The sequence below is a fragment of the Paenibacillus sp. SER-28 genome (genome assembly GCF_052906305.1).
The window spans coordinates 1-57,671 of record NZ_JBRECM010000017.1; the positions used below are offsets into that span (position 1 = coordinate 1).

50 protein-coding genes, 1 rRNA gene and 4 pseudogenes (1 of these 55 running past the window's edge) are annotated in these 57,671 nt (G+C 43.6%); 39 read left to right on the top strand and 16 right to left on the bottom strand.

Going from position 1 to position 57,671, the window contains the following annotated elements; genetic code table 11:
• From rrf to ACUYLD_RS24205, 4 genes are all read left to right on the top strand, one after another.
• A 5S ribosomal RNA gene (gene rrf / locus ACUYLD_RS24190) occupies positions 1–74 on the top strand; the annotation flags it as partial.
• Between the two features lie 275 nt (positions 75–349).
• Positions 350–1,201 (top strand): alpha/beta fold hydrolase, encoded by an 852-nt coding sequence (locus ACUYLD_RS24195; RefSeq protein WP_446676162.1) that lies wholly within the window; start codon positions 350–352, stop codon positions 1,199–1,201.
• 273 nt (positions 1,202–1,474) lie between these two features.
• The gene (locus ACUYLD_RS24200; RefSeq protein ID WP_069291909.1) at positions 1,475–2,200 is read left to right on the top strand and encodes a YjjG family noncanonical pyrimidine nucleotidase; all 726 of its coding nucleotides are present in this window, start codon (positions 1,475–1,477) and stop codon (positions 2,198–2,200) included.
• Complete coding sequence (locus ACUYLD_RS24205; RefSeq protein WP_069291910.1) at positions 2,197–2,742, top strand: GNAT family N-acetyltransferase; 546 nt, start codon at positions 2,197–2,199, stop codon at positions 2,740–2,742. The genes ACUYLD_RS24200 and ACUYLD_RS24205 overlap by 4 nt, the downstream gene beginning before the upstream one ends.
• A gap of 133 nt (positions 2,743–2,875) precedes the next feature.
• Here ACUYLD_RS24205 and ACUYLD_RS24210 read toward each other — a convergent pair whose 3' ends face one another.
• Complete coding sequence (locus ACUYLD_RS24210) at positions 2,876–5,152, bottom strand: alpha-galactosidase (protein ID WP_069291911.1); 2,277 nt, start codon at positions 5,150–5,152, stop codon at positions 2,876–2,878.
• Positions 5,153–5,234: 82 nt separating this feature from the next.
• On the bottom strand, positions 5,235–6,221 hold the full coding sequence (locus tag ACUYLD_RS24215) for a LacI family DNA-binding transcriptional regulator (protein ID WP_069291912.1): 987 nt from the start codon (positions 6,219–6,221) through the stop codon (positions 5,235–5,237).
• Positions 6,222–6,398: 177 nt separating this feature from the next.
• Here ACUYLD_RS24215 and ACUYLD_RS24220 point away from each other — a divergent pair, with 177 nt between their 5' ends.
• From ACUYLD_RS24220 to ACUYLD_RS24290, 15 genes are all read left to right on the top strand, one after another.
• The gene (locus tag ACUYLD_RS24220; protein WP_446676163.1) at positions 6,399–8,207 is read left to right on the top strand and encodes a sensor histidine kinase; all 1,809 of its coding nucleotides are present in this window, start codon (positions 6,399–6,401) and stop codon (positions 8,205–8,207) included.
• The gene (locus ACUYLD_RS24225) at positions 8,200–9,306 is read left to right on the top strand and encodes a response regulator transcription factor (RefSeq protein WP_446676164.1); all 1,107 of its coding nucleotides are present in this window, start codon (positions 8,200–8,202) and stop codon (positions 9,304–9,306) included. Before ACUYLD_RS24220 ends, ACUYLD_RS24225 begins: the two co-directional genes overlap by 8 nt.
• A gap of 198 nt (positions 9,307–9,504) precedes the next feature.
• Complete coding sequence (locus ACUYLD_RS24230) at positions 9,505–10,806, top strand: ABC transporter substrate-binding protein (protein WP_446676165.1); 1,302 nt, start codon at positions 9,505–9,507, stop codon at positions 10,804–10,806.
• A 79-nt stretch (positions 10,807–10,885) separates the two neighbouring features.
• Positions 10,886–11,764 (top strand): carbohydrate ABC transporter permease, encoded by an 879-nt coding sequence (locus tag ACUYLD_RS24235; protein ID WP_061830977.1) that lies wholly within the window; start codon positions 10,886–10,888, stop codon positions 11,762–11,764.
• Between the two features lie 28 nt (positions 11,765–11,792).
• Positions 11,793–12,635: a carbohydrate ABC transporter permease gene (locus ACUYLD_RS24240; RefSeq protein ID WP_061830975.1), complete on the top strand. Its 843-nt coding sequence runs from the start codon at positions 11,793–11,795 to the stop codon at positions 12,633–12,635.
• A gap of 488 nt (positions 12,636–13,123) precedes the next feature.
• Entirely contained in the window at positions 13,124–13,825 is a 702-nt protein-coding gene (locus tag ACUYLD_RS24245) for a response regulator transcription factor (RefSeq protein ID WP_250268298.1), read from the top strand.
• Positions 13,822–14,808 (top strand): sensor histidine kinase, encoded by a 987-nt coding sequence (locus ACUYLD_RS24250; RefSeq protein ID WP_069291917.1) that lies wholly within the window; start codon positions 13,822–13,824, stop codon positions 14,806–14,808. The genes ACUYLD_RS24245 and ACUYLD_RS24250 overlap by 4 nt, the downstream gene beginning before the upstream one ends.
• Positions 14,809–14,909: 101 nt before the next feature.
• Complete coding sequence (locus ACUYLD_RS24255; protein ID WP_061830969.1) at positions 14,910–15,689, top strand: ABC transporter ATP-binding protein; 780 nt, start codon at positions 14,910–14,912, stop codon at positions 15,687–15,689.
• The gene (locus ACUYLD_RS24260; protein ID WP_446676166.1) at positions 15,655–17,667 is read left to right on the top strand and encodes an ABC transporter permease; all 2,013 of its coding nucleotides are present in this window, start codon (positions 15,655–15,657) and stop codon (positions 17,665–17,667) included. Before ACUYLD_RS24255 ends, ACUYLD_RS24260 begins: the two co-directional genes overlap by 35 nt.
• A 210-nt stretch (positions 17,668–17,877) precedes the next feature.
• Complete coding sequence (locus ACUYLD_RS24265; protein ID WP_446676167.1) at positions 17,878–18,984, top strand: TolC family protein; 1,107 nt, start codon at positions 17,878–17,880, stop codon at positions 18,982–18,984.
• 35 nt (positions 18,985–19,019) lie between these two features.
• Entirely contained in the window at positions 19,020–20,492 is a 1,473-nt protein-coding gene (locus ACUYLD_RS24270; RefSeq protein ID WP_446676168.1) for an efflux RND transporter periplasmic adaptor subunit, read from the top strand.
• Positions 20,489–21,226: an ABC transporter ATP-binding protein gene (locus ACUYLD_RS24275; protein WP_069291921.1), complete on the top strand. Its 738-nt coding sequence runs from the start codon at positions 20,489–20,491 to the stop codon at positions 21,224–21,226. The genes ACUYLD_RS24270 and ACUYLD_RS24275 overlap by 4 nt, the downstream gene beginning before the upstream one ends.
• Positions 21,223–22,437 (top strand): ABC transporter permease, encoded by a 1,215-nt coding sequence (locus ACUYLD_RS24280; protein ID WP_061830959.1) that lies wholly within the window; start codon positions 21,223–21,225, stop codon positions 22,435–22,437. Before ACUYLD_RS24275 ends, ACUYLD_RS24280 begins: the two co-directional genes overlap by 4 nt.
• Positions 22,438–22,511: 74 nt before the next feature.
• Positions 22,512–22,988, top strand: a complete 477-nt coding sequence (locus tag ACUYLD_RS24285; protein ID WP_069291923.1) for an RNA polymerase sigma factor — start codon at positions 22,512–22,514, stop codon at positions 22,986–22,988.
• Positions 22,989–23,227: 239 nt separating this feature from the next.
• Positions 23,228–24,829 (top strand): alpha-amylase family glycosyl hydrolase, encoded by a 1,602-nt coding sequence (locus ACUYLD_RS24290; RefSeq protein ID WP_061830955.1) that lies wholly within the window; start codon positions 23,228–23,230, stop codon positions 24,827–24,829.
• A gap of 364 nt (positions 24,830–25,193) precedes the next feature.
• Here ACUYLD_RS24290 and ACUYLD_RS24295 read toward each other — a convergent pair whose 3' ends face one another.
• From ACUYLD_RS24295 to ACUYLD_RS24310, 4 genes are all read right to left on the bottom strand, one after another.
• A complete protein-coding gene (locus tag ACUYLD_RS24295) occupies positions 25,194–25,946 on the bottom strand; it encodes an HAD family hydrolase (RefSeq protein ID WP_061830953.1) in 753 nt (250 codons plus the stop codon).
• Positions 25,947–25,976: 30 nt separating this feature from the next.
• Complete coding sequence (gutB1, locus tag ACUYLD_RS24300; protein ID WP_061830951.1) at positions 25,977–27,026, bottom strand: 2-amino-2-deoxy-D-mannitol dehydrogenase GutB1; 1,050 nt, start codon at positions 27,024–27,026, stop codon at positions 25,977–25,979.
• A gap of 34 nt (positions 27,027–27,060) precedes the next feature.
• Positions 27,061–28,302, bottom strand: coding sequence for an aspartate aminotransferase family protein (locus tag ACUYLD_RS24305; protein WP_061830949.1), 1,242 nt, complete (start codon positions 28,300–28,302; stop codon positions 27,061–27,063).
• 113 nt (positions 28,303–28,415) lie between these two features.
• A complete protein-coding gene (locus tag ACUYLD_RS24310) occupies positions 28,416–29,624 on the bottom strand; it encodes an MFS transporter (protein WP_061830947.1) in 1,209 nt (402 codons plus the stop codon).
• 490 nt (positions 29,625–30,114) lie between these two features.
• Between ACUYLD_RS24310 and ACUYLD_RS24315 the strand changes: the two genes are divergently transcribed.
• The 9 genes and pseudogenes from ACUYLD_RS24315 to ACUYLD_RS24355 all read left to right on the top strand — a co-directional run.
• Positions 30,115–31,023, top strand: coding sequence for an AraC family transcriptional regulator (locus tag ACUYLD_RS24315; RefSeq protein WP_061830945.1), 909 nt, complete (start codon positions 30,115–30,117; stop codon positions 31,021–31,023).
• Between the two features lie 117 nt (positions 31,024–31,140).
• The gene (locus ACUYLD_RS24320; RefSeq protein ID WP_061830943.1) at positions 31,141–32,205 is read left to right on the top strand and encodes a Gfo/Idh/MocA family protein; all 1,065 of its coding nucleotides are present in this window, start codon (positions 31,141–31,143) and stop codon (positions 32,203–32,205) included.
• 1,031 nt (positions 32,206–33,236) lie between these two features.
• Positions 33,237–34,265 carry a helix-turn-helix transcriptional regulator gene (locus tag ACUYLD_RS24325; protein WP_061830941.1) on the top strand — a complete coding sequence of 343 codons (1,029 nt, stop codon included), beginning with the start codon at positions 33,237–33,239 and terminating at the stop codon, positions 34,263–34,265.
• 137 nt (positions 34,266–34,402) lie between these two features.
• Positions 34,403–35,197: an SDR family NAD(P)-dependent oxidoreductase gene (locus ACUYLD_RS24330; protein WP_440723561.1), complete on the top strand. Its 795-nt coding sequence runs from the start codon at positions 34,403–34,405 to the stop codon at positions 35,195–35,197.
• 93 nt (positions 35,198–35,290) lie between these two features.
• On the top strand, positions 35,291–35,593 hold the full coding sequence (locus ACUYLD_RS24335; RefSeq protein WP_250261371.1) for a putative quinol monooxygenase: 303 nt from the start codon (positions 35,291–35,293) through the stop codon (positions 35,591–35,593).
• 529 nt (positions 35,594–36,122) lie between these two features.
• On the top strand, positions 36,123–36,650 hold the full coding sequence (locus ACUYLD_RS24340; RefSeq protein ID WP_348622366.1) for a GNAT family N-acetyltransferase: 528 nt from the start codon (positions 36,123–36,125) through the stop codon (positions 36,648–36,650).
• A complete protein-coding gene (locus ACUYLD_RS24345; RefSeq protein WP_446676169.1) occupies positions 36,647–37,357 on the top strand; it encodes an SAM-dependent methyltransferase in 711 nt (236 codons plus the stop codon). Before ACUYLD_RS24340 ends, ACUYLD_RS24345 begins: the two co-directional genes overlap by 4 nt.
• 451 nt (positions 37,358–37,808) lie before the next feature.
• On the top strand, positions 37,809–38,576 hold the full coding sequence (locus ACUYLD_RS24350; protein WP_446676170.1) for an S-layer homology domain-containing protein: 768 nt from the start codon (positions 37,809–37,811) through the stop codon (positions 38,574–38,576).
• A gap of 670 nt (positions 38,577–39,246) precedes the next feature.
• Positions 39,247–39,360, top strand: a pseudogene (locus ACUYLD_RS24355) (SAM-dependent methyltransferase); the annotation flags it as partial.
• A 254-nt stretch (positions 39,361–39,614) separates the two neighbouring features.
• Here the strand turns inward: ACUYLD_RS24355 and ACUYLD_RS24360 are convergent.
• Complete coding sequence (locus tag ACUYLD_RS24360) at positions 39,615–41,000, bottom strand: MFS transporter (protein ID WP_446676171.1); 1,386 nt, start codon at positions 40,998–41,000, stop codon at positions 39,615–39,617.
• Between the two features lie 111 nt (positions 41,001–41,111).
• On the opposite strand from ACUYLD_RS24360, the gene ACUYLD_RS24365 reads away from it, so the two are divergent.
• The gene (locus ACUYLD_RS24365) at positions 41,112–41,999 is read left to right on the top strand and encodes a LysR family transcriptional regulator (protein ID WP_235306330.1); all 888 of its coding nucleotides are present in this window, start codon (positions 41,112–41,114) and stop codon (positions 41,997–41,999) included.
• A gap of 171 nt (positions 42,000–42,170) precedes the next feature.
• Here ACUYLD_RS24365 and ACUYLD_RS24370 read toward each other — a convergent pair whose 3' ends face one another.
• Positions 42,171–42,458 (bottom strand): helix-turn-helix transcriptional regulator, encoded by a 288-nt coding sequence (locus tag ACUYLD_RS24370; RefSeq protein WP_446676172.1) that lies wholly within the window; start codon positions 42,456–42,458, stop codon positions 42,171–42,173.
• Positions 42,459–42,657: 199 nt separating this feature from the next.
• Between ACUYLD_RS24370 and ACUYLD_RS24375 the strand changes: the two are divergent.
• Positions 42,658–42,834, top strand: a pseudogene (locus ACUYLD_RS24375) (glycoside hydrolase family 2); the annotation flags it as partial.
• 153 nt (positions 42,835–42,987) lie between these two features.
• Here the strand turns inward: ACUYLD_RS24375 and ACUYLD_RS24380 are convergent.
• On the bottom strand, positions 42,988–43,329 hold the full coding sequence (locus ACUYLD_RS24380; protein WP_061830921.1) for a winged helix-turn-helix transcriptional regulator: 342 nt from the start codon (positions 43,327–43,329) through the stop codon (positions 42,988–42,990).
• Positions 43,330–43,435: 106 nt separating this feature from the next.
• Between ACUYLD_RS24380 and ACUYLD_RS24385 the strand changes: the two genes are divergently transcribed.
• Together ACUYLD_RS24385 and ACUYLD_RS24390 are read left to right on the top strand one after the other, a co-directional pair.
• On the top strand, positions 43,436–44,350 hold the full coding sequence (locus ACUYLD_RS24385; protein ID WP_446676173.1) for an arginase family protein: 915 nt from the start codon (positions 43,436–43,438) through the stop codon (positions 44,348–44,350).
• Between the two features lie 232 nt (positions 44,351–44,582).
• Positions 44,583–44,687: a DUF6254 family protein gene (locus tag ACUYLD_RS24390; protein ID WP_023988604.1), complete on the top strand. Its 105-nt coding sequence runs from the start codon at positions 44,583–44,585 to the stop codon at positions 44,685–44,687.
• Positions 44,688–45,142: 455 nt separating this feature from the next.
• On the opposite strand, the gene dapA is transcribed toward ACUYLD_RS24390, so the two are convergent.
• A complete protein-coding gene (gene dapA, locus ACUYLD_RS24395; RefSeq protein ID WP_446676174.1) occupies positions 45,143–46,027 on the bottom strand; it encodes a 4-hydroxy-tetrahydrodipicolinate synthase in 885 nt (294 codons plus the stop codon).
• A gap of 99 nt (positions 46,028–46,126) precedes the next feature.
• Between dapA and ACUYLD_RS24400 the strand changes: the two genes are divergently transcribed.
• The gene (locus tag ACUYLD_RS24400; protein WP_416145773.1) at positions 46,127–47,008 is read left to right on the top strand and encodes a LysR family transcriptional regulator; all 882 of its coding nucleotides are present in this window, start codon (positions 46,127–46,129) and stop codon (positions 47,006–47,008) included.
• Positions 47,009–47,296: 288 nt separating this feature from the next.
• Positions 47,297–47,419, top strand: a pseudogene (locus ACUYLD_RS24405) (NAD(P)H-binding protein); the annotation flags it as partial.
• Between the two features lie 1,131 nt (positions 47,420–48,550).
• On the opposite strand, the gene ACUYLD_RS24410 reads toward ACUYLD_RS24405, so the two are convergent.
• From ACUYLD_RS24410 to aiiA, 6 genes are all read right to left on the bottom strand, one after another.
• Positions 48,551–49,162, bottom strand: coding sequence for a TetR/AcrR family transcriptional regulator (locus ACUYLD_RS24410; RefSeq protein ID WP_081112483.1), 612 nt, complete (start codon positions 49,160–49,162; stop codon positions 48,551–48,553).
• 158 nt (positions 49,163–49,320) lie between these two features.
• On the bottom strand, positions 49,321–49,512 hold the full coding sequence (locus tag ACUYLD_RS24415) for a hypothetical protein (RefSeq protein WP_446676175.1): 192 nt from the start codon (positions 49,510–49,512) through the stop codon (positions 49,321–49,323).
• A 29-nt stretch (positions 49,513–49,541) separates the two neighbouring features.
• Positions 49,542–50,930 (bottom strand): amidase, encoded by a 1,389-nt coding sequence (locus tag ACUYLD_RS24420; protein ID WP_446676176.1) that lies wholly within the window; start codon positions 50,928–50,930, stop codon positions 49,542–49,544.
• A 45-nt stretch (positions 50,931–50,975) separates the two neighbouring features.
• Positions 50,976–51,413 (bottom strand): MFS transporter, encoded by a 438-nt coding sequence (locus ACUYLD_RS24425; protein WP_322163320.1) that lies wholly within the window; start codon positions 51,411–51,413, stop codon positions 50,976–50,978.
• Positions 51,414–51,429: 16 nt separating this feature from the next.
• The gene (locus ACUYLD_RS24430; protein WP_446676177.1) at positions 51,430–52,296 is read right to left on the bottom strand and encodes an MFS transporter; all 867 of its coding nucleotides are present in this window, start codon (positions 52,294–52,296) and stop codon (positions 51,430–51,432) included.
• 14 nt (positions 52,297–52,310) lie between these two features.
• The gene (gene aiiA, locus ACUYLD_RS24435; RefSeq protein WP_165179822.1) at positions 52,311–53,069 is read right to left on the bottom strand and encodes a quorum-quenching N-acyl homoserine lactonase AiiA; all 759 of its coding nucleotides are present in this window, start codon (positions 53,067–53,069) and stop codon (positions 52,311–52,313) included.
• Positions 53,070–53,385: 316 nt separating this feature from the next.
• On the opposite strand from aiiA, the pseudogene ACUYLD_RS24440 reads away from it, so the two are divergent.
• The 5 genes and pseudogenes from ACUYLD_RS24440 to ACUYLD_RS24460 all read left to right on the top strand — a co-directional run.
• A pseudogene (locus tag ACUYLD_RS24440) lies at positions 53,386–53,613 on the top strand (NAD(P)H-binding protein); the annotation flags it as partial.
• A 173-nt stretch (positions 53,614–53,786) separates the two neighbouring features.
• Positions 53,787–54,809, top strand: a complete 1,023-nt coding sequence (locus ACUYLD_RS24445) for an NADH:flavin oxidoreductase/NADH oxidase (RefSeq protein WP_250268341.1) — start codon at positions 53,787–53,789, stop codon at positions 54,807–54,809.
• Positions 54,810–55,377: 568 nt separating this feature from the next.
• Entirely contained in the window at positions 55,378–55,788 is a 411-nt protein-coding gene (locus ACUYLD_RS24450) for a MarR family winged helix-turn-helix transcriptional regulator (protein WP_013310356.1), read from the top strand.
• 74 nt (positions 55,789–55,862) lie between these two features.
• The gene (locus ACUYLD_RS24455; protein ID WP_446676178.1) at positions 55,863–57,626 is read left to right on the top strand and encodes an ABC transporter ATP-binding protein; all 1,764 of its coding nucleotides are present in this window, start codon (positions 55,863–55,865) and stop codon (positions 57,624–57,626) included.
• A protein-coding gene (locus ACUYLD_RS24460) for an ABC transporter ATP-binding protein (protein WP_446676179.1) crosses the window boundary here: on the top strand, positions 57,619–57,671 show its start. The gene runs 1,798 nt beyond the window's last position; the window shows 53 of its 1,851 coding nt (coding positions 1–53); it begins with the start codon at positions 57,619–57,621; the stop codon falls past the right edge of the window. The genes ACUYLD_RS24455 and ACUYLD_RS24460 overlap by 8 nt, the downstream gene beginning before the upstream one ends.

Genomic DNA, 57,671 nt, shown 5'->3' on the forward strand with positions numbered 1-57,671 from the left:
ACACGACCGTTAAGCCCTCCAGCGCCGATGGTACTTGGACCGCAGGGTCCTGGGAGAGTAGGACGTCGCCAAGCAAATAAAAGTATGACCTCTACATAAAAAACCGCGATTATCGCGGTTTTTTTGTTTCCAAAAAGATATGCTTGTCAAAAATCCAGTATGAATCCCATAAGTCAAGACAAGTAAGACAAAAATAACACAGTTTTGTTTTTGAAAAAACCATGTTAAACTTTTCTCTTAAAAATAAATGTACTTTCTGAGGTGAGTTGAAGTGTTGGAACGTTCTATGGAGAATACAAGGGAATTACACAAAGGAAAGGAGTGATTAAAAAAGAAAAGGAGATTATAAATGAGCACTTATCAAGCAGTTATTAGTGATGGATTTGAGCTGAAATATGCTATAAGAGGTAACGGAAGACCGATATTGGTGATCGGCAGTAGTGTATATTATCCTCGCTTATTTTCAGACCATTTATATAAAAAGTTTCAATTTATTTTTCTGGATCATAGAGGGTTTGCAAAACTGACTCGAGCTTTAAAACCAGAAGACTATACTTTGGATAAAGTTATTAATGATATAGAAACAGCAAGACAATGCCTTCATCTAAATGAATTTATCATATTAGGACATTCCGGGCATGCTTTTATGGCTTTAGAATATGCTAAACAATACCCGGACTATGTTCAAAAAGTGGTGCTTTTAAATTCAGCACCTACAAACAGCCAAGAAAGACAACGGCAAAGCTTTTCTTTCTTTAATGAAACGGCCAGTTCAGAAAGAAAGGAACGTTTTGAAAAGGACATTGTTTTATTAGAGGAAGATATCAAAAGAGACCCTGATAGAAGATTTGTTCACATGTGTATACGTATGGGAGCTCAAAGCTTTTATGATTATGCCTATGATGCGGCTTACACGTGGAATGATGTATATACGAACATGCCTATCATTGATTATTTATGGGGAGAAGTATTCGGAAACATGAATTTGATACAATCCTTAGCGGATATCCATAAATCCGTATTTATTGGTTTGGGAAGGTATGATTATTTGGTTGCGCCAGTTTCTTTATGGGATAGGGTCGATGACACCTACGAGAACGTGAAAAAAGTGGTTTTTGAATATAGTGGGCATAACCCGATGTTTGAAGAACCTCATTGTTTTCATCAAACATTAGCCGAATGGATTAATGAAGATCACTAGGATTCTTGCTAAATCATCTCTTAGATGCTCAGTGGCCCGTAAAATGAGAATCACCTTCATTTTACGGGCTTTCTTATTGAGCGTTATTTATCTTTTGCACCGATGACAAAATACTATGATTTTGTTATTAGTGACTTGACGGCTTAACTAGGTTCTGTATAATAACCGAAAGGAAATAATGTATTGTTAGTTTTTTGTTGTACTTCTATCTGGAACAGCTCAAAGGATCAAGCGGACTGAACAATTTAGTAAAGCAATGATATGGAGGTCGTTATGAAATACGAAATTATTTTGTTTGATGTTGATGACACGCTGTTTGATTTTAAAATGGCAGAGAGTCATGCGCTACATAATACGTTTGCCCAATTTGGATTGCCGCAAGGGGCCACGGAGTATAAATCCAGCTATGATGAAATCAACAGTTCGTTGTGGAGAGAGGCAGAGGAAGGACATATTACCTCGGCACAGCTACGGGTCGAGAGGTTTAAGCGATTATTTACTGTTCATGATCTAGACTTCAATCCAGATGCCTTTAGTGCTGCTTATTTACGTTATTTGGGTGAAGGTGCTTTTTTGATGGACGGAGCGATTGAATTATGTAATGTACTATCCGACTGTCGTTTGGCGATCATTACGAATGGAATCAAAGAGGTGCAAACCTCCAGAATTCAGCTTTCGCCGCTGCGTGATGTGTTTGAGCAGGTAATTATTTCAGAGGAAGTGGGTTGCCAAAAGCCACAAGCTGGTATTTTCGATTACGCATTTACCAAGTTGGCCATCTCTAATAAAAGTAAGGTTCTCATGGTCGGCGATTCTTTAACCTCTGATATTCAAGGAGGGAACAAATATGGAATTGATACCTGTTGGTTCAACCCTTCCAGAAAAACAAATACGTCTGGGATTCAACCTACTTATGAAATAACAAGTTTGATGGAGCTGCCGAATAGTGTACTTTCAAAGTATCCCGTACTGAATCATACATCGGCTGAAATTAGATGAATAATGTCGAAATCAGAAGGCCGGAAATTAAGGACATCGAAAAGTTAAATGAATTGTTTAGAGTTGTGATTACAGACACGTTTGCTAAAGAAGGCATTGGTCATATGCTGGAAGACATAGAGGAGGAAATTGATACTAAGAGGTTATATTTGGAAAGTGACTTGGAGAGTCACGGTGAGCAGCGATATTTCTTAATCGCTGTAGATGGGAATCAAATAATGGGTTCTATTGAATATGGACCAGTAAGTCAACTAATAAGTAAATCTACCAGTGATACATTTAAAAAGTTATGCGAGGTAGGAACTGTATTTGTTCACCCTGACTACCAGAAGATTGGGGTAGGGAATTTATTGTTGAAATCAATGTATTTGGAGCTGAAGAATAGAGGAGTAGAAGAATTTTGTTTAGATAGTGGATATTGTATTGCGCAGAAAATATGGAAAAAGAAATTTGGAACTCCTGATTATTTATTAAAAGATTATTGGGGAGCAGGCTCTGATCATATGATATGGAGAATCAAAGTCAAGGATGCTATTAAATGATCAATTGCTTGGCAATCTCTTGTGTGTCTTTAATCTACAGGGACCAAAGTTATAAAACAAGGCAGGCCGGAAAATCGGACTGCCTTGTTTTAATTTTTTCATCGATATTCACCGTTGCTAACTGCATTTGTTATTAGTTAGAGATAGCTTTAAGGCGGAAGGTAGAGCTGGCGAAATCTCCAGAGAGATCCGAGACAACAAGCCCAATTTTCATTAGGCGGTCACCTCCAAAAATTTCGCCATCAAATGCTACGCAGAAGGGGGAACCGCCATCTTCCACTAAGGTATTACCCGCATGGACTGCTGTGTTGCCCGTCGCTCCGTGTTCGATTATATACTTTTTATCTGGGTCAAGTCCTTTTAGAGTTAGTCGCCGGATGGGCCCATTCGGTTCAGCTAGTACGCGGAAGTAAGCGACAAAAGCTTCGGACTGGTCCTCGCTAACGAACATCCAGGCCGTATCGCCTCGGCCTTCAAATGGACTAAGGAGTCGATACATATCTCCCTGCTGTACGAGGGAACGAATTTCCTTATACTGGGCAATTTGTTTGGCAGCGAGCTCCTTTTCTTCATTTGTAAAGGCAGTTAAGTCAAGTTCGTAGCCAAAATTCCCGCTCATTGCCACGTCGCCGCGTATAGCGAGGGAGGTGATTCGTCCCACCTGGTGATTTGGTACGTTCGATACGTGTGCGCCCATGGTACTGGCTGGATACACGATGCTTGTGCCGTACTGGATAGCCAATCTTTCAATGGCATCGGTATCGTCACTGGTCCATGTCTGCGGCATATAGTAGAGCATTCCGGGATCGAATCGTCCACCGCCTCCGGAACAGCTTTCGAACAAGATGTCCGGGAACTGGGAAGTCAGACGTTCCATCAGATCGTAAAGTCCGAGCATATAACGGTGTGCAGTTTCCTTTTGACGTCCACTAGGAGCAGTAGCCGAAGCAATCTCTGTCATATTACGGTTCATGTCCCACTTGACATAAGTAATCGGAGCGATCGAGAATACGGAGCTAAGCGTCTCATACAAGTAGTCACATACTTCCTTGCGGGAGAGATCGAGCACCAGTTGGGATCGGCCTTCCGTCCGCCGCCGGCCTTCCGCATGCAGGCACCAGTCGGGATGGCTGCGGTACAGTTCACTATCCGGTGATACCATTTCCGGCTCAACCCACAAGCCAAACTGTAATCCTTGTTCATTAACCCGTTTTGCCAGGTCAGCAAGCCCACCAGGCAGCTTGCGACGGTCTTCAAACCAGTCTCCAAGCGAACTGTCATCGTTGTCGCGCTTACCAAACCAACCGTCATCTAGAACAAAGAGCTCAATTCCAAGGGGTCCTGCTTCCTTGGCAATCGCTTCGATTTTGTCGGCGTCGAAGTCGAAATACGTGGCTTCCCAATTGTTCACGAGAATCGGACGTTCTTTGTCACGGTAAGCCCCTCGGCACAGACGTGTGCGATAGAGTCGGTGATAGGTGCGTGACATGCCTCCAAGACCTTCTTCGGAAAAGACCAATACGGCTTCAGGGGTCTGGAATGACTGACCCGGCTCAAGCCGCCAGGAGAAGTCAAAAGGATTGATTCCGATACTTACACGAGTCTGATTGAACTGCTCTACTTCTGCCTGTGCGACGAAGTTGCTGCTGTAGATTAGACTGAAACCGTACACATCCCCACGATCTTCAGTCGCATCAGGACGAAGTAGTGCCAGAAAGGGGTTCATTTGGTGGCTGCTGGAACCCCGTCGGCTCTCGAGCCGAATGGAACCGGGTCCGAGATCACGGCGTTGGATATGTCTTTCCCGAACCCAGGCTCCAGATAAGTAGAGAGCTTGGTAGTTGGAATCGGCGAAGTCGACAGAGGCACTCATGGCATGTTCAATATTTATGGTAGCGCTTCCCTTTTGTTCAAAAAGAGCAGACCTAGCAATAGCACTGTGGTTCGCAAATACAGTATAGAGCAGTGTAGTCTTAAGCCCCGAGTATTGATCCTCAAGGATCAAAAAGAGGGTTGTGGCTTCATCATCCGATTCGGTATAGACGGAAGGAAGTCCCTCGAGCTTTGGTTTACCCGGTTCAATACGGTAACCACTATATTTCAGCTCCGTAGTCCGAGTTCCGTCCGCAAGTGCAACCTGGTAAGCTGGTTGACGAAAGTCGCTTGTTCCATACTGGGGGTATTCCTGAGGAAGCGTGTCCAAAGAAATTGTACGGCTGGAAGAAACGGGAGTGGGAGAGAAGGAGCAACGCTCCCTAAGCTCCAATATACTTGCGAGACTTTGGTCATGATGAAGTTGAGCTCCCCAATAGACATGTGCGGGATATCCTTCTACAAGCTGGATAATATAGCTGCAATCCTTGGACTGCAAATGAAACAAACCAAGCGCCTCGTTAACATGAATGTTCATGATATTCACTCCTTAGGGGGTTATCATTATTGTTTTACGTAAGGATACTGATCAATGACAACAAGACTCTCAAGTACTGATGTTAGCCTTTTTTGCATGAGCTCTCCCGAATGACAAGCTTAGTCCCGATCACGCTGTACGCAGGTGGTTCACGTCCCTCAAACCGTTCAGAGAGCAGTTGCACGGCCGCCTTTCCCATCTGTTCGGGATAAGCACGGACAGTGGTTAGCGGTGGCTGCACGAAGGCTGCCATCTCAATGTCGTCGAAGCCGACAACAGCCATATCTTCGGGTACCTTGACTCCATGTCCATGAAGGGCGCGGAGGGCGCCAATAGCGAGCGGATCGCTTGCAGCGAAGCAGGCTGTCGGTCGTTCCTGTTGGGTTAGGAGTTCGTTCATCATGAGATAACCATCCGCGGTACTCCAGGCACCTATGCGGACGAATTGAGGATTGTACAACCCCTGTTCCCGCATGAATCGTTCAAAATAATGCGCTCTTCGCTCACCGTCGCTCTTACCGCCGATAAATCCGATTTGTTGGTGGCCAAGCTCAAGTAGATGACCGAGTGCCTGATCAACAGCTTGCCGGAAATGAAGTCGTACAGAATCATACTCCAGCTGTTCATGGTACTGGTCGACAAGGACAATGGTGTTCTTGTCAGGATGAAGCTTGAATACCTCTTCAGGGTCAACGCCACCCACAACAATCAGACCGTCCGCCTTCTGCAGGGTGCCGATGGATGAGCGGCCTCGCAAGGTCTGGCCCAACGTCAGGCCAAGCTCTTCACAGCGCAGTTCGATTCCACGGCGGATCGAAGCGTAATACGGATCGTCTCTTTCCTCCTCAATAGAACACCACAGCAGGAGTGAGACCGTTTTCCCGGCACGTTCCGTATTCTGCTTTAATTGCCTCAGCCGAGTAGGCTTATACCCGAGTTGCTCGGCAACCCCAAAAATTCTGTTTTTAGTGTCTGGGCTTACGGACAGTGACAGATCGTTATTTAAAACCCTTGAAACGGTTGCGGCAGACACACCCGCTTCGCGGGCAATGTCTTTAATGGTTGCCAAAAGAGTTCACACCTTTTTAGTTAATAATTTTACTAAAAATCGACTTTATCCTAACACATCTCTAAAGCACTTTCAAGAAGAACGGTTGAATTTTTTTAACTTTATTTTTGATCTACTACTGTAGAGATTGTTTGTGTTAACATGATGAATATTCTCTTGATGACGGAGGGGTCCTAGTTGAATATTCTGTCACTAGCTCGTAAGTGGTTTGGCCGACTTCGCTTTAAAAGCAAGGTTATAACGGTGTTTCTTCCGCTAATTATTATTTCTCTGCTTGTTCTTGGACTGTTGTCCAACCAACTTTTCAGCCGTTCTTTGATAGAGCAAACCACCAGTAATGTGGTCGATGAGTCTCAGCTTATCTTGTCTAGGACCGATTACATATTCAGGAGTGTGGAAACGGCGGCCAATATTATGGTCACGAATATTAACCGGATGTATGATTCATACGGTGCCAAACCTGATACTGCCATGGAGCCTATTCAGTTTGGAAACTTGATGCAGAGCCGCTTATCCATTGATTTGTCAATCTTTCGTGAGGTGGATGCCGCTGTATTTATTGATAACGAAGGGACGATTTTCGCCTCTTATACCGAAAGCGGGGATGATCGCAAGATCTATAGCATGCTTAAGCAGGTAAGGGAATCTGAAAGTTATGGACAGGCCCTCTGGTTTGATATGGAGAAGAGGGATTTCCTAACACCAGATCGGAGCTCTCCCGTTTTGACGCTGGGGAAGATGGTCATTAATATAGACACCGGCGAACCCTATGGAACGCTTTTTCTGTTAGTGAAGGAAGAAGGTTTGTCTGATTACTTTCGTTCAAGCGATCCAGATGCACCCAAATCTTATTATTTTTTAGATAACGAAATGCGCGTGGCTGTGGCAGAAGACAATGAGATGTTGATGAATCTGGTGAATCCACAGCTGGGTGAGGCCATCCAACGTTGTGCACCTAATGCATCCCATGGAACGTGCTCATTCGAGTATGAGGGCAATCTGGTAACGGTCACGGATTATAACCGGATGGATTGGAAGTTGGTCAATATTGTTTCTCTTAGCCTGCTTACGGCTGATGTCCGGCAAAATGTTAGACTGTCGCTCTTAATCGGCGTGTTATGCCTTATTTTTTCCTGGCTGGGCGCTAGCTTTCTATCTAAAATGGTCGTTAGCCCTCTCGAACAACTAACTAGGGCCATGCGGACTGTTGTAACCGGTGACTTGCAATCGGTTACAACAGTCCGCACAGAGGATGAGATCGGTACCATTGCTGAAGCGTTTAATTTTATGATAAGACGAGTTCGGGAGCTGCTGGATGAGGTAAGGCAGGAACAGAACCGTAAGCGTGAATATGAACTTGCACTAATAAGTGCCCAAATTAAACCGCATTTTCTGTACAACACTTTGGATACCATTTATGCACTCAATGAGTTAGATCGTAATGAGGAGGCTAGAGATACTACAAAAGCGCTGGCAGATTTTTATCGAATGGTGCTGAACAAGGGACGGGAATTAATCACTTTAGAAAAGGAAGCTCAGATTACTGATGATTACCTGACGATTCTACAAATCCGTTATCCCGATGTGTTTCGCTATGAAGTGGATATCCCTCCCGAGCTTGCAGGTACACCGATCCCGAAGCTCTCGCTTCAGCCGCTTGTCGAGAATTCGATTTACCATGGTCTTAAGAAGAAAGAAACAAAAGGTTTTATCCGTATTTTTGCCTTTAAACAGGGCGATAAGGTGGTCGTTCGGGTGCAGGACAACGGTGTGGGGATGGATGAATTCCAAGTTCAGACTATCATGTCCAGACATTTATCGAAAGAAGGAATACGATCAATCGGTACCTACAGTGTTCAGCAACGACTGAGCCTCTATTTTGGCGAAGAGTATGGGATATCCGTGCAAAGTGTGCTCACGGAGGGAACAACTGTTGACCTGTTGCTGCCGATGCTGCCAAAGGGGAGTGAACACCAAGATGTATAAAGTGATGATTGTCGATGATGAACCGCTGTTTCGAGACTTTCTGCGTATTAAGATAGATTGGGAAAGTCATGGCTTTCGGGTTTGCTGCGAAGCAAGGAACGGCCAGGAAGCACTTCAGGAAGCCGAGCGGCATCAGCCGCATCTCGCCCTCGTAGATATCAATATGCCTTTTATTGACGGAATTGAATTAGCCGAGAGGTTGAAAGTCAAGTTCGAACGCATCGTTATTGTATTCATATCCGGACATAACGAATTTGAATACCTACAGAAGGCGGTTCGAACCGGAGTACAGGATTATTTGTTGAAGCCGTTCAATGCAGAAGAAATGCTCTCGATGTTGGAACGTATTAAGCCGAAACTACCGGTGTTTCCACAGGAGAGCGAAAGTACCGAGTGGGGTAAGCATGGTAGCGAAGCGTTGCACGACAGATCAGGTATGCCTGATTTGGGTCATCTGCGTGATGCGGTCGTGCTAGACCTCCGAATGAAAGACAGTGAAACGTTAGAGGAGATCCGTAAGGCAATCCGGCAGCTTAGTATATACAAGTGGGGGGATGAATACGCAGATGCGATGCTTATGGGAATCGTATCTCTAGCACTTTCCTTTGCAAGTGAACGCGGCATTCCTTATGATCGGCTATGGGATGAAGGAGGGAACAAATCTCCTTACGACCGGCTGCGGGAGTTGGATTCCTGGGAGGCTGCTGAAGGTTGGATGCTCGCCCTATACCGCAAGCTGATCCAGCTGATGGAGAATATGCGTCCTACGAAGGCTTCCAATTTGTTTGCGGCGGCGATCAATTATATCGAGGAACATTATGCAGACACAGAGTTGTCTGCTGAGCAGGTTTCGTGCGGAGTTTTCGTCGATCCCAGCTATCTCCGCCGCGTTTTTCGCAAGGAGTCTGGCTTCTCCATAGTGGATCATATTACACACATCCGGATGAAGAAGGCTAAGGAGCTTTTGCTGTATGGAAATCGGAAGCTGTCAGAAATCGCTGAAAGTGTTGGATACAGTGACCCCAATTATTTCGGCAAATGCTTCAAGAAACGCTTTGGCATGACACCGACTGAATATGAGCAACTCAAAAAAAGGTAGTGCCTTTCCTACGAGGCAGGACAAATCGATTTAAGCCTGGCGGTTTTCCTATATATGGAGAACCGCTGCTCTATTTGTCCCGTTTTTTACTGATTAAGCCCGTTTTATTCCTTAATCAAAAAAAGAAGCAGCAGTATACTGTAGTCATGCAAATGAAAGCGTAATCATAAAACACACTGCATGAGGGGGATTAAACACATGAAAAAAACTTACAGAAGTTGGAGTGCAGCTTTGCTAGTGCTCACCATGTCTATTGGATTGGTCGCTTGTGGCGAAGATAACTCGACCTCTTCCAAGAGCGAGGCAGGGGACGGTACGATCAAATTGAAGGTGTATGCGCAGCATTTTGATGACGATACCATAAAGCCGTTCGATTATGCGGTGGAAGAGCTCAAAAAGAAGATGCCAAACGTAGAGATTGAACTGGATCCTGCCGTGCAGGATGGAGGACAGAAGCTGAAAACCTATGCGGCAACGGGAAACATGCCGGACATCTATTTAGCGGATTGGTCTGTTCTGCAAACTTTCGCAAAATCGAAAAATGTTGAGGTGCTGGACAACTATGACACAACGGCCGAATTCAAGAAGAATCTTAACCCGGGTGTTGAATCGCGTTTGGTAGCTCCAGACAATCATGTATATGCTTATCCCGAAACTGGTATAGAATTCCAAATGATCTATTATAACAAGTCAATTTTTGAGAAGGTCGGAATCAAAACACCGCTTAAGACGATTGACCAGATGGCCGATGCAGGGAAAAAGTTGAAAGCCGCAGGTTATGTGCCTATGTCAATCTTCGCCAAGGAAAAATGGATAACGACCGCTTTTTATAATGGACTGGTTACAAGGGAGCAGCCGCATGGATTCGGAGCACTTGATCAGAAAGGTGTAATAGCATTGCCGAAAGCATTTGTAACAGCGGCTCAGCAGATGAAGCAATTGCAGAGAGCCGGATTGTTCGATGCCAACGCCACGAATACCAATTATGATCAGGCATCGTCCTTATTTTATCAAGGGAAGGCTGCTATGTTCGTGAACGGACAATGGGAAATTTACAGTTCACAAGAAAAGCTGGGCGACCAGGTTGACTGGATGTACTGGCCTGCAAAGGATGAAGCAACCTACGAGAATTCCAAATATTTCATAGACGGCTCGGGTTCACCACAAGGTTACGCAGTATCACCGAGTAGCAAGAACAAGGAAACAGCTGTAAAGGTAGCGGCCTTCCTTGCCACAAAGTCAGCCGAGTACAGATACACCCAACTTGGAAGTCCAATTGTTTCGCAGAAAGTGGATAAGCCAATGGCCTCTAATGTCCCAGCAATGATGCAGCGTGTCGTCAAAGAGTTGCTGCCAAACGCGCAGGAATATGCTCAACTTCTGAGCAATACAAAAATTCAGAACACCATTAATGACAATACTCAAAATTTAATGGTAGACAATTTCTCTGAACAGGATTTTGTGAACAATCTGAATAGCACATTGGAAAAAGAAAACTGAGATTTCAGGGATTTGGCAACCCTTGGCGGCATAAGCCGCTGGGGGATGCTGTTCCAAAGATAAGGGGTGGAAGCAAGACATGAATAAATATTTGGGGAACAAATCGGCGCTCGCACTGTTTCTCCTCCCTGCTTTGATACTGTATAGCGTGATACTGATATATCCCGTTCTGCAAACTGTTCTTCGCAGCTTTTATGATTGGGACGGCCTGAGTACGCTGACCTTTTCGGGACTGAGTAATTATCGGGAACTGTTCTCCGATCCTCTACTTGCTACTTCGCTTAAGAACGGATTAATCTTTGCCATTGTGCTGGCGGTCTTTCAGATCGGACTGGGAACACTATTAGCGCTAATCTGTGCGGACCCGCGCACACGCGGGCGAAAAATACTGAAAACGTCTTATTTTATCCCAGTTGTCTTATCGGTAACCGTGGTGTGCCAGCTGTGGATTGCAATCTATGACCCAACTAACGGATTGATCAACCGGCTGTTTGATCTCTTGAACATCCCTTATCAGCAAAATTGGCTAAGCTCCCCGACAGCATCGATTATTGCCATCGCCTTCGTTAATGCCTGGCAGTTTATGGGGTATCAATTTGCGCTGCTATATGCAGGAGTTAAGTCAGTACCCGAGGACTACTTTGAAGCCGCCACGATTGACGGCTGCAGCAAATGGAGAGCGCACTGGCATGTCACACTTCCTCTGATGAGGGAAACTTACAAATTCTGCTTTATTATTGCGATTACCTCTGGAATTGGGGCCTTTGTGCAGATGCTGATTATGACAAATGGTGGCCCCGGCACTACAAACTATACAATGACATTCATGATTTACCGCTATGCTTTCATGGAAAGCAACTATGGGTACGCATGTGCTGTATCCGTGCTGCTTGTACTAATCTCACTATTGGCAACTGTAGTCATCAATAAGCTGTTCGACCGCGGACAAACCGCCTGATAAGGCGTGTATCGAAAAGGAGAACGAAATGAGTAAAACCGCTTTGAGCAAGTTCAGACAAGCTGTTCTGCAGATACCGCTGTGGTTGTATTTTATTGTTTCGGTCTACCCGTTGTTCTGGATGGTTTCCTACTCGTTCAAGAACAACGATGAGATCTTTGTCTCTAATCCATTTGGACTGCCGACACATTTTCGTTACGAGAATTACATTAATGCCTGGACGCAGTTTAATATTCCCCGTTACTTTCTGAACAGTCTGGTCGTATCAACGATTTCGACTCTGTTCATCCTTTTACTGGCTCTGATGTTTGCCTTCGCAGTGGCTCGTATGAGATGGAGGTTTCGTTCTGCCGTTCGGACTTATATGATCATAGGAATGTTTATGCCACTGCAGGTTATCATGATACCGCTGGCGATTCTGGTTCGCGATTTTCATCTTACCAATACGTATGGAGCTCTTATTCTTCCTTATATCGCAATTGGCCTTCCTTTCTCGTCCATGATTTTTTACGGGTTTCTTATAGCAATTCCTAAGGAGATTGAAGAGGCGGCATGCATGGATGGAGCTAATATTTATAGACTGTTCCTGAAAATCATTATGCCACTTGCATTGCCTGCAATTGCGACGGTAGCCATTTTTCAATTCTTGAACAACTGGAATGAGTTCACTTTGGCCTATATTTTAATTTCTGATGAAAATATGAAGACATTGCCACTCGGCTTGCTTTTCTTCCAAGGCTCTTACAGCACAGATTGGGGAGCCATGGGGGCTGTTATGACTATGGCCTCCTTACCGATGGTACTCGTCTATCTGTTCTTGAGTGAACAAGTGGAGCGGGCGATGACGGTAGGTTCGGCTGTAAAAGGATAGAAAGGATAGACTGCCCGGGGTTGAGAATCAGAAAAAGATTCTCAACCCCGGGCAGTTTTGTTATGTACATACGTTAGTTCAAACCGACGATGGTCTGTAGGTAATCAGAAACCTTACAGCAAAGAAATGTTTTTGTAAGATTCAACTGTTGTTCGTTATGTAGAAACTAATTATGCTGGTAAATAGCTAGGCAAGGAAAGAAGTGAGCAGACTTTTGAAAGATCCAAAGCAAAGTTTCAATGAAATATTAAAAAATCGTAAAAAAACCATTATAACAGTAATAGTTGTCGTTACTATAATTATATTGTTAATCACTCTGGTATTTGGCACCATGCATAGATCCGGGGTTCTATATACACCACCACGAAAACCTCCTAAATCTACAACCAAAGGGGATTAGATTGTTGTTATTGCTTGAATGATCAAATAAAGGCATTATAGAGAAATCAGTTGTTAAAAATTCAAGCACTAAGAAGGTAGAAAACATAATGCAAAAGATATTAATAGTAGAGGATGACCCTCAAATCAGCTCCTTGCTCCAATCCTATCTTGAAAAATATGGTTATCAAGGAGTTATTGTTTCAAATTTTGATAAAGTTTTAGTTGCCTTTCAAAAGGTGGAGCCTGATTTGGTACTACTTGATGTGAATCTTCCTCGTTTCGATGGATTTTATTGGTGTAGACAAATACGGACTCAATCTACATGTCCCATCCTTTTTGTGTCTGCACGCGATGATAAAATGGATCAGGTCATTGCTTTGCAAAACGGAGCAGATGATTACATTACGAAACCATTTTATCCCGAAGTACTGTTAGCCAAAGTAGAAAGTAATCTGCGACGTGCCTATGGTTCTTATGCCGTTGCTCCAAAATCACGTTCCTTAAAAGTGTCAGCTTTGACGCTATATCCCGATATTATGGAACTTGTGTTCCATGACAAGCAGGTCGAAATTAGCCAGAAAGAAGCAGCACTGCTAGAGCTATTAATGACGTATCCTAAACAGGTTGTGGGTAGAGTTCATCTCTTAGAGGCTTTATGGGATGATCACCAATATGTGGGCGAGAACACATTGAATGTTTATGTCACTCGTGTCCGTAAAAAGCTGAGCGAGCTAGGACTGGGGGATATCATAGAGACGGTTAGAGGGGCTGGCTATCGGCTTCACTTGACTGAGGAGGATGAACGGTGAAGCTTTTTTGGCGTGACCATTTTTCGCTGGTGATTTTTAATATCATCCAACTTTTTCTTGTGTTAAGTATCTATTGGTTGGATGGTTACCGTAACTGGTCGACGGCCCTGTATTCCGTCTTTTTTGGGGCTTCCATATTGCTGGTTTATTTGCTCTTCCGATATGTCCTGTACTCTGGTTTATATCGAATATTATCCACTGCAAACCTAAGAGATTTAGATGAGCTTATTCAGATGAAGGTACTTAATCCGTTAGCCTCTTCTTTGCAACATTTGCTTCTACAATATTACCGATTGTATCAGTCTCGAATTCATCAGTTAGAGCATCAGCAGCGTGACCATATTACATTTATCAATCAGTGGGTTCACCAGATGAAAACTCCACTTGCTGTTATTCATTTAATCCTCAAAGGAAAAATAGATCCTGAATCTGATCAGATTTACGATGAAATTGATCGAATGGGAAAAGGACTAGACATGATTTTATATATGTCACGGTTGGAATCCTTTGAACCTGATTTTCATGTGGAACCTGTTGTATTACGAAAACTGGTTAGTGATGTGATCTATGATAACAAAAGACTATTGATTCGTAACGAAATTTATCCTTCCAATGAAGTGGACGAGCAGTTGTGTGTGATAACCGATGCCAAGTGGCTAAGATTCATAATTAACCAATTGGTGACCAATGCGGTGAAGTATTCTTCAGGTCATGCCCACAGTCTGAAACTGATGTCTCACGTAAGAGATCATGTCATTGTGATGGAAGTACAGGATGAGGGAATTGGTATCCCTAAAAAAGACGTAGAACGGGTATTTGAGGCTTATTACACAGGTGAAAATGGGCGGAAGTATCGTGAATCAACCGGGATGGGTCTCTATTTGGTGTCTGAAATCTGCAAAAAACTGAATCATAACATTCAGTTAAAATCGACGGTTGGTGAAGGGACGACGGTTCAAATCCTGTTTCCAATTCGCAAATGAGAAACCTTACAACAGATTTAAGGTTTTTGTAATGTTAATCGATCGCTTCACTTGTCTGGATGGATTATGATCATGACATAGGAAAAAGAAAGGAATGAATTATGGAGATTGTACGAATGGATCAAGTCACCAAAATATACTATGGCAAGGTTCCCTACCGAGCCCTTAACAACATCCATTTAACGATCAAACAAGGCGAGTTTGTTGGCATTATGGGGCCGTCTGGTAGTGGGAAGACTACATTATTAAACATGATTTCAACTATTGATATGCCGACTTCTGGCGAGGTTTGCATTAAAGGAGAAAATCCACATCAGCTCAAGAAGGATAAGCTGGCTTTATTTCGTCGCAAAGAGCTGGGATTTGTATTTCAGGACTATAATTTGCTGGAAACTCTCACTTTGGGAGAGAACATATTGTTTCCTCTGATGCTGAATAAAAAAGGATTAAAGGAAATGGAGCACAAACTGGAAGAGGTAGCGAAGAAACTGGATATTATTGATATTTTGGATAAACGACCTTATGAGGTGTCAGGGGGACAAAAGCAAAGGGCAGCTATAGGCAGGGCTATTATTCACTCTCCTTCACTCTTGCTCGCAGATGAACCCACTGGAAATCTCGATTCCATGTCTTCACGTGTTGTGATGGAAATGCTGGGGCTTATCAGTCGTGTGGATCATTCCACAATCGTGCTGGTAACACACGGAGCCGTGGAAGCCAGTTATTGCGATCGGGTTATTTTTATAAAAGATGGTGAGTTATATAATGAAATCCATCGTAGTCATAGTCAGCAATTATTTTTTCAAGAAATTATAGATATACTCTCCTTTTTGGGGGGAAGTAGACATGCGCATGAGCTTTCGTCTGTTAGCATGGAATAATCTCAAGCACAATGTGCGTGCTTATGTACCTTACTATGTAAGCAGCTCATTGATGATTTCGATTTTTTTCGTATATGCGATATTTATTTTTCACCCGGATGTCTCAGATGCAATCACAGCAGCTAATGCAAAAAAGGGATTACAAGTTGCTGATCTGTTGATTTTTGTGTTTTCCTTTTTCTTCGTATTATACACAAACCATATTTTTGTTGCTGCACGGAAAAAAGAATTTGGTATACTGACCATTTTAGGGACACATCACAGACAGATTTATTTTTTGGTCGCATATGAAAATCTAATTATAGGCTTTTTATCCTTAATTACCGGGATTATCGGAGGATTTGTTTCAGCGAAATTCTTTCTACTTTTGGGCTCCAATGTCATAGGAATGTATTTAACGTTTTATTTTCCTTGGAAAGCACTGGCTTTCACCGTGGTGGGCTTTATGTTTTTGTTTATATTGATCTCATTTGTGTCTGTTTTCTTCATACGCTATTTTAAATTGCAGCAGCCTTTTAGCAAGGTTTCACAGCTGAAGAAGGATTTAAAAGCTTCATGGAGCCTGTCCTTTCTTGCCATAGTATTAATAGGAGCGGCTGTATATTTGATGAGGATTGATTTTCCACCATACATTTATCTGGCACCGTATCGTTTGGGGACTCTTTCTTTTTATATATTACACTATTCAGTTGGAGACACATTTAAATATACAATTGTAATGGGATTTATTGGTGTTTACTTATTTTACACTCAATTATGTGTACTATTCATTCAATTGCTTAGAGCTAACAGGAAATGGTCTTGGAGCGGAATACGCTTATTATGGTTATCTGAGATCACATACAAAATCAGGAATAATGCCGGGCTGTTTTCATTAATTACCCTGATTTCTATCATTTCCTGTGTAGGAGCAGCGTCAACGTTTGACTCCATGCAGCAGCAAAAAAGATTTCTTAAGGAGCAATCTTATTCATTTGCACTTACTTCTGATGTTGTAAATTCTATAGAGCTTGAAAAAGGGATTGACCAAAATCTTCATACGGCTGGGGTAGATTATTCGAAAGGTGAAGTATTGATCTTTCCCTTTCATGAACAGTTCGCGCCAGTGATGAAACAATCCAATTATGAGGCTCTTGCTTCCAGGTTTAAGGAGCTAAAACAGGCAGTAGCGCTTCGGGATCATCAAGGCTTTTTCATTTTTGATTCAAACGGGATGTCTTTAGAAGAACAGAAAACCTTTTTTGAAAAAAAGCTAACTTACAATCAAGGAAAATCTCAGATTATGAATATTCAGATTATGGATACTCAGAAGTTGGACCATAACTTAAAGTCTGATGAAAACATCATCTCTGAACTAGCACGGTTACTTGTTGTTCCAGATCGAACTTACGACCATTTAATTGAACAACGGTATTTCAATGATCCATTGGCATACAAATCTGTTTACTACTTTGTGCCAAAATGGAAGAATGGTCAACTTTCTTTAGATACTTCAGAAACTCAACAGGAGATATGGTTGTATTCCGTGTTGGCCCACAAGGTGAATAAAGGGGTGCTTAACTCTAGAGCAGTGGATTATTTGACATCGGAGATGGATCTGAATATTAGCGAATTTATTGGCGGATTTATCGCCATTATTATGTTGGCAAGCACTGTAAGTCTATTGTATTTCAGATTGTATGTAGATCTTCAACGGGATGAGGAAATATACCGAGCTTTATCGAAAATCGGACTAAACTCAAGAGAAATGAGACGAGCTGCATCCAGACAAATTGCTTTCTTATTTCTTCTGCCATTAGTCGTATCATCCATAGGAATAGTGCTTTGTTTAGTTATGTCAGAACCATCTGGAATATATGTAGTACCCTTTCGCATTACGCTTATTCAGATTATGCTGTGCTTTTGGGCAATCCAATTCTTTTCCTTTCTTATTGTACGGTTCATGTACCTTCGTCAATTGGATTTGAAGATGTTATAAGGAACGATAAGCTGTGTGCAAAAAAGTTGCAGAAGGGGAGGAGTGGTTCCTCCTTTCTGGAATCTCCACGGATTATAGACGATGCAGCTCTCAATTCACGATTTCCTTGATGGGGAGTCATACAAAGAAATTGTAGTGTAGAGGAAGAATTGTAATTCATATAACAACGTATTTATTCGACTTAATAAACTTAGAAAGAGGGGGGTATCTATGAAAAAAAGTGTGTTTATTTTATTGTTGTTGGTCTTATCAACCAGTTCTTTTTCAGGGTCCTTTGTTCAAGCAGAGGGGCAGCAATTGGCTTCCAATGCAAGTGTGAAACTAACATTGAGTCAAGCCCAGCTATGGGCACGGTCTAATAGCTTTAGTTTGAAAGAAGCCCAGCAAACGATAGAGCGTAACCGGATTAACCTAAAAAATGCAGGTAAGAATCTGGATTTCATTCCAGCAGGTGCAGGCAACGGTGAAGAGGACGCGGCTAGTAGTTCTGCTTGGAAGGGGTATGCCTCATCGACGGTTTCTTATTTGGAATCCAAGAAGCAAATCGAACTTGCTCAAGATCAGACAGACTACACCACAATGAAGGACTATTACGACGTACTTTTGGCTGACAACAAAGTGAAGAGTAGTGAGGATGCACTTTCGCTTGCGTTATTGGAGGAAAAAGCTGCTGAGGCGAAAGCCAACCGTGGAAAAATTTCTCCAGGTGAACAAAGCACCATTATTCAGACTCGTTTAGAAGCTGAAAAGAATGTAGAGATTGCAAAATCTGCACTGCAAAAAGCGTTAGAGGTGCTAAACACCCAAATGGGGCAGCCGCAAGGTACGGTATATGAACTGGTTGATCGACCCGCTTACCGGAAAATGGATAACACGAATTTGGATACGCTTGTGACGCGTGCAATCTCGGCGAGTCCTTCGGTATGGAGACAGGAGGAGGCTGTCAAGCTGGCAAAAATGGAAGTTAAATATTACACATGGAACTCGGGAACGGACGATTATGAAATTAAACAGATTGATGTAGACTCAGCGGAAGGTGGACTCAAAAATACCAAGGATCAATTGGCAGAATCACTAAAGAGTCTCTACTTTAACTTACAGCAAAATGATGAACAATACGAACAAATGCAAAGTAATTTACAGAACGCTATTAAAGTGTTGGACATATCTCGTAAAAAAAGGGAACGTGGATTTGCCACAGGTACGGAGGTTGCCACGAATCAGTTAAAAGTGAAGCAAATTGAACGGAATAAGGATGAACTCATTATTCAAATGACAATGCTGCAACATGCTTTAAACAAACCGTGGAGCGTATAGGTTTTAGAAAAAATACATTTTAAGGGGATATAACATTGTCAGAAACAGAAAAGAAAGATGCATTGCAAGTGTTAAGAAGGAAAAAAAGATTGAAAGGGATCATAGGTATTCTTGTCTTGATTATTATAGCGGGAATTGGCAGTACTGTTTATATGAATAGAAGTCAGGAAAAGCCCATGGAGGGTCCTGCGAACCAGATCCTACAGGTACAGAAAACAAACATGACCGAATCGCTTAAAGTAACTGGAACCGTTCAGGCTTCTAAGGAAGTCAATATCAATTTTACAAATGTTGAGGGTGCCAAGCTCATTGCCGTCAATGTTAAAGCAGGAGATAGTGTCAAAGCGGGTCAGGTGTTGGCTCGTTTGGATGATTCGGATTCCAAGTTACAAATTAAAAATGCTGAATCCAATGTAGCGATTGCCCGAGCCAAGGTGGAGGAAGCCAAGCGCGGACCAAAGTCTAGTGATATTGAGCTCCAGAAGGCAAATGTCCTAAAGGCGCAGATGGCGATTAAAACAGCCAAGGATTCCATGGAGCTGGAAGAAGTCGCAGCACAAAAAGTGGCGGCCAAGATGATTTTGGATAAAGCCCAGAAGGATTATGATGACCAGACTTATCTAGTCCAGAATGATGCAGCTGCAGAAAGTGACCTGACGACGGCCAAGCAAAACCTGGATAAGGCAAAATTGGATATGAATAATGTCGAACTTCAATACAAGAAGGCAAAGAATCGACAAGTTCAGGCGATTGAGGATGCGGAAATGGGCTATAAAACAGCTTTAATACAATTAAAGGCAGCGCAGTCCCCGCCTGATGCTTCCAATATTCAATCCGCACAGGCTTCTTTACAACAGGCTGAAACGGAATTGGAACAGAAGAAAAGTGTTCTGAACAAATTACAGGTTACGGCACCGTGGGATGGAATTATTTTGAAGGTTAATGGCGATGTGGGTACCAGTCCTACAGCACCTTTCATTGTTATGAACAACTCCAATACAGGCGTTATGAAGGTTAGTGCCAAGGTTAACGAAAGTGACATTGCTAAAATGAGGACTGGGCTCCAGGCTACGTTACACACGAATTCATTCCCTGACAAACAATTTAAAGGCGAAGTCCTCTTTGTTTCTCCAGAGCCGGTTACGGAATCCAATGTGACTACATACAAAATTGAATTGTCTTTGGATAGTCAAAAGATAAGACTACAACCAGGGATGAACATGGATGTATCACTCCTCTTGGCTGAACATAAAGATGCGTTGTCTGTTCCATTGTTCGCATTGAGATCCGAAGGTGGAGTGGATGGAGTATATGTAGCGAAGAACCCGGCTAACCCTGCAGATTATGAATTCAGACCAGTGAAGCTGGGGGTCTATACAGCGGATCAGGCCGAAATCAAGTCCGGTGTCAAGGAAGGCGAAACCATTGTTATTCCGCCCCAGGGTGGTAGTGCTGGTCCGAATGGCAGTCAAGAGGGTCAGGACCCTGATGGAGGTCAGGCACAATGAACGAAGCTCGTTTGAATAAAAGCGTTATTGAAATTAAAGAACTAAAAAAAATATATGAGGTGGGCGGTCAGGAGATTCAGGCTCTACGTGGTGTTGATTTATCTATTAGCGAAGGTGAGTTTGTTGCCATAATGGGCCCCTCTGGTTCGGGTAAGTCCACTATGATGAATGTCATTGGTTGCCTCGATCATCCTGATACGGGGAAGTATTATTTGGATGGGTATTCCATTTTAGATGCTCGTGAGAACGAGCTTTCCGAGATTCGAAATCAGAAACTGGGTTTTGTATTTCAGAAATTTTATCTACTTCCCCGAACTACAGCATTAGCCAATGTAGAGCTACCAATGATGTATGCAGGTATACCTGCCAAGGAACGCCGGGAACGAGCTGTGGAGGCGCTTCGAAGTGTTGGGCTTGCAGAACGGATGTACAACAAGCCTAATGAGCTATCTGGTGGTCAGCAGCAACGTGTCTCCATTGCGCGTGCGTTGGTGAATAATCCTGTTATTCTGCTGGCGGATGAGCCAACGGGGGCACTAGATACAAAGACGAGTGTCGAGATTATGGAGCTGTTTCAAGGTTTGAATGAACAGGGGAAAACCATTGTCTTAGTTACTCATGAGCTGGAAATTGCCGAATATGCCAAGCGCCTGATCAGCTTTCGTGATGGGAATATTGAGCGGGATGAGAGCATTATGAATAGAAGAATTTCATCAAGGATGGCAAGCCTATGAATTTAATGGAAACGATCCGTGTATCAATTAACAGTTTAACAACCAATAAGCTACGCTCCTTTTTAACAATACTCGGTATTATTATCGGCGTGGCAGCGGTTATTGCCATTATGGCGATTGGAAACGGCTCTACAACCCGCATAAAGGCGGAAATTAATAAATTAGGGAATAACGTATTGATGGTTGCGCCAGCTATGACAATGGTCGATGGTGAAATAGATTATGACAACACTCCATCGTTTACTTGGGCTGATGTCGAGGCGTTGGAACAAAAGAATTCCATAGATGCATTGATGCCAAATATAACGAGCAATTCAAAAGCTACGTGGGGGCGATACAACTATAACGCCACTATTGTAGGGACTTCCGCTTCATTCTATAAAGTCAAAAAGTTTTCCTTTGCCGAGGGCAGAACATTTACCAACGATGAGATGGACAAACGCATGAATGTCGCCATTCTTGAAAGTCAGGCGGTTCAACGTCTTTTTGGTGGAGATACCCAAAATGTATTGGGACGAACGTTTCAAATTAAACAGATCCCTTTCAAGGTAATTGGAGTATTAAATACTCAGCCAGTAACGAAATTAAGCTACAGCACTAATGAACAAATTTACATCCCTGCTACAACCATAATGAACCGTCTGGGTGAGAAGAACATTACAGGATTAGACGTATCCGCCAAGTCACCAGCTTTGATGGATCAGACTCGTTCAGACATATTGGAAAGCTTGCGTTTAACGCACCAGCTAAAACCGTCGGAACCGGATCAATTTCAAATTATGAGTCTGTCAGAAGCAGCAGGTGCTGCTTCAGGTGTAGATAATATCATGACCAGCTTGCTAGGAGGTGTAGCCGCGATATCGCTCGTGGTAGGGGGAATCGGAATTATGAATATTATGATGGTGTCGGTTATAGAGCGTACAAGAGAAATCGGTATTCGAAAAGCTATTGGCGCCAAGCCGAGAGATATTATGATTCAATTCCTATCTGAAGCGGTCATCTTTGGTCTATTAGGAGGTACAATCGGGGTTGTAACAGGCATAGGGGCATCCAAAATACTTGAAGCAACTGCACATATGACCATTGAATTTACGATCTCGCCTATTATATATTCGTTTCTTAGCTCTGCAGGCACAGGCATCCTATTTGGAGTATACCCGGCTTATAAAGCAGCAAGTTTGAAGCCTATAGATGCATTGAGATACGAATAATAAGCAGGGATATGAATTTAAGACAATAAAGTGACTTGCCGATTCCAAACAAAACAGAAGGGACAAGCAATAATATGGATATTAAAGGTGTGGAGGATCTATATTTATCTTGCAAATCAGATCTCTTTGGATATCTATTGAGGATATTGCATAACAAACAGGATGCCGAAGATTTGTTGCATGAGTGCTTTATTCGGTTTATAAGAGCTTCACCTGACTTGCCTCAAGATCGTATTCGATTTTATCTTCTGAGAATTGCCAAAAATTTAGCTATAGATTTAATAAGAAAACGAAAAAAGATGGATGAATACAACTTACGTAAGGAGCTGCTCTACTATCACTGGGATACCGTCGATTTTGAAATTCAGGAGGAGGTCAATCGAATTCTTTTGATGGCAAGTAATACCGAGCAAAGGACGGTACTTGAATTGCGTGTAGTCCGAGGATACTCCATAAAAGAAACGGCTAGAATCTTAAACAAGAGTGAAAATTCGGTAAAGTCCTCGCTGCACAGAGCTTCAAAACGCATTAAATTAAGATATATTTCCTGAACTGATTTGGACGACAGCAGACAATCGTTTATTCAGCAAATCGAAAGTACTAAATCTAAGAAAAAGAATGATTTTTTAAAGCGGAGTAGACATACAGTCTGCTCTTTTTTGCTTGATATAGAGATAAAACAATAAGATCGATATTTTCCACCATAATAGATAATAAATATCCCCTTTTTTTGGATTGTTTCTATTTATAATGAAAGCGCACCCATAACAATCAAAGGAGCTGATTTGTTTTGACACGTAACAAACGCTTAAGAAGATTGTCCACCGCCATGTTAACGGTGCCTATGCTCACGATGTTCGCTTCAGGTGCAATGGCAGAGCAGGAATTGAACAGACATAAGCCTCCGGTTTCTACTGGAAGCGGCGTATTTTATGAAATTTATATCAATTCTTTTTATGATTCGAATGGAGACGGACACGGTGATTTGAAAGGAATCACACAAAAACTTGATTACTTAAACGATGGCAAACCCCATTCGGGTAAGGATTTGCAGGTCAGCGGCCTCTGGCTTATGCCCCTAAATCCATCTCCAAGCTACCATAAATATGATGTAACTGATTACTATCAGTTGGACCCGCAGTATGGGAGTCTAAATGATTTTCGCACCTTGATGAAAGAAGCGGACCGAAAGGGCGTCAAGGTGATCATGGACCTTGTTATCAATCATTCGAGCAGCGAGCACCCATGGTTTAAGGAGGCCAGTGCCAACCCACAAAGCAAATACCACAACTATTACGTATGGGCGGATGAGAACACGGATCTGGAAGAAAAGGGATCGTGGGGTCAGCAGGTATGGCATAAGAATCCGAACGGCGAAGGATATTTCTACGGTACATTCTGGTCGGGCATGCCGGATCTGAACTTTGACAATCCCGAAGTCCGCAAAGAAATGATCAAAGTAGGCAAGTATTGGCTGCAGCAGGGTGCAGACGGGTTCCGGCTTGACGCGGCGATGCATATTTTTAGAGGACAGACGAAGGATGGTGCGGATAAGAACATCGCCTGGTGGAATGAATTCCGTTCCGAGATGGAGAAGGTGAATCCAAATGTATATCTGGCAGGAGAGGTATGGGACAAACCGGAGACCATAGCTCCTTATTTCGGACCACTCCACTCCCTATTTAATTTTGACCTGGGTGGAACGATTTTGAACTCCGTGAAAAACGGCCGAGATCAGGGTATCGCGACATTCGCCGAGAAAACGCTGCAACTGTACAAATCGTATAATAAGGCAGCACTCGATGCTCCGTTCTTGAGCAACCATGACCAGACCCGTGTCATGAGCGAACTGGGCGGGGATGTGCGAAAAGCCAAGCTGGCCGCTTCCATTCTTTTGACGCTTCCGGGTCAGCCTTTCCTGTATTACGGGGAAGAAATCGGCATGAAGGGAGAGAAGCCTGATGAGTATCTTCGTGAGCCTATGCGCTGGTACAAGGGAGATGGCCCTGGTCAAACGACGTGGGAGAAACCCAAATACAACACAGGCGAGGTATCGGTGGAAGCGCAGCTGAGGGACGATGATTCCTTACTGGAGAGCTATCGCACACTCATCCGTCTGAGGGAAGAACATGAAGCTTTACGTAGCGACAGTCTGCAACCTATACAAGCAGGTTCTGCCAGCGTGACCGCGTTTAAACGTACTTCAGGCAAAGAAACAATGTATGTATATCATAACCTGTCTGGAGAGTCGGTTACCTTGCAGATAAAAGATTTCGATAAGGGTAAATGGAAAGTGATCTTTTCCACCTCAAAGGATGTAAAGGTGAAGAAAGGAACAGTTACAATTCCGGCTTACAGTTCTCTAATTACCGAAGAAGACAGAAAGAGCTGAATATAGGGCAAAATTACCGTTCAGATGAAGCAAGGATATATATCGATGAATCCAGTTTGGGGTGTTAACAGCACCCCATTTTTCTATATAAGTTTTGCTGCATACGAATAGAGGATTTAAAACCGTCAGGAGATCAGTTATATGCCAAAAAGACAGTTTTTACGACAGTTGTGTGTTGAACCGGGAAATTACTCGTTTCAACTAGACCACTTGGATGCAAAGCACGCCCCTTAGAGTACACACAGGGAAGGATAAATGACATTCTCCCGTGTATATTCCAAGGGGCATTATTTAATACCCTCAATCATAGTAAAGATCGGACGATTCCATATAATTATAAAGGGGGTATACCTTCCGGTACCTTTCAGCTCTTGCTCTTAGCAAGCAACTGCTCATCGAACGGTAGATTCTCTTTGATCGCCCACAGGTCGTCATAGCTGAGAATCCAGCGATCGGCTCTGGACAGATCCTGTCGGCCGGAGCCGGGGTTGTGAAAGCCGATGCAGTACATTCCTGCACTTTTGGCTGCCTGGACCCCGTTCTGTGAATCCTCAATAACGATGCAATGGGCCGGTGCAATGCCTAGCTGCTCGGCGGCGTATAAGAAGATGTCCGGTGCAGGCTTACCCTGCAATACCTCTTCACCGGTGATTCGAATGTCGAAGTAACGGCCAAGTCCTGTCTTTTCCATAATGAGATCAATCAGCGCCCGTGGAGAGGAAGAGGCCACCGCGACCGGAATCCCTTTCTCTTTCAGCCAGTCCAGCCACCGCTCCAGTCCGTCAATCGCCACAAGGCCCTCGTGCGCAATCATCGTTTGCATCACATTTTTTCGGTGATAGGACAGGGCCTCTTCCACCGTATTGGTGAGCTGATGCCTGTCCAGTACCTGACGCCACATAGATTCAAGTGTCACTCCAACATAGGTATGGTGCTCTTCTTCCGTCATGGATGCACCAAAATGGGCAAAGGAGCTGCGCTCGATCTCAAAATAAATCGGTTCGCTGTCTACTAGCACCCCGTCCATGTCGAAGATGACTGCTTTGACCGGAACGGACGCTGATAGGTCTCCTGTGCATTCATTATTGGTCGGTGTAACATGATGGATGCTCGTCATGTCCATTCTCTCCCTTGTTAGTAGCTAAATTTAGTTGCCGGAGCCATTAGATTGCAGTACAATCTTGATCGCCTGAGACGAAGGCTGAAGTGTCCGCTCGCTGATATTGCATCCAAGCGTCTTAAAGGCTTCATGGTAGTCATCAAGCGGATACGAGTGGGTTATGATTTTTTTGGCAGGAACGATCTGCTGCTCAATCAGGTAATGCGCCGTGGAGAACGTGCCCAGAGAATCAATCGAGCCGATGATTTTAAGGCTACGGTCAACTACCTCTTTCGGATTAAACGAACTTATCCCATCTCTCAGCCCCACCAGCATCAAATACCCGCCGCTCGCAAGCTGGCTTAGTACCTCAGTGCCGACCACTCCTGTGGTATCCACAATCATGTCCACCTGATTTTTTAACGGAGCCAGCTCATGAATGGCCGACTCCAGTGTGGCGTGCGCGGACCACCGTTCGGGAGCAATAGAATCCGCTATAGCGAGCCGTTCCTCCGAGATGTCAACAAGGCAACCAGTTATGCCTTTCGAAGCAAGAGCATAACTGTACAGAATCCCGATCGGACCTGCGCCTAAAATAACGGTTGTGAAGTTCGGCAGCAGGTGAATCTGGTTGATTCCGGTCAGCATACAGCTCAGCGGTTCGGTCAGCGTCGCTTCTTCGTAGCTGATATGGTCCTTCAGCTTGTACAAAAAACGGTCCTCAGTCACATAATAATCGGTGAACGTACCGTCGGCGCTAACTCCGGTCTCGGTTACGGATTTGTGTGTGCAATGATTCTGTCTTCCTGTCCGGCACATTTCGCATTGGCCGCAGTAGTATGTTGGATCAATCACCACCCGGTCCCCAGGCTGCAGTGAACTGACGGCTGATCCTACAGCGATCACATCCCCCGCTGATTCGTGGCCCAAGATAGTGGACGGAACGGCATGATATTTGCCACTAATGATACCTAGGTCCGTACCGCATACGCCTGTCGCCCGAATTCGGACGAGTACATCGTTATCTTTTTTTATCTCCGGGATAGGTCTTTCCTCAAGTGCGACATCCCAAGCCGATTTGTATACCAGTGCAAGCATGAATAATTCCTCCTTTTGCCTGTTAGGCAGATGGTTAGTGAAGGGTAGCAAGAACGGCATCTAGCCGTTTAACAATTTCGACAATCTCATCTACTGTAGCCGTGAGAGAAGGTCTCACTTTGACCACATTGCCATAACCGTAACGGGAGCCTCTGAGAATCAGCTGCTGTTCGGCAAAAGCGCGGTCGATAATCGCATTGCTCTTAACTGCGTCTGGGGCATTATCCTCGTCGACAATTTCCAGTCCCCACATCAAGCCGACGCCGCGAGCCTCACCAATGATACAATCGTGCTTGTCGGCCATCTCCGTCAGCAGGGTTCCGAGCAGGCTTCCTTTGGACCGAACGGCTTCCAGAAAATCGGGTTCAGATACAACCTCTAGCGTGGCTTTAGCTGCCGTAACCGAGATTAGATTACTACCTGAGGTGAAGGAGTGCTCGTGCTTCTCGAGGACATTAAGACGAGACTGCATCAATACTGCTGCTACCGGTACACCAATGCCGCCGAGACCCTTGGCGAGAGTAATGATATCTGGCTGGATATCAAACAGTTCACTTGCAAACATATAGCCTGTCCGCCCAATCCCGGTCTGCACCTCATCAGCGATTAGGATCAGCCCGTACTCGTTGCACAGCTGACGGAGACGTTTAAAATATCCTGCAGGTGGGATGATATTGCCTCCGTTGCCCAGGATGGGTTCAATAATCATACAGGCCACAGAACCTGAGCTTGCATACTCAATAGCATCCGATATGGCTTCGACGCATTGATAGCCACACTTGTCAGGCGAAGAATTAAACGGGCAGCGATAGCAGTAGGGAGCAGGTACATGAAGGGAATTTGCTGCAGCCGAGTTGGGAAACTTCCTCCGCCGGAAAGCGTTGCCGGATATGCCTGTTGCGAACTGGGTCTGCCCATGATGGGATAGATACAGGCTGATTATATCGAGCGCTCCCGTATATTTCTGGGCTAGCTTCACAGCGCATTCGTTCGCCGTAGAGCCGGTAATATCTCTCATCCATCCCGCGTCAATGCCGTTCGGCGTATACTGGATCAAATGATCCAGGACTTCCTCGACATAGGGCTCGGTAAAGGATGAGGACATGTGGGCAAGATTGGCGACTTGTTCCTGTACTTTGGTGACGACATGAGGGTGATTGTAACCGAGTGAGAGATTGAAGGTGCCAGATACGCCATCTAAATATTCCTTACCCGAATCGTCAATCAGAGTAATGCCTTTTCCGTATCTGAAACGTTCTTTGGTTAAGGTATGCACGATGTTCCCCTCCATATCAGAATATACATTCTCATTAAGTACATCCTTAAAAAATGTACTGCCCTGCTACTACATAAAGCGGTGGGCCTCACCTCCCCCAAGAATAAAGAATCTCATCCTTCCTTGCCCTGATGGACAAGGGAGTCAACTAACCGTCTGCTCCTGCCATTCCACAGATGCGAGAAAATGACCGCCAGCAGCAAAATTAGGCTGAAAGCCGCCAAAATCCAAAGGGTAGCCGTCACCGACCATTCGCTCATGCTCCAGCCTGTTACATATTGAAGCACTGCTCCGCCAATTCCGCCTGACGCAATTAGAATGCTGGTCGTTCTCTCGGTCATTCCCGGAATCAGCACGTTCGCATAGACGAGGGCAATACAGAAGAGACCGGACATGAATAACCCTGCACCAAAAATCAGAAGGTATGTAGCCCACTGACTGGAGACAAACGCCATTGCGACCAGAAAGCAGAAAGTTCCGATTCCGCTCCAAAGCAGGAAAGGAATATATCCTGCGGACTCTGCAATCTTCCCTGAGAACATGCGGCCGATGATCATCGCAATCCATAGTATGCTAACACCCAACGAAGCTACGGATTCCCGAATCTGCAGGGTCTCGATCAGAATAGAGGGCAGGAAGTTCATGAGCCCCAGTTCAAGCCCCATGTAAACAAAGAAGAATACAATGAATATTCCCAGTAACACACGGTGCTGTACAGAGTACCGGGCTTGTTCGACCGATCGCTCAGAGGTTTGGAGATCTGCTTGGATAAGGTGGGAAGAGGAGGAAGTAGGCATGGTAATCCAGAACAGCCCCAGAATAAACGTCAGAAGGGAGATGGTGTAGAAGGTCAAATACCACACTCCAAGCCAGATATACAGGCTTACCACTGCGGGAATGAGCAGTGCGCCAAGTGCAAAATAGACATCCAGCTTGGACATGGCTACGGCTTTCTGCTCTTCGGTGAACTCAATCGTGAACGCTCCGATGGACGACTCAATGATGCCTGAGCCGAAGCCAACCCATATGGTCATCACGATAACCCAGGTCCATGAGGGAAGTACCCCCAAGATGGCATATCCTGCTACGATACTAACCAGGGCAATGGACAGCATAGACTTGCGACCGATGTGTAGAGCCATGAAGGGGGAGAACAGAACACCGACAAGAAATCCAAAAAACTGAAGGAACAACAATAATCCGCCATCGCTGTACCCCAGTCCATAGTAAGGCAGTAGGACCGGCAGTAATGCTCCAAGCACCACACTAGTAATGCCGATTAACAGATAGAAAGCACAACTTAAAGCGAATAGTCTCTTCAAGGTCCGTCCCTCCATAAGTCTATATTTTTTATATGGATTCTGTTGCATTACTAGATTATACCTTTTTATTGGAAATGTACACACGTATTTATATAAAAAATGTAAAAATAATCGTTCGACAATTTTACACGTATTTGCTTAATCCAGTTAAGGTGAAACCAGTTTACCTGAAGAAACTGCATGCGGAAGGGAGAAATAAGATCAGCCCAAATTGTTTTCGGGCGCCAAACCGCTCATAATTGAGGCATAACTTTGTGTTTGCAAAATTAGGTTAGTAAGGATACCTAATAGTTGTTTTCTTAATACAACTATGATTGATAGGGTAGGAAAAAGAATGTTAACCGCTTATAATTTAAAAGGGAGAGGGAATTTTATTGGAAAGTCGAGAAGGAGAAAAATGAAAAAGAGAAGAAGGAATGCAGTGCAGCATAATTATCAATAGTCATGTGTACGGCTTTTTTGAACTTTACAACAAAAGGAGTCTACCAAAATGAATTTTTATTTAGAAATCCCGGAGCTTGACCGACATTTTCCTTTCCGGAGTTTTATTAATAAAGGCGACGTGCTTTGCTATCCTCATTGGCATAAAGAAATTGAAATTATTTATGTGACCCAGGGAACCTTGGATCTGGGAATTAACGATATTTCGATACGTATGAAACAAGGTGAAGTTCAGTTTATAAATGGGGGTGATGTTCATTATTTCTTGGCTTCTCCCGACAGCGAACGGGTGGTTATTCAATTTGATCTGAGCTTTTTTCAAGAGGTTTCCACATTAAGTGATCAGAAACGCCCTCTTAGATATATATTTACGGAGATGGAGCAATCAAGCTGGAACTGGCCAGAAGAAACAGCAGCTAAAATGCTTCCTCTGATTCAAAGCATTTATGATGAGAACGTCAACCACCACGAAGGTCATGCCTATATGATCAAAGCGAAGTTGTTTGAGATGTTGACTCTTATTATGCGTGAAGTGCCGAGAAGCATGACGCCAAGGCTTCCTGATATCTCTGAAAGACCCTTAACACAATCAAAGGACACTCTTTATAAACTGGAACGTATTTTTGAGTATGTGGAATGCCATTATCATGAAACCATTTCGCTGAAGAATGTCGCTGATTATATGGGGTTCAGTCCCTATTATTTCGCTAGGCTATTTAAGAAGAATACGGGGATGACCTTTGTAGCATTTTTGAATGATTACAGACTGAATAAGGCAAAATGGATTTTGTTGAATGAAAACAATCCGATCACTGAGGTCGCAGAGGCAGCAGGGTTCAGTAGTGTAAAGACGTTTCATCATCTCTTTAAAGAAGCAACAGGAACATCACCATTGAAATACCGCAGGACAATATTCGGGAATAAAACAGCAAGAAATGAGGAGGAAAGCTTTTCATGAGATTTGTATGATAGAGCTATCCGACGAAGTGAAGGGAGAGTTACGAGGACATTAAAATTTATTGATCTATGAGCAACCACTTGATATGCGGTGGGCTTAAATCAGGAGTGGAGGAAGATGAAAATGGGCAATCGTATATACAATGTAGTCATTATCGGTTATGGAGGCATGGGAAGCTACCATGTTCAATTGATCGAATCTAATCAGCAACTTGCCGTTGGCGGTGTATATGATATTGTCGATTACCGAATGGAACTGGCTGCGGCTGCCGGCTATAAAACCTATGCCAGCCTGGATTCCGTCCTTGCCGATCAGGCCGTGGATATTGTTTTGATAGCAACACCTAATGATGTTCATAAGGAAATCGCGATCCAGGCACTGCAAGCCGGAAAACATGTCATTTGTGAAAAGCCGGTTACGATAACGAGCGCGGATTTATTGGACATTGTTGAGGTGGCGCAGAAAGAAAATCGTGTGTTTACAGTACATCAGAACCGTAGATGGGATGAAGACTTCCGAATTATTAAAGATATAATTGGCAATAAGACCGTGGGTGATCTTTTCCACTTGGAATCGCGAGTTCAGGGGGCTAATGGCATCCCAGGTGACTGGCGGCAACTAAAGGCGTATGGAGGAGGAATGCTACTGGATTGGGGAGTACATCTGTTGGACCAGCTGCTTCAGATTACGGACAGCAAAATAGAAAGCGTAGCTGCTACCCTTAGCTATATTTTGGGGACTGAAGTGGATGACGGCTTTACCAGCTTTATTGAGTTCAAGGACGGTCTGACCGCAGTCATTGAAGTGGGTACAACCAATTACGTAAAGCTGCCGCGCTGGTATATTAAAGGAACTGAAGGAACCGCAATGATTAGAGATTGGGATTTGAGTGGAGAGATCGTCACCCGAAATCCAGATGTCGCTCACGTGGAACCCAAGCCGATTCAAGCAGGTCAAGGATTGACGAAAACGATGGCGCCGCCGTCTGAGGAATCCACCCTTAGGTTCCCGATTGAGAAAATACCTGCTGCTGCGGAAAGCTTTTATGAGAATTTTGTCTCCACCATCGAAGGAAAAGCGGAGATTGCGATCAAAAATGAAGAAGTACACCGTGTATTGGTGCTGATTGAGACGATTTTTGAGGCGGCAGCAACCAAAAGCGTGATTCGAAGAACTATTTAAATCCGCTCTATTTTTCGATCCGTCATAAGAGAGAGACATAGGATCCTGGAGAGAACCAAACAGTATTGATCTAATGAAATTTTGGGATGCATTTAAGTAATCAGTAAACCTTTGAAATGGTGAGCAAAATAATTTTGCCCACCATAAAACCAAGCGGGTATCGCTCCACAACCGAATTCTATTGCTTGATCATTTTTAAGTTGCTGAGATTTCGAATAGGTTTAATTTACACGTAAAGAGAAAAGAAGTTTTTACATAAAATCCGCTATTTCCTCCTTATAAATCAACATATTCTACTCTGAATTCTTCCTTAAAAACATAGAATAATCATTTGTACGAGAAAAGAGGAAGGGAGAGATCGTCACGGGGATACTTGTATTAACATCTGTAATTGTTGTAACGCCGATCAATGCTGATCAATGCAAAAAACGTTGATGGGGACCCTTCGAACAACCGAGGTGGTGCGAATCATGTTTCAAGCGGCAATGCAGCCAACAGTGATCCAATGAGAGTCACCAGGTGCAACATACCAGTATTTGATTAATGCTGCACACGACAAAGATATTAAAATCATACAGGATGTTGTGTATAACTACTCTAGCTGCTGGGGTGCAAAAGGTTTATTGTACTTGATCTCCCGGATAATCCTGCCTCCAGTAAGATCGGTGAAAACGGGCCTTTCTTGAAGCCTTAATTTTTAAATATAAGAAGCATGAAGGAATGACATTCCTAGGAGTGTCGTGATTTGAGGTTTTAAAAACACACTCATAAACATATGGGTGTGTTTTTTGGTGTTGAGGATGAGTCGTTCATGCCATTAACAGAATTTTATTATGATTAAGTAATTCGCCATATTCCTCTTCATTGATTGAAAGTAGCACAGATAACAAGAAGATGTAACATTTTTCGCAGCTTAGTACGTTAATGTAGACACCTTAACGTACTTAAGAGTATTCTTATGTGTACTTAAGAGGGACCCCATCGCAACCAAAACTAATGTATATGCAAGTAGATAAAGGAGGCCCATATATATGAATTCTCATACCTCTGACCGTATTAAAATCCCGCCAGGATTGTGGGCAGGATTATGTCAGTTAGGGTTTGGCGCCCACGACGTAGCTCGCAAAGCACGATTGCCGATCACCATTAGTACTGAAACAGTAGTCACCACCGCTCAATATTTCGCGATTTGGCAGGCATATTCTGATCTCATTGGTGACACTGCACAAGGAATCATCAAGCTTGCGACCGTCTTTGATACAGCGAAGTACCCACCGACTGTCTTAGCGACTTACCATGCTCGGGACTACCGCGACGCTCTAAACCGAATGGCTCGGTACAAACAACTCTGTCCCCCGGAAAACCTACATATCACTGAGAAGGGCGAGCACTGTACAATTGATCTGGAATGGCTGTCTCCCGAGCAATCTGGCCCGCCGATGCTGGTGGGTATTACGCTGGCTTGTCTTCTGGAGATTGGACGCCGGGGGACAGGTCAACCTTTGACAGCGCAGCTTGTTGAATTTTCGCACTCCATGGGCGATGTACAAGCCCTTGAAGCATTCTTCGGCTGTCGCATCCGAATTGGTGCAAAATGTAACCGATTGACGCTACATCGAAGAGATCTGGATCGTCCCTTTGTCTCGTACAACAAAGAGTTGCTGGAAATCCTGACTCCTGCTCTGGACCGATCGCTGGATGAGCAGCAGCGCAGCCGCTCAATTACTGAGATGGTCAAATGGATCCTGAAACGTAGCCTTACAGGAGGGCGTCCTGACATTCAGGCTGTGGCGAAGGAGCTCAGTATGAGCGATCGTACCTTGCAGCGCCGGCTTACTGACGAAAATACGAGCTTCAAGTTTCTATTGACACAAGCTAGGCATGAGCAGGCACGAGAGTACTTGGCAGACCCCTCGCTCGATATTAAAGAGGTGGCATTTTTGATTGGATATGAAGACCAGAATTCGTTTTACCGCGCCTTCCGCCAATGGGAGGGTGATACACCTTCAAATTGGCGGACTAAACACTTAGGTACAAACTCGATATCAGGAGCACGTTAGGACTGCCTAATGAGTTTTATTATTTGGCGTGTTAAACAAGAACTTTGGCGCAATATGCTAGTTACTGGACAATCCAGACAAGATAATATAATCACTATCCAGAGCTCAAGACTGTTTTAAAAAAGGAGAAGTGTATTATGGATATGGGATTAAAATATAAAACAGCTTTAGTTACAGGATCAACGAAAGGCATAGGTAAAGCAACTGCCATTGAACTAGCCAAAGAAGGTGTTAATGTACTAATTAATGGACGAAATTATGAAGAGGTAGAACGAACTGTAAATGAAATTAAGTCAAATTTCCCAGCTACCTCCCCTCAAAATGCGACAGCCGATATTGTGGATATTGGACAAAGAGAAGCTTTATTTGAAAAATACCCTAGTATTGATATTTTAGTTAACAATACGGGCATTTATGAAATTATGCAATATGAGGACGTAGACGATGAAGTATGGGAAAAATACTTCCGTACTAACGTTCTTGCTGCAAATGGATTATCAAAATTTTATTTACCTAAAATGTTGAAAAATGATTATGGCCGCATTATTTTTATTGCGAGTGAAGAAGCAATTATGCCTTCAGGACAAATGCCGCAGTATTGTATGACAAAATCTATGTTGTTATCATTGTCAAAAAGCTTATCTAAATTAACAATAGGGACAGAAGTTACAGTCAATACGATCATGCCAGGACCAACACTCTCTGAGAATGTGCACCAAATCATTGAGAGTATGTATCCTCATGAAAATATGACTTTTTCAGAAAAAGAGAAAGATTTTATGGTTACAAACCTGCCTCAATCTGAAATACAGCGATTTATCAAGCCTATTGAAATAGGTAGACTAGCTACATTTGTATGTAGTCCTTATGCATCTGCATTTAAAGGTTCTCCAATCCGTATGGATGGGGGAATGGTACCGACTATTTTTTAGCGCTTGTGGAGAAGCTTGCTGAAATTAGCGCTGACATTGCGGAACATTATAATAAGATGAAGTCAAATATCACTCGAGGGTAGGATGAGGATCATGAACCATTTTGCTATGTATGGAAAGTTGACGGCACGTCCAGGGCAAAGGGACGCTCTTGCAGACATCTTGCTAGAAGCGGCCGATCTGTTGAAGTCGAATAATGACTGCTATTTGTATATAGTCAATGTGTCAGACGACGACCCGAATGCGGTGTATGTGACCGAACTGTGGAAAGATGCAGATGCCCATGCAGCCAGCCTTAAGAACGAAGAGGTACTGGCGTCGATACAACGCGGCCGATCGTTGATTATTGGAGCGGAGCCCATTAAACTGCGTGCTCTAGGGGGAAAAGGCCTGTAGGGTCATGATGCAGTTGCTGCTACCACTGCAGCCGATCACTCGGTTGCTTTTAAGCTAACCAGCAGGATAGTCCTAATGAAACACTTTTGAAACATGTGAAAGGTTGGCAGATAAAATTGGCCTTGGTATAATAAGGGTAATTCACTAAGGAGAGATTTTTTTGTCTGGAGTTGTTCTTTACTAATCCAATTCCATAAAAAGAGGTTTTCATGCACCTACTATTCGTCTGCCCAATTTTTGTATTACGGGTGGGGATTTGAAAGCTTCGGAATTAGTTAAGAACAACGGATATTACCAGATCCTTAGGGATACCTGTTATAATGAGTCCAATCCGTGCTGGTTCAGCGCGGATTTTTTTGTGGCAAAATAGCAGGTGATATGAGGGTAGGAATGACGTATGTTCATTCCTGCCCTTTTCTAATTTTTAGCAAAGGGGGATAGAAGAGAATTACTCCAATTTGGTCATCAAATACAACCCGACTTCTTGAATGAAAGATTCAATCTAAGTAAATAGAAAGGTGGACAATACATGAAACTTCAAACGAATCGGCTCCTATTAAAAACACTTGATCTTAATTTAATTGAAGCAGCAGCCCGACGTGATATAGGTGCTATTGAAGCTTTGGGTTATAAAACCAGTGATGAATGGCCGGGTCCTGATTTCTTTGAAGCTTTACCTTATTTTCGAGAACTTTTGATAAAAAATAATGGCACTAGAGGTTTTGATTCTTGGATCATTGTGGAGAAGGATACCCAAGAAATTGTTGGAGGGATTGGTTTTTTAGGAGATCCTGATCAGAACGGTATGATTGAGATCGGTTTTGCAACGAATGAAAGTCATCGCCGCAAAGGCTATTGCTATGAAGCCGCTCAAAAATTAATAGAGTGGTCCTTAAATCATGAAGAAGTCCAAATCGTAACGGCAAGATGCGTACCTGACAATAACAGCTCTAAGAATTTGTTATTGAAGTTAGGATTTCAAATTGATCACAAAGATGAAGAATTGCTTTATTGGAAATATCAAATGAAGAAAGTAGGAGGGGGTCAGCAGAAATGATCCGTCGAGATCTAGATGACGTAGATTTCATAAGAGCAAATGTAATGGGGCCTAGTTCGATTATCATGCTCGAGGAGCTATCGAAAAATTTGACTTTGCAGAAAGGAATGAGAGTGCTGGATTTGGGCTGTGGGACCGGACTTACTTCTATCTATCTGGCGCAAAAGTTTGACATAACCATATTTGCTGTCGATTTATGGATTATTGCAACTGAAAACTATAGAAGATTCAGAGAGTTTGGTTTGGAAAGCCAAATTACCCCCATCCATGCAGATGCCTGCCACTTGCCTTTTGCAGAGCAATACTTCGATGCAGTTATAAGCGTAGATGCGTATCAATATTTTGGAGCGAATGAGCAGTACTTAGATGACCATCTTGCGCCGCTAGTTAAAGAAGGAGGTAAATTGGCTATAGCGATGCCAGGGGTAAAGATGGAGTTTGATGGGGTTATACCCGTGGAACTGCAGCCGTTCTTGTCACTTAGTGAGGTTGATAATCAGTGGCATACATGCGATTGGTGGCAGAAATTATGGGAACAGTCGGCAAATATTTACGTTGAATCGGTAAGAGAAATGAGATGCTTCTCGAAAGCTTGGTATGAATGGCTTCAATGCAACAACGATTATGCACGTGCTAATAACGCATTGCTGAATGCAGATGACGGGAAGTATATGAACCTAATTTCGCTTATTGCTACTAAGAAATAGCAATATCCGGGGACAAAAGTTCCCAGTCCTATGGGGTGTAATTCGCTAAACTAACTAAAAATGATAGTTCAACGCTACCAAAAACAGCCGAGCGCTCGGCTGTTTTTTAACTAACGGGCAGATTACACTAATGCAGATTCCTCATCGCATGAAGCGGTTAATCGATGCTAGGGTCGAACGTACAGGCTTAGGTCAAAAGAGTAAAAAGCGAGAACGGCCCATGAAGACCTCCACAAGCTTTCTCAATTCCCAACGGGTCTACACGAATATGGAGAGGCTTTAGAACTTGTATCCATAGCATTTTTTAAACACAAATTGTCGATATTCCAAAATACTGTTTAACAGTGCTTTTTTCTCTCTAATATCATCATTTTCTTTTGAAATGCCGATATAAAATTGAGTCTAGAGAACTATTTTATACATAAACTTTACCTAAAGGAAGTGGAAAGAGATGTTGAAAAAGAAATGGCTTATCACCCCGTTGGTTGCGACGACACTGTTTTTCGGTCAATCTGCATTCGCGGCAAACACGTTTCCTGATGTGGAAGGAACAAAATATGAATGGGCTGCCGAATCGATTCGTTCCATGGTCGACAAGGGGGTTGTCAAGGGCTATGCAGATGGGACCTTCAAGCCAAGCAAAACCATAACGAAAGCGGAATTTGTACATATGTTTCACAAGATTTTTCCAGAAATCGATCATTCTTCCGGCGAACCTTCCGACTTTGTGGATGCGCGTAAACACTGGGCGAATAAAGATTTTGCAGCAATATTCAACGGGGACTACGTTTGGCCGTATGCTGAAAGTGTTGGTGGGAAATATCCAAACTATCAATTCTATGTCAAACCTGACAAACCATTGACCCGCTGGGATGTGATGATGATCGCCTCTCTTCGTACGGATTATACCAATCAGACGCTTCATCCTGAGATTGAGGAAGTGATTTCTGCAGCTGCGCAGTACAATGATATGAAAGTTCGTCAGGCCAATTACAATGACAATTTCTCGGCCTACTATCCGGTGCTGTACATCGACAAGACTGGAGAAGAGTACAACTATGATGGAGATTCCCAGGATCAAAAGGCAGAAGCATTCTACACCCTAACCAAGATGGGAGTCCTTACTGCTAATGAAGGATACCTTCACCCAAAAGCGCTAGTCACACGGGCTGAAGCTGTTACCATTTTACAGCGTCTGTACGAAGCTACAACGAAGTAATTTTTAAATCAATGATGATCAGACAAAAGCAAAAAAAGATCCAACAAATGGCTTCATTTACACCTCAAAGAGTAGGCTGTTAGGTTTTGATAATCCGAATTCAGAAAATAAACAAATCTAAAAGTATGTCAATGAATTTGTGGAAGAATTATTGAGATTTCAAACCGCTGATCTGAACAAATCAAATCAGCGGTTTTTTTTAGTATGAACATGGGGGAAGATCAAGCTGCACCTTTTAGAAAGTTTTTTGACAGGTCGACGAAATCGAGGTTAATATAGATCCATTAAGTCCTTGATTGAAGTGGGGAATCTGAAGTATTCAAAAGTAATGAAGAATGCACTCCACACGATGCTTTATTTAATTGCCTTTGCGTCAGACAGACCGAGAGGGAATGGTTAGCTTTGATTAAAATATAGTTAGTATATATCTATTAAGTCTTTAATACTTGAAATTTTACCAAGTCGGTACATTCTATAAAGTACTGGTTTTTGTGAGAAAATGATGCACTACTATTGTGACCTGTAATCATACAAAAAGGAGACTGAACTTATGTGTAGCGAACGTTCTACTAATCCCTGGAATTCGGAAGGGTATAATGACAAGCTGGATTATGTCGCCAAGCCGGAACGAGGGTCTTGTCCTTGCTTCAGCGAGGGAAGAAATCTGTAGTATTTTTCAAACATTGGCGAATATACCAGCCCGTTGGAGCAGACTGACTTCCGTGTTACGTTGGCTCAACACTTCGACAAGCCCACTCCGCTTAAGGGAAATACAGGGGCGCGATAATGATCAAACGACCACTGAATATGCTTTTGTTTTCTGAAAAATGGTATTATGGCAGTTATTAAAAAAATAGCTAATAAGGTTGCTTTACAGAGAGAAACATCAGAATCAATTAAAATAGTGTGCAAAGGTTCATGCAACCGACTTCATAAAACCGTTTGTTTAGGTGAAACGCCTTCTTTACGCCAAATAAATGACATTGGATGCATGATGATTGGTGCCGTGCAATGGTTTGGGATATGAACTTGGTGGACCTACGACTCATGCAATTGCGCTGACTTCCAGTGCTGCCGACTCATGAATACCAAAGACAATGCAATTACCGTGAGGATAATCCCAAGCATTTGAAATCCCTTGAAGCTAAACGCACCTCCCATTACGATAGCTATCAATAATGAAGAGATAATGGTTCCCAGATATCTTGATGTGTTAAATAATCCGGATGCTACACCGATTATTTCTTTTGGAGAACTTTGGAACAGGGCTGCTTGCATACCTACATTGTTCAAACCGTTGCTAATACCGAATGCAGCTAAAGCCAAACACACGCTGATAACCGGTGAAGTTGGATTCAATGTCACGAGCCACACTGACCCCAATGTCATCAGAATTGCGGACACCAGCAATGCCGGTCGGGGTCCTGATTTATCGATCCATTGTCCTGCAATTGGAGAAGTAATTAGCGAGCACAAGCCTAAGCTTAGCATGAGAATGCCTGTTTGGAACTCACTGACATGACGTACCATTTGCAAGTAGGACGGAAGCCCGAAAAAGAGCGAGTAATATAGTACATTAACGAGCATGAATTCAACATTAACCCAAGTCATCGCAGGATACTTGGCAAATGTACGTAAAGGAATAAAGGGTGATGTCGCTTTTAACTCATGTCGTACGAATATCCCCAGCGCAACGAGACCTATCAGCCCGACAATGACATTTCCTAATAAGATATGTCCAGATGATTTTGCTGAGAGTAGTCCAACGAGCAGGGTAACCAAAGCCACTGTGAAGAGCAGAATCCCTAATGCATCAATCAATTCAAACCATTTACGAAAGGACATGTTGCGTGCTACGGATGTTGGCAGTTCGTCCTTAGGAATATTCCTCCAAGCCAATACAAAGCTGGCCACCACAAACGGAATATTGATGAAAAAGATAGCAGGCCAATTCCACCAGTGAATCAAGACACCGCCAATAAAGGGGCCAATCGCTGCTGCTCCAGATAGGAATATGGACAAAACAGACAACGCAGTTGCTTGTTTCTCTGTAATATGGATTCGAACAATAGCCATTCCAACCCCAGCCATCATACTTGTTCCGATGGATAGCACAATGCGGAACACGATGAGCCACCCGAAATTTGGTGATAATGGAGCTAATAATGATGCAATGAAGGCTACAACAAGCCCGGTAAGAAATATTTTCCTACGACCGAATAAATCGCTGGCTTTTCCCATGACAGGTTGAGCGATGCTACTTGCAATGTAGAAAGAAAAAATAATCCAGGAAACACCTGTAAAGTCAAGTTGGAACACATTTTGCAGACTTGGAATAGCAACAGAAACCATCGAAGAATTTAATGGGTTCAATAGTATCCCTAGACCAACTGAAATCATTAACCACCAGCTGCGAACGCTCATTTCTGGTCCCCCCATAGCGAATTAATGTCATCGTACTTGAAATCGATTATTTATTCCAACGCATTTGATGTTATAATCTCATTGACTTGAGGGAATGAATGGGGGATCATAATGGAACTTCTTCAACTGCAATATTTTCTGACGGTAGCTCGTTTGGAACATGTGACCGAAGCTGCACGAAGTCTGCACGTTACTCAATCGTCGCTGAGCAAAACGATTCAACGTCTAGAGGAAGATCTGGGGGTTCCTCTATTCGATCGAACAGGGAGGAAACTGCGATTGAATGAGTTCGGAAGCAGATTCCTTCACCGTGCAGAGAGGGCTTTATTTGAATTGGAGCAGGGGAAGCAGGAGCTTAGTGATTTATCCAGCCCGGAACATGGCACTCTCGAATTGGCAGTGACCACCGCAAGCACATTACCCAATATTCTGCGAGAGTTTCGGAAAAAGCGACCCTATATTCAATTTCATGTGCAAATGCTGACCACGCAGGAAATGGTAACGCTGCTTCATAGAGGAGAGGTCGATTTTTGCTTGTCCTCACCTCCAATAGAGGGAGATGACATCGAATGCCAAATCGTGTTTATCGACCCAATCCTTGTAGCTGTTCCAAAGGGGCATCGGCTGGCAGATCGAAGCAGTGTAACGTTGACAGATCTAAGGGATGAATGGTTTGTCGGTGTAAAGAGAGGCTACGGTACTCGCGATTTAGTGGACTCTGTATGCAAATCGGAAGGTTTTATACCTAAGTATGTGTATGAGGGGGATGAACCTGCAAGGCTTAGTACACTTGTGGAAGCTGAAATTGGCATAGCCTTCATACCAAGCACGGCAAGAAATTCACGGGAACATCTTAAATATCTTCAAGTAGAAAATCACGAATTGGTACGGGAGATCGCTTTATTATGGCACAGGAGTCGGTATATTTCGCGGGCTGCTCTGGAATTCCGTGAGGTAGTTGTAGAATATTTCGGAGCGATATCCAAACAGACAATATAATCCCATATATAAGTGAAATAAAAAACATTAACAGAAGCGGTAGCGTAGGACATGTTAACCAAACGTCCTAAGCAGCCGCTTATTCTTTTATTCAACTGCAAAATTTGTAATTTCGATTTGTACGCTGCCATACACACATGCCCAGCTATTGAAGGAGTTTTTTAGATTGTACTAACCCATCCTTCTCAGCTGGCGAAACTGCTCCGGCGTGATGCCTGTATGCTCCCGAAATCTCTTGATAAAATAGCTGCTTTGATGAAAGCCAGTTTCCAGTGCAATCTGCTTTACAGTGAGTGCCGTGGATACAAGGAGATGTTTGGCCAGCGTTATTCGGCATTGGAGCAAATATTGAGCTGGGGTGCTGCCCATGATCTGATGGAAGAGCCGGCTAAAATGAAAGGAGCTATAACCTGACGTCGCAGCCATTGTCTTCAAATCGAGCATGTTCCGACAATGCATACGAATATATTCCGCCGTATGACGAATCCTCTCATGGACGGTGCCGCCGGGAGAGGTGCCGAAACTTTGAATGCTTTTATGTACAGAGGACCGGAATCTGGAAAAGTGTGTGGATTGAATATGTGAATGAGGTAAGAATCAATGAGGTCAAGATAACACCGGATATCGACCGTCATATGATCCGCTTTGACTTTCAGTCGAAGCTTTTATCGAACGTTTCCGTGCAATCACCGGAGCAATTAAAGCGACCCCCTATCTCTCGGGCTATTGCTATACACAGGTAACCGATGTACAGCAGGAAGTCAACGGGTTGTTGACGGAAGACCGAAAACCGAAGGTTCCGCTTGAAGTGATTCGGGAAATAAATCTGGCTTGAAGCGATAATTAAGATAATAGAATTTGCAGAACGGTTGCATGCTGTTGTTCAGCCATTGCTGGATTCACTTAACTAGAGAGTTTAAACTTGGAATAGCAATGTTGGAAAACAGGACAACTTTTCGCATACAGGCTTTTTATTAGAAAACTGGATTTAATTTTTTTGGTTTTTTGTTCCCCACTCACATAACCCTTCCAAAACAGGTAATAACGTTTCTGCTTTATCTGTGAGACTGTACTCGACTTTAGGGGGGACTTGAGGATATTCTTTCCGATTCACCAGACCATCCGCTTCCAATTCTTTTAGTTGTGAACTCAATGTTTTATAAGTAATAGCCCCTATCTGTCTTTTCAGATCATTAAAGCGAACTGTTCGGTTTTCGGCTAGGAGATAAATAATAACCATTTTCCATTTACCACCAATCAGTGAAACTGTATAACCAAAAGGTGTATCTTGAATGTTTTTAACTTTACCTTTAAATTCAGCCATACTCATGTTTACAATATCCTTTCGGGTAGTACCTATCAAAATAGTGCGTACTACGTTTTTATTTGTGTTCAGTTTATACTAACCTTACTTTTGAAGTAAAGGAGAGAAAAACATGACTGAAAAAACAATACGTCTGTTAATGCCACAATGGCAAGGGGGAAACAATCCTAATTACTCTTTTGGAGCCGAACTGCTTGCTTGGCTAGCTCCGGATAATGATCAACCCCTTATTCATGTTCCCATTCAAGCTTATAACGGTACTCCGCTTGAAAACGAAAACGGTATGAATGGGAGAAAACAGCTACTTGAACAGTTAGAGGCTGCTCAGCATATCATTGATGCTCATAAGCCAGATCGTATTGTAATGTTTGGTGGTGACTGCTTAGTGGAACAAGCTCCATTTGCCTATTTGAACGAACGATACGGTGGGGAATTAGGTTTAATTTGGATCGATGCTCACAGTGATTTAGTTAGATATGTGGGCTATGATAACGGACATACATTACCGCTCGGAAATCTTTTGGGAGAAGGAGATGAGGAGTTCGCAAAACATGTGAAAATCCCACTAAAACCTGAAAATGTCTTTATCGCGGGATTAGCGGCTCCTACAGAACAAGAAGCAGAAGTCATTTCAGAAGCGTTTCAAAGACTAGGCATAGCTCCTGCAGAATCAGACACAGAAATGATTCAAAGACTAGGGATTAAAAATGCAGGAACCAAAGAGTTAACGAATAGTACTGAATCTATTAGAGAGTGGATTAAAGAAAGTGGCATTAAGCATCTAGCTATTCACCTTGATTTAGATGTGCTTGACCCAAAAGCATTTCGTTCTTTACTGTTCGCCAACCCTGAAGCGCCCTATAATTTTTCTCCTGCGGGAACAATGCAAATGCCTCAGCTACTTAATCTGATTAAAGAACTATCTGAAGAGACAGATGTAGTTGGATTAGGTATAACGGAGCATATGCCGTGGGATGCTATTAACTTAAAGAATCTGCTTGGAGAGATACCTATTTTAAATAAGTAAGTTCATACATGGATTATAATAGAACAATGATCTGCTTAATCATAAAAATACACCTCCGCAAACATAAAGTGCGTGAGTGCATTTTTATGATTAGCGATTTTGACATCCTATATTTGGGATTGTGAGATGTAGGAGAAAATTCAACGAATTTAGTTTTATGAATGAACAGAGCTGAGAAATGACAACTTAAGAAAGTAGTATACATCACAATTTCCAAAGGAGGATATCTGTTATGGCTCACCAGAAGAAAAGGAAAGAAGCAGCCTGGAAGTCACGAAAGCAAGAGCAGCATCCCCATGGTAAAGTCAAATCGCTCAAGGAGCTGTCCAGCGAATAGGAGTGAGGAGTATACTGCTTGAAAGAGAAGGACTGTCGGTGAAATTCATCGGCAGCCTTTTTTTGCAATAATTTCGCTTACAGGAATGTTGCAGCTGGATTTACTAATAACTTTCCAGCTATTGCTTGTAAGCTTTTCAGATTGCAGACCTCATTAGGATGAAAACGCTGAGTATGTAGTTATTTAATATTCTCTTTGTATAACAACCCAATGCAGATAGCGGGACTTGTAAAAAATGTTTTCCTGATGACAGCGTCTACAAACACCAAATTGCTATGCGTCACATACATCTTCACTTATTTTGGACCAGTAATTTACAGCGTTCTACTATAGAGGGTATCTTCTTAAATTCGTTTTTCTAAAGGCTGCCTGTTCCGGCTAAGAAATGAAGCATCTCCTGTCCAGGAGATGCTTCTTCTACGTTATGATTGGGGAGTCTGAGATAAGCTGATTTATCAGGATATGATTGAATTCAGGAAACCCTGCTTCACCTGATCCGACAGGGGCATAAGTGGCAGACGCAATTGCTCGGCGGCAATAATCTCTTGTTGGGTAAGCCACCACTTGATCGCGGCCGGGGCTGGCTCTGCAAATACATGCTGGATCATCGGTTCCAGTAGCATAAAACTGTCTCGCGACCCGTTCATGTCGCCAGCCATAAAACGTCGGTATATATCCACATACTTCTGGATATGGAGATGAGCGGATGCAAGCATACCACCGGTAGCCCCCTGGCATAGCATGGCATGGAAATAGGCATCCTCTCCGCAGAGGACAGGCTTGGTCTCGTACTGGGTCAATTTTAAGAGCAGATCAAGACCGCCCGTGCTGTCCTTGAGCCCAATTATGCCATCCAGGTCCAGCACTTTGCGAATTGTATCTATTGTCATGCGACTACCCGTGCGAACCGGAATCTCATATACTAGCACAGGCAGGCCTACACGAGATACGACACGGAAATGCTCCAATATTCCTTCCTGCGTCGGCCGGTTGTAATACGGAGTGACCACCATGGCTGCATCCGCTCCTAATTCAGCCGCCATTTCCGTCCGATGCACCGTTGAATAGGTATCGTTCGTTCCCGTGCCAATAACGATCGGAATGGTTTTGTTCATGCTCTTCAGAACATCCTGCGTCACATGTACCATCAGCTTCACTTCATCCCAGGATACGGTTGGCGACTCTCCTGTCGTACCGTTAACGACCAGACCCTGGATGTCATGGCCTGCAAGATAGGTAACATACTTCCGGTACGAATCGATGTCCAGCTTATAGTCACGCGTAAAAGGTGTAATCAGCGGTATGAAAATCCCATGAATATGTTGTTCGTTCATCATCATCAGTTATCCCTTCCCGTTGAATTAAATCTAATGTAACATAGGAAACAGCATCAGAGTTATCTATAATAAACGATGATTCTAATCAAAATTTTCGATGGGGTGGCCAGATTGGATTTCATTTATCTTCAAACATTTCGGGAAGTTGCCATTCGTGAAAGCTTTACAAGAGCAGCAGAAGTGCTCGGTTACGCACAATCCAGCGTCACGACCCAGATTCAAAAGCTGGAGAAAACATATCAAGTTAAATTGTTCGAGCGCTACAATAACAATAAGATTCGTCTTACCTCCGCCGGAGAAGAGCTGTTCAAGCTTGCTGGACAAATGCTGGAGCTTTTCGAGCAATCGAAAGAAAAGTTGGCCAAGCAGGGCGGAGGCTCCATGACGATCGGTACTATGGATTCCATCGCTTCGTATTTTCTGCCGCCGTATATGCAGGCGACTCGCAAAGAATACCCAGATCTGAACATACGATTGCATACGGATCGCGAAGAGATGATTTTGCACCAGGTGAGGGAAGGGGAGGCCGATGTTGGGTTGATCCTCGCGGACGATTCAAGCAATCCGGCGTTGCAGTGGATTACCATTCGAGAAGAACCGCTTGTGCTGATTGTCCATCCGAACCATCCGCTTATCGCTAAAGAGCGAATCGACCTGAATGATCTGGTTGATGCGGAGTGGATCATGCCCGAGCATACGTGCAACTACAGACAACTGCTGGAGAGAGTGCTTCGAGCAAATGGAATCACCTATCGCGTGAGTCTGGAGCTGGGTAATCCGGAAGCGATCAAACGGAGCATCAAGACTGGAGAGGGTATATCCATTCTACCTCTAATGGCTGCGCTGGAAGAGATTGAACGGGAAGAGTTAAAGGTGTTACCCTTTGAGCATGCCGAGCTCAAGCTGGAAATTCAGCTTGTTCTTCATCCCAAAAAGTGGGTGTCCAACGCATTGAGCTTTTTTATGGAGAGCATGAGAATATAGATTTTCCTCCACATCAAAATTAATATACAATACGAGCGCTTCCTAGTAGATACCAGAAGCGCTCAAAGTTTAACGTACCGAAGAATGAGAACTTAGAAAGCAAAGATGAACCAAAGTTTATTCAAATCATCGACGTATTTTTTCTGGAGAATAAGCAATCAATATTTGTATTCACTAAACCATTCGGTTACTTAATGTTTAATTAGAACAAGATGATCGACCTTACAGCCAAGAATGGTGATTTAAGTTAATGGGAAAGGAAAAAATATAATAATGAGGAGTGATTAGGTGAAGGTTTTGGTGGTAGGTTCAAATGGACAAATTGGACAACATCTTATCCATTTTTTGAAAGAAAACAAAGAACACACAGTCCGTGCGATGGTTAGGAAACAAGAACAAGCTAATGCTTATCATAATGGTTCCATGTTCCTGATGTTTTGGTTTTTAGGCAAGGGCATATTCCATTACTTTATTAAATAAAACTGGAGCCCAAAGAAGAACGAAACAATGATCGAACAGAATTGGGTAATAAATATTGTAGAACATACGCATCAAAAAAGGATTGGGAATATCAAGTAGTTTTCCCAAAAAAACCGCCGATATCTCTGTCCCGTAACCTTAAGTTTTTGAAAGATTTTTTAAAAGAGAGAAAGTACTATTCACAATGGTATAACCCTGTTATCTATCGACTTCAGTGTATTTGAGTCTTGTCCAGTTGACCATCTTGCCTCCACATTCGTAACAATACAGATCCCCTCTTAATTAAACCATTGATTTATCACCTCATCGCAAAAGGAACATTAATCACCAATCTCAACGAGCTTATTTCATCCCGTAGCATAATATTACTAAACACACAGGTGAACCCCCAAGTAGAAAAAATAGATGGAGGAATGTTGTATGGCATTTAACCAAATCAGGATATATGCTTAGTGTTGTCTTTATGGGAAAAAGTTCAAGGTGGTTACCATAAATCCCCCTCATGTGTGGCTAAGGAGGCCTGATGGTGAGGATCTAGAGATATTTTTTACTGATTTAGTGAATCACCCGACTTTTGTACTGGAAGCCTCGATGAAACTTGAGAAGCAACAAGAGAAGAAGTCATACGATAAAAGTGCTGTACAAATCTCTTCAACTGCAACTTTGGAATACATAAGATGAAAACCTGCTTGTTCTCCATGGATTCTCAGGCTACTAAGCCTGCTGCTACGAAGCCTACAGGAAGTAGACGAAAGAGCGCTGCTGATGATAAGAAGACCGAATAAGGAGAGCGTGCCATGGAAGTCCGATCCGGACAATTCGCATAGCAGCCATTGGCAGAAAAAAAGGGTTGTCCCATAAGTCATAAAAATGACTAGGGACGTCCTGTTCTCCAATTGTAAAACAATAAGAAACCGTTCCTGGGTAAAATGGAGGTACCACCCGACCATTTGAAAGGATATGGTTTCTTTGTACATTCAATATACCATTATGAGATAAAAAGAGGAGTTACGCAGGACTATCCCTCATCCATGTTATGTGGCTTTGTGGCCAGCCCCACAATTAATGTCTATTAGCTCTTAAACCTTCAATAAATATGCGGTGTAATCCATCAAGAACTCGTTGGCTTGTAAAGCCTTCATCTTGGAGATGGTAATCGATATTGTGAAGCACGGCCAGCAGGGCTTCAATAGTATATGAAATGTCCACCCCGGATACGTCTCCCTGTTCAACGGCCTCATTTAGCAGATTTCTGCTTATATTGCGCATCCATTGACATAACGGAGATTGTAACGGACGATGCCCGGTTGAGGCCCGGCTGACCTCACAGAGCCAAGGAACTTTCGCTTCTAAAAAAGATACATATCTTACGATTACATGGTAAAGCCGGTCCAAGGCAGCGGTTTCTGGGGACTGATCAAGAAATGCTTGAACTTCATCAAACAAAGGTTGGTATTCTTCATACGCGATCTCCTGACATATGTCGCCCTTATCCGAGTAGCGGCGGTATAGGCTTGCTTGTCCTACTCCAGCAGTCTTCGCAATCTGATGCATATTGACATTGTCAACACCGTTTTTGATGAAAAGTTCTCTAGCCGCCGCCAAAATTCGTCTTCGGTTTAACTCCTCTCTGGGAATTTTCAGAGAGACAGATTGCGATTCTGAATTCATCATAAACATCTCCCTTCATCATTAATTTAACTGTTATTTAACACGAAAAACGGACAATATGTCCGTTTTTCGTGTATAGGACATGTTGTCCGTCTTCATATTATAATACATTTCGTGAAAAATTAAAAATACATTCATTTGGGTGACCGATGAGCTTTTTTTTATTTCTTGGTATAGTGCTTTTTGTAAATTGGAGGCAAATGCGGTTCAATGCCCGATAGGTCCAGTTCCTTTAAACTTGCGATCGTATGAATAAACTGCTCGTATGCATTTTTCTTGTCGCTCGTCGTATCTGTTCCGGTTTCGGTTGATGCTTTCCTGCTAACTTCAGAGTTAAGTTGCTTTTGATCCATAGATTACCCTCCATCAAATATAGTCAGGCTTACAAATCCGGATGTCTCTTGTGCCAGTCTGTATTCATTTCATAAGTATTGCCGATACCTAGTACTGTCGCTTCTTCGAAGGGGCGGCCAATCAATTGCATATTAATCGGCAGACCGGAAGGTGAGAAGCCGCAAGGCATGCTCAGGCTAGGCAAGCCAGTCAAATTGGTCGGAACCGTAAATGAGTTCAATCTGAATACACTAGCATCATCATCTGCACGCGGCGCAGTGATCGGTGTTGCCGGCGTCAACAAGATGTCGATTCCGGACAATGCATTCAAAAAATCATTGACAATTAGTTGCCGGGCCCGCTGAGACTGAAGGTAAATGGAAGCCGGAATATCTCTACTGCTTTCAAGAAACATTCGGACGTCCGGTCCATACTGTTCCAATTCTGTCTCAAGCCACTTTTCGTGGTACGAGTACATTTCCGTCATCATAATGGCCATCGTCGCACTTCTAACATGTTTGATCAGGGGCAGGCTAACTTCGATGATTTCTGCTCCCAGTTCTCGGAATTTATTGATAGCGGCCTTCATCGCAGCTTCCACTTCCGGCATCAAATCCTCGTAATAGTAGTTTGTCGGCAATCCGATACGCACACCCCTGAGACCATTCGGATACATCTTGATACCTGGCGCAGGCAGATCGACAGTCGATTCATCCTTTGGATCGAAGCCAGACATCACATCCAAGCACAGGGACGCATCCATGACACAGCGGGTCAACGGACCCGAGTGGTCCAATGACCAGGCCATTGGAATGATACCATACCGACTGACCCGACCGTACGTCGGCTTCATCCCTACGACACCGCACAAAGCAGCGGGTATGCGGATCGAACCTCCGGTATCCGAGCCTGTGCCCAGATAAGTAAGTCCAGCCGCTAAAGCAGAAGCCGAGCCGCCGCTTGAACCTCCCGTTACAAGTTCAGTGTTCCACGGATTGAGGCAAGGACCGAAGTGCGGGCTAGTTGTTGTCAATCCCGCAGCGAACTCGTGAGTCTGTACTTTGCCTAGCAGAACTGTTCCAGCCTCATGTAGCTTAGCTGCAACCGTCGAATCGTAATCGGGGACGAAGCTGTTCAATATTTTTGAACCGGCAGTTGTTCGGATCCCTTTAGTGTAATATAGATCCTTATGAACGATGGGAATCCCGTGAAGGGGCCCTTTGTACCGACCATGCATAATATCGCGTTCCGATTGCTTCGCTTGTTCAATCGCCAGTTCGGACGTTTGGGTAACGAAAACGTTCAGTTTCGGATTCAAACGTTCGATGCGGTGAAGCGCATGTTCTGTAATCTCTACCGGGGATATTTCCCTTGTTCGGATCCCCTCGGCCAGCTCATGAATAGCAGCAAAGGACAGTTGGAAATTTAATTTACTCATCTATTCATCCTCCGTCTCTTTCGGACATGTCGTAAGTCTACCAAACTAATTACCATAGCTTCCGCTACGATTTGCTTTTCTTGCGAATAAGTATGTCAGGATTGCCAACAGGGAAATGGTAAAATAAACAACAGAAAAAGGCATCTTTAGATCAATCAGTCGGCCGACCAGCGCAGGGCCGAATGCTCCGCCTAGGAGATAGGCCAGTGTGAAAATACCCATCCCTACACCCAGCTCAGCCGAACGGAGTGTCGTCGAAACTAAATTGCTGCTAGAGGTGAGGACACCGTTGAATCCAATCATAAGGATAATGATCAATAAAGCGTCGATCCATGGCGGCAAATGTACGGATACCCCCAGTAGTATAAATCCGCTGATGACGAGACTTTGCGATATGACAAGCACGCGGGAGCTTCCGAAACGATCTGTCCAACCTCCGATCCGGGATCCGAGCAAGGCTGCACAGGCGGCACCGGGAAGCATCAGCAGACCGATTTTACTAGTTGGTAAATGAAAGGAATTCTTCCATGACAGGAAGAGTAAAGGTTAACCCCGTGTTGCATACGAAGGTAAGGAATCCAATCCCTAGAATTCGTCGGTAAGGAGCATTTTTCATGAAAGATGCATCGATAAATGGATGTTCTTTTTTCTGAATATGAGTACCGAACCATAGAAGAACTGCTGCTCCTGCAATGAGCATAAACCAATAGTTCGTAACCCCTAGCAATACCAACGCCAGTCCCGCGGAGAACAAAACAGCTCCGAGAAAATCGAATGAACCGCGGTCGTGTTTCTTGTCAGGAACATACTTGAATATCAAAGGGATAACAAATAGGCTCAGACTGGACACGATGAACAAAGCACGCCAGCCAAAGTATTGCTCCACGAAACCGCCGAACACAGGCCCGAAGCCGGAAGCAAAGGCAATTGTGGCGGATAAGGTTCCCAGCACCCGTCCCTTGACTGTAGGCTTAAAATACAGGGTTACTGCCGCATAAGACAGGGGAGAGATGGATGAGGCCCCTGCTGCCTGCAGCAGTCTCCCAATGATGACTTGCAAGTATGAAGCTGCAAAAAAGCCGATCATAGAGCCGAAAGCTAAAAGGATTAAACCAATGACATACAGCTGGCGAAAGGAAAAGGACTCCGTTAACTTGCCGTAAGTACCGGCGCCGATAGCCATCAAAATGCTGTAACCGACCATAACCCAGCTCACCTGCGAGGAGGTCAGGGCAAAGTCAGCGGAAATCGAAGGTATAGACAAATTAAACATGGTCATATTGATGTTTCCGAAAATAATGAGCAAGCAAAGTGTCCCCATTAATTTCCGCTCATTGCCGGATAAAGCCATTGATTGAGTATCCATAGCCTGTCCCTCCATTACAGGAAGTCAGGAAAGGTGCGGCATTTTTGCGCCTGATCTCTATCGTGTCCCAAGAAAACATAGGACGGCCGAACATCCTGAATTAACTCCTGCATGCGAGTAATCGATTTGGCAGCCATCTCTTGATCGAATGTCAAGAACGGTACGCTATTCTCGAAGTTCTCCCGAGTATAAGCAACATCAATTGTCAGTAGCACTGGACCCGACTTTTCCGTTGTGACAAGGACTGATTGATGGCCAGGGGAATGACCCGGAGTGAATAAAATTTGAACCCCCGGAATCAATTCATGGTCACCCTCAATGATTTGATATTGTAAATCGGGCAGCCTGCACTCTAATGGAGAGTAATCCTCATTGTTTATGGCCGCATCATACTCTGCCCTTTGAATAAGGATCGGCGTATTGCGGAAATGCCCGTTTCCCCCAGAATGATCCAAGTGTAAATGGGAGCTAATGACCATTTGAATATCGTCAGGTCGATAACCTACACGCTTTAACACATTTACGATCGAGTCGCCGTCAGACATGTTGGGGACGACGCGCCCTTCACGTCTAGTCCCCTTGTAGTAATCGGGATTGTTGATAAAAGCGTCGGGCATTCCCGTATCGATGAGTATCGGCCCGCTGGTCGTTTCCAATAGAAAAGACCACACAGGCATTCCGACTAATTTCCCGGGGGCAAGGGTTCGATTAACTGCCGATTGATCTAGGAAACATTCACCTACAGGTAAAAAATACAACTTTTTGATATTCATCCTAGTTTCACCCTTTATATTATAAATCCGGACAGTTTGTCCGTTTTGTTTTGATTATATCGGACAGATTGTCCGATGTCAATTTGTCATCGGCGGTTGGGCTTCGGAATCTACTGGTTCTCATTTCTCTTCACAGTTATAGAATGACGAGTGATCATATTAGGGTGTGATTATGTTTTTGTTGGAGGATAAGTCTCAGTTATAATCCAAAAAAACGTAAAAAGTCTCAGTTATAAAGCAAGAAAGTATCACTTATAACTAGAAATTTTAGGAATGTAAGAATAACTTTTGTCTTAAGTATAGCCATTACTCATAGCTGGAAAGCAGCAGTTTGAACTACACAATCATAAGACTGGGGATTCTTTTAAATGAAATCGGTACGGGAAAAGTGGCTGCCGCGGAGAATATCACCTATGGCAGTATCCCACGTGAGGATGTAGCCCGTGCCATTGTGGCAGCTTTAGATGAGGAGAACACATACAAGCGAGCATTTGATCTGATTACTGGTGACGATTCAGTTGTCGAAGCATTGCAAAAAATCTGAAGATGAGGATCAAGTGTGAATCCAAACAATAAAGAATTATTTGCACCAATTACTTTGAAGTTTTGAAATCATACCTAGAGTTGACAAATGAAACAAACATGTTAATGTATATGCTTGTGCATGCATTTTATTGATGCATTTCATAATATAAATCAGAGAGGAGTCTTTCTCACATGAAAGATTTATTTAGTCCCTATACAATTAAAGGTTTGGAATTGAAAAATCGTGTAGTTATGCCTCCAATGTGCCAATATTCGGTTGACAAAAAGGATGGGGTCGCCACAGATTGGCATTATATACACTACGTTAGCCGGGCGGTAGGCGGAGCTGGTTTTATCATAATTGAAATGACAGATGTAGAGCCAGATGGTCGTATCTCCGATTTTGATCTTGGTTTATGGTCAGATGAGCAGATTCCTGCTCTCAAACGGATTGTAGATGCTTGTCACAGCTACGGTGCCAAAGTGGGAATCCAGATCGCGCATGCCGGACGCAAGGCGGAAGATGCTGAAGTCCCTGTAGCACCATCTGCTATTGCATTTGATGAAAATTCAAAACAACCTCGCGCGCTTGCAACAGAAGAGATTAAAGGACTCGTTGAGAAATTTCGTGCTGCTGTAGCTCGAGCTGTTAAGGCTGGATTCGACAGCATTGAAATTCATGGTGCACATGGCTATTTGATTCATCAATTTCATTCGCCGCTTACGAACAAACGGGAAGATGAATATGGTAAAGATCTTACCCTTTTTGGTCGGGAGATCATTCAGGCAGCGAAGGGCGAAATGCCGGAAGATATGCCGCTGTTGATGCGTATTTCTGCCAAAGAATATGTAGAAGGTGGATATGGTATTAAGGAAAGCATTGCTTTTGCCAAGGAATATCAAAAGGCAGGAGTAGATATGTTTGATATTTCATCTGGCGGTGAGGGACCTATAGCTGCATGGGGCAGACCAGGAACTCACGCAGCGTATCAAGTCCCCTTGGCAAAAGATATCAAAGAAGCTCTGGATATTCCGGTGATGGCCGTTGGAAGACTGGAAGATCCAATTTTGGCGAATGCAGTTATCGGAAATGAAGAGGCTGATCTGGTTGCTGTGGGTAGAGGGATGTTGAGAAATCCTTATTGGTCACTGGAAGCAGCATCAAAATTGAAAAAAGAAACCGCAATCCCTACACAGTATACTACAGGGTTTTAAGACTGACTGTATACATTACTGATTGAGCCTGCTTGGGTCAGTAAAACGATTCGAATCGATTAAGCAAAAAAAGTACGTCCTTTAGACCTTCTGTAAAGTACTCTATCAAGGTACTCTACAAAAGGTCTAATTAATGAGCTCTGCGATCACAGAGAGCATCCAGAATATTGTTGCTCAAACCAATTTGCTGGCTGCCTGGGCAGGAGCATGGAAGAAGGTTTCCGATTGTGGCGGAAGAAGCGCGTAAGATTGCCGAATATGCTTTGAATCTATGGGCGGAATCGATGACCAGACGATTCATCAAAGTACGGCATGTAGAACTTGACCTTACAAACAATAATGAAGATGTTCAGAGGAAGATACATAAGAAGAGATTCAGTTTTAGCTCTGATGTCTTTACATTGGACTTTGTGTAGAAAAATTGGTAAAGATACAAGCTAGTTACGGAGGATTTTTTTGTATTCCATATTTTCTCTAATTGACTTTGTGACTCGACATTATTATTATCTTATACTATAAGATTAATTATCTCATACTATAAGGTATTAGCGAGAAGGTGTTGTGACCAATGGATTATAAAGCATTAGCGACAGAACTATTCGAGTATATCGTCAAATCGCGGAAACCGGCATTAGAGGAACGAGGGCACTTCTCACGTGGCGAAATGGGGATTCTCATTTGTCTGAATTTCAATAAGGACGGGGTTACCTCTGGCCACTTGAGCGAATACTTGTCCGTCAGTACGGGACGGGTAGCAACGGCACTGAAGAGTCTGGAGAAGAAAGGACTAGTTGTACGGCGTACTGATGTCAACGACAAACGTAAGGTGATTGTATTCATTACGGATTCAGGTAAGCAATTCATGATTGATAGGCATAATGAAGGAATTGCATGGACCGAGAATGTTCTTCGAAAGTTAGACGAAGAGGATGCTAAAGAACTGATTCGACTCATTAAGCTTATTGTCTCTAGAAGCTGAACTTCTATGCAGATGCAGGACGCACCATACTTCACCAAACATCAAAGACTATCAGATAAAAGGAGAGCAACAGAATGCTAAAGATATTCAAATATCTCAAGAAAAATGAATGGATGCTCGTACTTTGCAGCCTAGCTTTCATCGTTGTTCAGGTATGGCTTGATCTGAAGCTGCCTGATTATATGGCGGAAATTACGACCAAGCTGCAAACGGAAGGAACGCCTGTGTCCGAACTGCTGATTCCCGGCAGTTACATGTTGTTTTGTGCCGTCGGCAGTATGATTGCATCTATTATTGTGGGCTATTTCGCGGCAAAGGTGGCTGCTGGGCTGGCTATGCGTCTGCGTGCGATGGTCTTTGACAAGACCTTATCCTTTTCGATGGAAGAGATGAACAGCTTTTCGACGGCAAGCCTCATTACCCGCTCCACGAACGATGTCACGCAGATTCAAACGGTGGTTGCGCTGGGGCTGCAGGTGATCATCAAGGCACCGATTCTGGCCGTATGGGCTATTGTGAAGATTGCGGATAAAAACTGGCAGTGGACCGCCTCCACAGGAGCGGCCGTGGTTGCTCTGATTTTAATGCTAAGTGTCATTGTTGTTTTCGCTCTTCCAAGTTTTCAGAGAATCCAGCGTCTCACCGATAATCTGAACAGGGTAACACGTGAGCATCTGATCGGACTTCGGGTAGTACGCGCTTATAATGCAGATCAGTATCAGCAGGAGAAGTTCGAGCAGGCTAACGTTGAGTTGACGAATACAAACCTGTTCGCGAACCGATTAATGACGATGATTGGCCCAGGTATGACCTTTATTATGTCAGGGCTGAGTGTCTCTATCTATTGTATCGGCGCTTACCTGATTAACGGGGCGGCCGTACCAGACCGCATCACGTTGTTCTCCAATATGGTCGTATTCTCCTCTTATGCAATGCAGGTGGTTATGGCCTTTATGATGGTAAGTATGATATTCATTCTGATGCCTCGCGCCTCGATCTCTGCCAAACGGATCATGGAGGTTTTGAATACCGAATCCAGCATCGTTAACGGGCATGAGACGACTGGAGAAGAGAGCGTTATGGGGCAAGTGGAATTCCGTAATGTCAGCTTCAAATATCCGGACGCGGAGGAGGCCGTGCTTCGCAACATTAGCTTTACGGCGAAACAAGGCGAGACGGTTGCCTTTATTGGCGCTACAGGCAGCGGAAAAACCAGCGTGATCAATCTGATTCCCCGTTTCTATGATGTGACCGAGGGAGAGGTACTCGTGGATGGTGTGAATGTCAGGAACTATAATCAGCAGGCACTCCATAACAAAATCGGGTATGTCCCCCAGAGAGCTGTACTGTTCAACGGTACGGTTGTATCCAACGTTTCGTATGGCGATAACGGAAGAGCAGGAGCTTCGGAGAAACTCGTTAAAGAAGCCGTTGGTATTGCTCAAGGAACGGAGTTTGTTGAAAAAATGGATGGTCAATATCAGGGTAGAATTTCGCAAGGTGGAGCGAACGTGTCCGGTGGTCAAAAGCAGCGGCTGTCCATTGCGCGTGCCATCTACCGTCAGCCGGAAATTTATATTTTCGATGATTCCTTCTCGGCATTAGACTACAGAACAGACCGGATTCTGCGCTCCGCTCTCAAAAAAGAAACCGGCCACGCTACGACACTTATCGTTGGTCAGCGCATAGGTACGATCAAAGACGCTGATCGGATTATCGTGCTGGACCAGGGAGAGATTGTAGGGAGCGGCACGCATGAAGAGCTGATGACGAACTGCAGCACCTATCAGGAAATCGCATATTCGCAGCTTTCTAAGGAGGAACTCATACATGGATAAGAATGAACACACCGTCGACAGCCAGCAAATGAAAATGAATCAGCG

Excerpts from the sequence above, each read along its gene's own strand:
- ACUYLD_RS24195 (WP_446676162.1), top strand. The coding sequence starts at position 350 with ATGAGCACTTATCAAGCAGTTATTAGTGATGGATTTGAGCTGAAATAT.
- ACUYLD_RS24200 (WP_069291909.1), top strand. The coding sequence starts at position 1,475 with ATGAAATACGAAATTATTTTGTTTGATGTTGATGACACGCTGTTTGAT.
- ACUYLD_RS24205 (WP_069291910.1), top strand. The coding sequence starts at position 2,197 with ATGAATAATGTCGAAATCAGAAGGCCGGAAATTAAGGACATCGAAAAG.
- ACUYLD_RS24210 (WP_069291911.1), bottom strand. The coding sequence starts at position 5,152 with ATGAACATTCATGTTAACGAGGCGCTTGGTTTGTTTCATTTGCAGTCC.
- ACUYLD_RS24225 (WP_446676164.1), top strand. The coding sequence starts at position 8,200 with ATGTATAAAGTGATGATTGTCGATGATGAACCGCTGTTTCGAGACTTT.
- ACUYLD_RS24230 (WP_446676165.1), top strand. The coding sequence starts at position 9,505 with ATGAAAAAAACTTACAGAAGTTGGAGTGCAGCTTTGCTAGTGCTCACC.
- ACUYLD_RS24235 (WP_061830977.1), top strand. The coding sequence starts at position 10,886 with ATGAATAAATATTTGGGGAACAAATCGGCGCTCGCACTGTTTCTCCTC.
- ACUYLD_RS24240 (WP_061830975.1), top strand. The coding sequence starts at position 11,793 with ATGAGTAAAACCGCTTTGAGCAAGTTCAGACAAGCTGTTCTGCAGATA.
- ACUYLD_RS24245 (WP_250268298.1), top strand. The coding sequence starts at position 13,124 with ATGCAAAAGATATTAATAGTAGAGGATGACCCTCAAATCAGCTCCTTG.
- ACUYLD_RS24255 (WP_061830969.1), top strand. The coding sequence starts at position 14,910 with ATGGAGATTGTACGAATGGATCAAGTCACCAAAATATACTATGGCAAG.
- ACUYLD_RS24260 (WP_446676166.1), top strand. The coding sequence starts at position 15,655 with ATGCGCATGAGCTTTCGTCTGTTAGCATGGAATAATCTCAAGCACAAT.
- ACUYLD_RS24265 (WP_446676167.1), top strand. The coding sequence starts at position 17,878 with ATGAAAAAAAGTGTGTTTATTTTATTGTTGTTGGTCTTATCAACCAGT.
- ACUYLD_RS24275 (WP_069291921.1), top strand. The coding sequence starts at position 20,489 with ATGAACGAAGCTCGTTTGAATAAAAGCGTTATTGAAATTAAAGAACTA.
- ACUYLD_RS24280 (WP_061830959.1), top strand. The coding sequence starts at position 21,223 with ATGAATTTAATGGAAACGATCCGTGTATCAATTAACAGTTTAACAACC.
- ACUYLD_RS24285 (WP_069291923.1), top strand. The coding sequence starts at position 22,512 with ATGGATATTAAAGGTGTGGAGGATCTATATTTATCTTGCAAATCAGAT.
- ACUYLD_RS24295 (WP_061830953.1), bottom strand. The coding sequence starts at position 25,946 with ATGACGAGCATCCATCATGTTACACCGACCAATAATGAATGCACAGGA.
- gutB1 (WP_061830951.1), bottom strand. The coding sequence starts at position 27,026 with ATGCTTGCACTGGTATACAAATCGGCTTGGGATGTCGCACTTGAGGAA.
- ACUYLD_RS24315 (WP_061830945.1), top strand. The coding sequence starts at position 30,115 with ATGAATTTTTATTTAGAAATCCCGGAGCTTGACCGACATTTTCCTTTC.
- ACUYLD_RS24320 (WP_061830943.1), top strand. The coding sequence starts at position 31,141 with ATGAAAATGGGCAATCGTATATACAATGTAGTCATTATCGGTTATGGA.
- ACUYLD_RS24325 (WP_061830941.1), top strand. The coding sequence starts at position 33,237 with ATGAATTCTCATACCTCTGACCGTATTAAAATCCCGCCAGGATTGTGG.
- ACUYLD_RS24330 (WP_440723561.1), top strand. The coding sequence starts at position 34,403 with ATGGATATGGGATTAAAATATAAAACAGCTTTAGTTACAGGATCAACG.
- ACUYLD_RS24335 (WP_250261371.1), top strand. The coding sequence starts at position 35,291 with ATGAACCATTTTGCTATGTATGGAAAGTTGACGGCACGTCCAGGGCAA.
- ACUYLD_RS24340 (WP_348622366.1), top strand. The coding sequence starts at position 36,123 with ATGAAACTTCAAACGAATCGGCTCCTATTAAAAACACTTGATCTTAAT.
- ACUYLD_RS24345 (WP_446676169.1), top strand. The coding sequence starts at position 36,647 with ATGATCCGTCGAGATCTAGATGACGTAGATTTCATAAGAGCAAATGTA.
- ACUYLD_RS24350 (WP_446676170.1), top strand. The coding sequence starts at position 37,809 with ATGTTGAAAAAGAAATGGCTTATCACCCCGTTGGTTGCGACGACACTG.
- ACUYLD_RS24360 (WP_446676171.1), bottom strand. The coding sequence starts at position 41,000 with ATGAGCGTTCGCAGCTGGTGGTTAATGATTTCAGTTGGTCTAGGGATA.
- ACUYLD_RS24365 (WP_235306330.1), top strand. The coding sequence starts at position 41,112 with ATGGAACTTCTTCAACTGCAATATTTTCTGACGGTAGCTCGTTTGGAA.
- ACUYLD_RS24370 (WP_446676172.1), bottom strand. The coding sequence starts at position 42,458 with ATGCATTGTCGGAACATGCTCGATTTGAAGACAATGGCTGCGACGTCA.
- ACUYLD_RS24380 (WP_061830921.1), bottom strand. The coding sequence starts at position 43,329 with ATGAGTATGGCTGAATTTAAAGGTAAAGTTAAAAACATTCAAGATACA.
- ACUYLD_RS24385 (WP_446676173.1), top strand. The coding sequence starts at position 43,436 with ATGACTGAAAAAACAATACGTCTGTTAATGCCACAATGGCAAGGGGGA.
- ACUYLD_RS24390 (WP_023988604.1), top strand. The coding sequence starts at position 44,583 with ATGGCTCACCAGAAGAAAAGGAAAGAAGCAGCCTGGAAGTCACGAAAG.
- dapA (WP_446676174.1), bottom strand. The coding sequence starts at position 46,027 with ATGATGATGAACGAACAACATATTCATGGGATTTTCATACCGCTGATT.
- ACUYLD_RS24410 (WP_081112483.1), bottom strand. The coding sequence starts at position 49,162 with ATGATGAATTCAGAATCGCAATCTGTCTCTCTGAAAATTCCCAGAGAG.
- ACUYLD_RS24415 (WP_446676175.1), bottom strand. The coding sequence starts at position 49,512 with ATGGATCAAAAGCAACTTAACTCTGAAGTTAGCAGGAAAGCATCAACC.
- ACUYLD_RS24420 (WP_446676176.1), bottom strand. The coding sequence starts at position 50,930 with ATGAGTAAATTAAATTTCCAACTGTCCTTTGCTGCTATTCATGAGCTG.
- ACUYLD_RS24425 (WP_322163320.1), bottom strand. The coding sequence starts at position 51,413 with ATGCTTCCCGGTGCCGCCTGTGCAGCCTTGCTCGGATCCCGGATCGGA.
- ACUYLD_RS24430 (WP_446676177.1), bottom strand. The coding sequence starts at position 52,296 with ATGGATACTCAATCAATGGCTTTATCCGGCAATGAGCGGAAATTAATG.
- aiiA (WP_165179822.1), bottom strand. The coding sequence starts at position 53,069 with ATGAATATCAAAAAGTTGTATTTTTTACCTGTAGGTGAATGTTTCCTA.
- ACUYLD_RS24445 (WP_250268341.1), top strand. The coding sequence starts at position 53,787 with ATGAAAGATTTATTTAGTCCCTATACAATTAAAGGTTTGGAATTGAAA.
- ACUYLD_RS24450 (WP_013310356.1), top strand. The coding sequence starts at position 55,378 with ATGGATTATAAAGCATTAGCGACAGAACTATTCGAGTATATCGTCAAA.
- ACUYLD_RS24455 (WP_446676178.1), top strand. The coding sequence starts at position 55,863 with ATGCTAAAGATATTCAAATATCTCAAGAAAAATGAATGGATGCTCGTA.